Source organism: Actinocorallia aurantiaca, from assembly GCF_039533685.1.
Taxonomy (GTDB): domain Bacteria; phylum Actinomycetota; class Actinomycetes; order Streptosporangiales; family Streptosporangiaceae; genus Actinocorallia; species Actinocorallia aurantiaca.
In genome coordinates, this window is record NZ_BAAATZ010000024.1 from 13,479 (window position 1) to 54,784 (window position 41,306).

The 41,306-nt window shown below is 70.7% G+C and carries 36 protein-coding genes; 22 read left to right on the forward strand and 14 right to left on the reverse strand.

The annotated features are described in order from the left end of the window. Window positions 1–13: 13 nt before the first annotated feature. Together ABD327_RS25885 and sigJ are read right to left on the reverse strand one after the other, a co-directional pair. The gene (locus ABD327_RS25885; RefSeq protein WP_344453631.1) at window positions 14–1,207 is read right to left on the reverse strand and encodes an NAD(P)/FAD-dependent oxidoreductase; all 1,194 of its coding nucleotides are present in this window, start codon (window positions 1,205–1,207) and stop codon (window positions 14–16) included. 97 nt (window positions 1,208–1,304) lie between these two features. Next, window positions 1,305–2,249 (reverse strand): RNA polymerase sigma factor SigJ, encoded by a 945-nt coding sequence (gene sigJ / locus ABD327_RS25890; protein WP_344453634.1) that lies wholly within the window; start codon window positions 2,247–2,249, stop codon window positions 1,305–1,307. 193 nt (window positions 2,250–2,442) lie between these two features. Here sigJ and ABD327_RS25895 point away from each other — a divergent pair, with 193 nt between their 5' ends. The 4 genes from ABD327_RS25895 (at window position 2,443) to ABD327_RS25910 (ending at window position 6,885) form a co-directional block, all read left to right on the forward strand. Further along, a complete protein-coding gene (locus ABD327_RS25895) occupies window positions 2,443–3,132 on the forward strand; it encodes a response regulator transcription factor (protein WP_344453636.1) in 690 nt (229 codons plus the stop codon). Further along, window positions 3,129–4,547, forward strand: a complete 1,419-nt coding sequence (locus tag ABD327_RS25900) for a sensor histidine kinase (RefSeq protein ID WP_344453638.1) — start codon at window positions 3,129–3,131, stop codon at window positions 4,545–4,547. Before ABD327_RS25895 ends, ABD327_RS25900 begins: the two co-directional genes overlap by 4 nt. A 151-nt stretch (window positions 4,548–4,698) precedes the next feature. Next, window positions 4,699–5,157: a hypothetical protein gene (locus tag ABD327_RS25905; protein WP_344453640.1), complete on the forward strand. Its 459-nt coding sequence runs from the start codon at window positions 4,699–4,701 to the stop codon at window positions 5,155–5,157. A gap of 354 nt (window positions 5,158–5,511) precedes the next feature. Then, entirely contained in the window at window positions 5,512–6,885 is a 1,374-nt protein-coding gene (locus ABD327_RS25910; RefSeq protein WP_425547218.1) for a uracil-xanthine permease family protein, read from the forward strand. A 69-nt stretch (window positions 6,886–6,954) separates the two neighbouring features. On the opposite strand, the gene ABD327_RS25915 is transcribed toward ABD327_RS25910, so the two are convergent. The 3 genes from ABD327_RS25915 to ABD327_RS25925 all read right to left on the reverse strand — a co-directional run bounded on the left by ABD327_RS25915 (window position 6,955) and on the right by ABD327_RS25925 (window position 9,845). After that, window positions 6,955–7,434 (reverse strand): hypothetical protein, encoded by a 480-nt coding sequence (locus ABD327_RS25915; RefSeq protein ID WP_344453644.1) that lies wholly within the window; start codon window positions 7,432–7,434, stop codon window positions 6,955–6,957. Further along, complete coding sequence (locus ABD327_RS25920; RefSeq protein WP_344453646.1) at window positions 7,431–9,098, reverse strand: FAD-dependent oxidoreductase; 1,668 nt, start codon at window positions 9,096–9,098, stop codon at window positions 7,431–7,433. Before ABD327_RS25920 ends, ABD327_RS25915 begins: the two co-directional genes overlap by 4 nt. A 132-nt stretch (window positions 9,099–9,230) precedes the next feature. Further along, window positions 9,231–9,845: a TetR/AcrR family transcriptional regulator gene (locus ABD327_RS25925; protein WP_344453648.1), complete on the reverse strand. Its 615-nt coding sequence runs from the start codon at window positions 9,843–9,845 to the stop codon at window positions 9,231–9,233. A gap of 195 nt (window positions 9,846–10,040) precedes the next feature. Here ABD327_RS25925 and ABD327_RS25930 point away from each other — a divergent pair, with 195 nt between their 5' ends. From ABD327_RS25930 to ABD327_RS25985, 12 genes are all read left to right on the forward strand, one after another. Further along, entirely contained in the window at window positions 10,041–11,651 is a 1,611-nt protein-coding gene (locus ABD327_RS25930; protein ID WP_344453650.1) for an MFS transporter, read from the forward strand. Window positions 11,652–11,848: 197 nt separating this feature from the next. Beyond that, on the forward strand, window positions 11,849–12,841 hold the full coding sequence (locus tag ABD327_RS25935) for a phosphotriesterase family protein (protein WP_344453652.1): 993 nt from the start codon (window positions 11,849–11,851) through the stop codon (window positions 12,839–12,841). A 49-nt stretch (window positions 12,842–12,890) separates the two neighbouring features. Then, window positions 12,891–13,847: a phosphotriesterase family protein gene (locus tag ABD327_RS25940; RefSeq protein WP_344453654.1), complete on the forward strand. Its 957-nt coding sequence runs from the start codon at window positions 12,891–12,893 to the stop codon at window positions 13,845–13,847. A gap of 14 nt (window positions 13,848–13,861) precedes the next feature. Continuing rightward, complete coding sequence (locus ABD327_RS25945) at window positions 13,862–14,983, forward strand: FAD-dependent oxidoreductase (RefSeq protein WP_344453657.1); 1,122 nt, start codon at window positions 13,862–13,864, stop codon at window positions 14,981–14,983. A gap of 4 nt (window positions 14,984–14,987) precedes the next feature. Then, complete coding sequence (locus ABD327_RS25950; RefSeq protein ID WP_344453660.1) at window positions 14,988–15,908, forward strand: alpha/beta hydrolase; 921 nt, start codon at window positions 14,988–14,990, stop codon at window positions 15,906–15,908. Between the two features lie 43 nt (window positions 15,909–15,951). Beyond that, on the forward strand, window positions 15,952–16,881 hold the full coding sequence (locus ABD327_RS25955) for an MBL fold metallo-hydrolase (protein ID WP_344453662.1): 930 nt from the start codon (window positions 15,952–15,954) through the stop codon (window positions 16,879–16,881). A 17-nt stretch (window positions 16,882–16,898) separates the two neighbouring features. Beyond that, the gene (locus ABD327_RS25960; RefSeq protein ID WP_344453664.1) at window positions 16,899–18,641 is read left to right on the forward strand and encodes a CocE/NonD family hydrolase; all 1,743 of its coding nucleotides are present in this window, start codon (window positions 16,899–16,901) and stop codon (window positions 18,639–18,641) included. A 6-nt stretch (window positions 18,642–18,647) separates the two neighbouring features. Next, the gene (locus tag ABD327_RS25965) at window positions 18,648–19,835 is read left to right on the forward strand and encodes a thiolase family protein (RefSeq protein ID WP_344453666.1); all 1,188 of its coding nucleotides are present in this window, start codon (window positions 18,648–18,650) and stop codon (window positions 19,833–19,835) included. After that, the gene (locus ABD327_RS25970; RefSeq protein WP_344453670.1) at window positions 19,832–20,527 is read left to right on the forward strand and encodes a 3-oxoacid CoA-transferase subunit A; all 696 of its coding nucleotides are present in this window, start codon (window positions 19,832–19,834) and stop codon (window positions 20,525–20,527) included. The genes ABD327_RS25965 and ABD327_RS25970 overlap by 4 nt, the downstream gene beginning before the upstream one ends. Then, the gene (locus ABD327_RS25975; protein WP_344453672.1) at window positions 20,527–21,165 is read left to right on the forward strand and encodes a 3-oxoacid CoA-transferase subunit B; all 639 of its coding nucleotides are present in this window, start codon (window positions 20,527–20,529) and stop codon (window positions 21,163–21,165) included. The genes ABD327_RS25970 and ABD327_RS25975 overlap by 1 nt, the downstream gene beginning before the upstream one ends. A 130-nt stretch (window positions 21,166–21,295) precedes the next feature. Next, complete coding sequence (locus tag ABD327_RS25980; protein ID WP_344453674.1) at window positions 21,296–23,341, forward strand: NAD(+) synthase; 2,046 nt, start codon at window positions 21,296–21,298, stop codon at window positions 23,339–23,341. 138 nt (window positions 23,342–23,479) lie between these two features. Then, window positions 23,480–24,160: an NUDIX hydrolase gene (locus tag ABD327_RS25985; protein ID WP_344453677.1), complete on the forward strand. Its 681-nt coding sequence runs from the start codon at window positions 23,480–23,482 to the stop codon at window positions 24,158–24,160. Between the two features lie 107 nt (window positions 24,161–24,267). On the opposite strand, the gene ABD327_RS25990 is transcribed toward ABD327_RS25985, so the two are convergent. Beyond that, window positions 24,268–25,353 (reverse strand): NADH:flavin oxidoreductase, encoded by a 1,086-nt coding sequence (locus tag ABD327_RS25990; protein ID WP_344453680.1) that lies wholly within the window; start codon window positions 25,351–25,353, stop codon window positions 24,268–24,270. Window positions 25,354–25,809: 456 nt separating this feature from the next. Here ABD327_RS25990 and leuA point away from each other — a divergent pair, with 456 nt between their 5' ends. Then, on the forward strand, window positions 25,810–27,504 hold the full coding sequence (leuA, locus tag ABD327_RS25995; RefSeq protein WP_344453713.1) for a 2-isopropylmalate synthase: 1,695 nt from the start codon (window positions 25,810–25,812) through the stop codon (window positions 27,502–27,504). After that, on the forward strand, window positions 27,501–28,301 hold the full coding sequence (locus ABD327_RS26000; RefSeq protein WP_344453682.1) for an ABC transporter ATP-binding protein: 801 nt from the start codon (window positions 27,501–27,503) through the stop codon (window positions 28,299–28,301). The genes leuA and ABD327_RS26000 overlap by 4 nt, the downstream gene beginning before the upstream one ends. 111 nt (window positions 28,302–28,412) lie before the next feature. On the opposite strand, the gene ABD327_RS26005 is transcribed toward ABD327_RS26000, so the two are convergent. The 5 genes from ABD327_RS26005 to ABD327_RS26025 all read right to left on the reverse strand — a co-directional run bounded on the left by ABD327_RS26005 (window position 28,413) and on the right by ABD327_RS26025 (window position 33,362). Beyond that, window positions 28,413–29,102 carry a FadR/GntR family transcriptional regulator gene (locus ABD327_RS26005; RefSeq protein ID WP_344453685.1) on the reverse strand — a complete coding sequence of 230 codons (690 nt, stop codon included), beginning with the start codon at window positions 29,100–29,102 and terminating at the stop codon, window positions 28,413–28,415. Between the two features lie 213 nt (window positions 29,103–29,315). Then, a complete protein-coding gene (locus tag ABD327_RS26010) occupies window positions 29,316–30,611 on the reverse strand; it encodes an FAD-dependent oxidoreductase (protein ID WP_344453687.1) in 1,296 nt (431 codons plus the stop codon). Between the two features lie 26 nt (window positions 30,612–30,637). Next, window positions 30,638–31,348, reverse strand: a complete 711-nt coding sequence (locus ABD327_RS26015; RefSeq protein ID WP_344453690.1) for a maleylpyruvate isomerase family mycothiol-dependent enzyme — start codon at window positions 31,346–31,348, stop codon at window positions 30,638–30,640. Then, on the reverse strand, window positions 31,348–32,196 hold the full coding sequence (locus tag ABD327_RS26020; RefSeq protein WP_344453693.1) for a fumarylacetoacetate hydrolase family protein: 849 nt from the start codon (window positions 32,194–32,196) through the stop codon (window positions 31,348–31,350). Before ABD327_RS26020 ends, ABD327_RS26015 begins: the two co-directional genes overlap by 1 nt. Further along, window positions 32,193–33,362, reverse strand: a complete 1,170-nt coding sequence (locus tag ABD327_RS26025; protein ID WP_344453696.1) for a cupin domain-containing protein — start codon at window positions 33,360–33,362, stop codon at window positions 32,193–32,195. Before ABD327_RS26025 ends, ABD327_RS26020 begins: the two co-directional genes overlap by 4 nt. A 66-nt stretch (window positions 33,363–33,428) precedes the next feature. Here ABD327_RS26025 and ABD327_RS26030 point away from each other — a divergent pair, with 66 nt between their 5' ends. After that, window positions 33,429–34,205, forward strand: coding sequence for an IclR family transcriptional regulator (locus tag ABD327_RS26030; protein ID WP_344453698.1), 777 nt, complete (start codon window positions 33,429–33,431; stop codon window positions 34,203–34,205). Window positions 34,206–34,288: 83 nt separating this feature from the next. On the opposite strand, the gene ABD327_RS26035 is transcribed toward ABD327_RS26030, so the two are convergent. Both ABD327_RS26035 and ABD327_RS26040 read right to left on the reverse strand, forming a co-directional pair. Then, complete coding sequence (locus tag ABD327_RS26035; protein WP_344453700.1) at window positions 34,289–35,230, reverse strand: hypothetical protein; 942 nt, start codon at window positions 35,228–35,230, stop codon at window positions 34,289–34,291. 306 nt (window positions 35,231–35,536) lie between these two features. Continuing rightward, complete coding sequence (locus ABD327_RS26040) at window positions 35,537–37,246, reverse strand: NAD(P)H-binding protein (RefSeq protein ID WP_344453703.1); 1,710 nt, start codon at window positions 37,244–37,246, stop codon at window positions 35,537–35,539. Window positions 37,247–37,360: 114 nt separating this feature from the next. Here ABD327_RS26040 and ABD327_RS26045 point away from each other — a divergent pair, with 114 nt between their 5' ends. Then, window positions 37,361–38,317, forward strand: coding sequence for an AraC family transcriptional regulator (locus tag ABD327_RS26045; RefSeq protein ID WP_344453705.1), 957 nt, complete (start codon window positions 37,361–37,363; stop codon window positions 38,315–38,317). 87 nt (window positions 38,318–38,404) lie between these two features. Here the strand turns inward: ABD327_RS26045 and ABD327_RS26050 are convergent, their stop codons facing one another. Next, the gene (locus ABD327_RS26050; protein WP_344453707.1) at window positions 38,405–39,811 is read right to left on the reverse strand and encodes a hypothetical protein; all 1,407 of its coding nucleotides are present in this window, start codon (window positions 39,809–39,811) and stop codon (window positions 38,405–38,407) included. Between the two features lie 409 nt (window positions 39,812–40,220). Here ABD327_RS26050 and ABD327_RS26055 point away from each other — a divergent pair, with 409 nt between their 5' ends. Together ABD327_RS26055 and ABD327_RS26060 are read left to right on the forward strand one after the other, a co-directional pair. After that, the gene (locus tag ABD327_RS26055; RefSeq protein WP_344453709.1) at window positions 40,221–40,982 is read left to right on the forward strand and encodes a FadR/GntR family transcriptional regulator; all 762 of its coding nucleotides are present in this window, start codon (window positions 40,221–40,223) and stop codon (window positions 40,980–40,982) included. 113 nt (window positions 40,983–41,095) lie between these two features. Then, the coding region (locus ABD327_RS26060; protein ID WP_344453711.1) for an FAS1-like dehydratase domain-containing protein at window positions 41,096–41,306 on the forward strand (211 nt) is incomplete at its 3' end.

Genomic DNA, 41,306 nt, shown 5'->3' on the forward strand with positions numbered 1-41,306 from the left:
GCCGAACCCGGAGTCAGGCCGGGGCCTTGGCGGTGGAGATCGGCGCCGTCTTGTCGTGGGCGATGCGGCGGCGCCGGACCGGAAGGCCGAACGTCGGGTTCTTGACGCTCCAGGCGGCGCCCTTGCAGATCAGCTCCTTGTAGACGGGGGCGAACCGTCCGGTCAGGGCCGCCGAGACGGCTCGGTCGTCGGCGGTGACGAACTGGATCACGGCCTTCTCGCGGCCCAGCGAGATGCACTGCTGGAAGTAGCGGATCGGCACGTGGGGGAGCTTCCCGCCGGTCAGGCGCGCCGCGATCGCGTCGGCGGCCTGCATCGCGGTGAAGCCGCCCGAGGCGCACGACATCCGGAGCGGCTTGTCGCACGGGCCGATCGCGAAGGCGGCGTCGCCGATGGCGTACACGTCGGGGTGCGAGACCGAGCGCATGGTCCCGTCGACGACGATCTGCCCGGAGTCGGTCACGTCCATCGAGGTGGCGGCGGCGATCGGGTGGACCGCGAAACCGGTGGTCCAGATCGTCGCGGCCGAAGGGATCGAGCCTCCTTCGACGAGTACGGCTCCGGCCTCGACTCCGGTCACGGTGGTGTGCTCGTGGACGGTGATCCCGAGCTCCGCGGCGGCCTTCCGCAGGTGCGCCCGCGCCTTCGGCGAGAGCCAGTCGCCCAGGCCGCCGCGGGCGGCGATGGCGACCTTCAGGTCCGGCCGGGCCTCGGCGATCTCCGTGGCGCCCTCCAGGCCGGTCAGCCCGCCGCCGACGACGACCACGGGCCGTCCGGCGTCGAGGCCCGCGAGGTGCTCGCGCAGGCGCAGGGCCCCGGGGCGGCTCGCGATCTCGTAGGCGTGCTCGGCGACACCGGGGACGCCGTTGTCGGTCCAGCCGCTGCCGAGGGCGTAGACGAGAGTGCCGTACTCCAGTTCGTCCGCGCCGTCGGCGTCGATGACGGCGACGGTCTTGCGGTCGGTGTCGACGGCGGTCACGCGGGCGAGGCGGATCTCGACGCCGGTGCCCGCGAACAGGTCGGCCAGCGGGCGCGGCTCGAGGTCCTGGCCGGCGGCGAGCTGGTGCATGCGGACCCGTTCCACGAAGTCGGGCTCGGCGTTGACGAGGGTGATCTGGACGTCCTCGCGGCGCAGCCGCTTGGCGAGGCGTCCGGCGGCGATGGCTCCGGTGTATCCGGCTCCGAGGACGATGATGCGATGCTTCATGGCCGTTTCTCCTGCCGTATGTGACTTCGCACCTTGAGCCGGATAGGCCGCTGATTCCTGACAGTTCTTCTCTGTGAAGTGGGTCACATGCCTCTCGTCAGGCCGTGAACAGGGGCTTTCCGTGGTCGGAGGCGGCCCACTGCGCGGTCGCGCGCTCGAGCTTGTCGGGATTGACCTGATTGCGAAGTGCGGTGACGCCCTCGGCGGTGACCTCCAGGCACATGATCCCCACGACCCGACCGTCGAGGACCGCGACCACGGCGGGGTCGCCGTTGGCGGTCCAGGAGTAGATCTCGGGCGCGCCGCCGATGATGGCGTGCTTGGACGCGGAGGGCTTGAACAGACCCCGGACGAACTTCGCGACCGCGAGGGCGCCCTCGAACGCCTTGGCGCGGGCGGGGACCTTCCCGCCGCCGTCGCCGACCGAGACGGCGTCCGCGGTGAGCAGCCGCACGAGCGGCTCGGTCCGGCCGCTGGCGGCGGCCGCGAGGAACTCCTCGACGATCCGACGCGCGGCGGCCGCGTCGATCTCGGTGCGGCGGGCCCTGCCGTCCGCGACGTGCTTCTTGGCGCGGTGGAGGATCTGCTGGCTGGCGGCCTCGGTGATGTCGAGGATCTCGGCGATCTCCCGGTGCGGGTGGTCGAAGGCCTCCCGCAGCACGTAGACCGCCCGTTCGCTCGGGGAGAGGCGCTCCATGAGGGTGAGCACCGCGTACGAGAGCGATTCGCGCCGCTCGGCGGTGTCGGCCGGGCCGAGCATCGGGTCTCCGGCGAGCAGCGGCTCGGGAAGCCATTGGCCCACGTAGGTCTCGCGCCTCGCCCTCGCGGAGGCGAGCTCGTTGAGGCACAGATTGGTGAGCACCTTCGTCAGCCACGCCTCCGGAATCTCGATGCGGTCGGGGTCGGCGGCCTGCCAGCGCAAGAACGTCTCCTGCACCGCGTCCTCGGCCTCTCCGGCGGAGCCGAGGAGCCGGTAGGCGATGGCCTGCAGGCGGCGCCGGGAGGCCTCGAAGCGGTCGACGTCGTCCGCGGTCAGGGGCATGGCCCCGAGCCTAACCCGCGGGGCGCGACTCGACCATCGGGGGCCGTTCGCGTCCAGGGGAGCGAGGTGGGTTCGGCGCTCCACCAGTCCGTGCACTCGGTCACTTCATTTCCGAGATCGTGCGCAGCCGTGCCTTCCTCCTGGAGTGCCGGTTCTGAGGTCGTTTTGAGGTTGATGCGGTATGTCTCGTCAGATGGGTGGGCGGACAACGGTGCTGGTCGTCGACGACGAGCCGAATATCAGGGACCTGCTGGCGCAGACGTTGCGGCTGGTGGGGTTCGACGTGGTCGTCGCGGAGTGCGGGATCGAGGCGGTGGAGGTGGCGCGGGCCGCTGAACCCGCGCTGGTGCTGCTGGACGTGATGCTGCCGGATCTCGACGGATTCGAGACCGCCAGGAGGCTGCGGGCCGCCGGAGGTGATGTCCCGATCATCTTCCTGACGGCCAGGGACGCGGTGGAAGACCGGATCGCCGGGCTGACGGCGGGCGGGGACGACTATGTCGCCAAGCCGTTCAGCTTGGAGGAGCTGGTGCTGCGGATTCGGGCGGTGCTGCGTCGCGTGGGGGAGGAAGACGGTTCGCGGCCGCCTCTGAGCTGCGCGGATCTGGAACTGAACGAGGACACGCATGAGGTGCGGCGCGGCGGGAGGCGCGTCGAGTTGTCGCCGACGGAGTTCAAGCTGCTGCGCTATCTGCTGGAGAACAAGGGTCGGGTCGTCAGCAAGGCGCAGATCCTGGACCGCGTCTGGCGCTATGACTTCGCGGGGGACAGCCGGATCGTGGAGACCTACGTCTACTACCTGCGCAAGAAGATCGACGCGGACGCGCCGCCGCTGATCCATACGATGCGGGGCGTGGGCTACTGCCTGCGGACCGCGCCGTGAGGCGGTGGTCCCTGCGCTCCCGTCTGGCCCTGACGGTGGTGGCGCTCACCGCGCTCGGGCTGCTGACGGCCAACGGGGCGGGCATCCTGCTGTTCCGGTCGTACCTCGTCGGCGAGGTGGACGACCGGCTCGACCAGACGACCTCGGGTCTCACCGGCATCGGGCCCGAACAGATCATGCTGGTGCAGCGGGTCTGGAACGAGCTGGGAGCGGCACGGGTCGGCTCGGTCGACCCGCGGGAGTTCCAGCTCTCGCTGGTGGGCGAGGAAGGGGTCCGGCGGATCGTTCCGTCGGACGCGTCCGCACCGGGGCCTGAACTGCCGTCACGGAGCGCGCTGCGAGATCGTGCGTCCCGTGGCCCGTTCACCGTGCCGGGCACCGACGGCGGCTCCTGGCGGGTTCGGGTGGTCGGTTCGTCCGGTGGTCTCCTGATGGTGGGCGCCTTGTCCCTGGACGAGGTGGACCGGGCGTTGCTGCGGCTGCTCCTGATCGATCTCGCGGTCCTCGCCTGTGTCCTGGCCGCGGTGGGCCTGCTGGCGCGGACCACGGTCGGCGTCGGGTTGCGGCCGCTGTCGAGGATGGCGAGCACGGCCGGGGAGATCGCGGCCGGGGACTACGCGCGGCGCGTCGCCTATGCCGATCCGCATACTGAGCCGGGGCGGTTGGGGCAGGCGGTGAATCTCATGCTCGCGCGACTGGAGGAGGAGATCGGTGCCCGGACGGCATCGGAGGAACGGATGCGCCGCTTTCTGGCGGACGCCTCCCACGAGCTGAGGACGCCGTTGACGTCGATCCGCGGGTTCGCCGAACTGGCCCGCTGGGGAGGCTCCGCGCACGAGTCCCTGGCCCGTATCGAGGCCGAGGCGACCCGGATGGGGGTCCTGGTCGACGATCTGCTGCTGCTGGCACGTCTGGACGAGCAGCGGGAGGCGGGGCGGGCGCCCGTCGACCTGCTGGCGCTCGCCGCCGAACTCGTCGGCGACCTGCACCTGCGCCATCCAGGACGGCGCATCGGGTTGACCGGCCGTGGTCCCGGGCACGCGCCCCTGGACGCCGTCATCGTCGAGGGGGACGAGGGACGTTTGCGGCAGGTCGTGGGAAATCTCCTGGACAACGCGGTCCGCCATACGCCTCCGGAGGCGTCGATAGACGTGGTGGTCGGGCGGAGCACGGACGGCGACGCCGTGGTCGAGGTGATCGACACCGGGCCAGGCGTGGCGGACGAGGACGCCCCGCGCGTCTTCGACCGGCTGTACCGCGCCGACCGCGCCCGTCCGTCCGACGGCGGCTCGGGCCTCGGGCTGGCCATCGCGTCGGCGATCGTGCAGGCCCACGGAGGCGTGCTGGAACTGGACGGCACACCGGGAGGGGGCGCGACTTTCCGGGTGGTCCTCCCGATTCCCAGTGACCTTTGACATTCCTCTGACGACCCCCTGAAACCGGTGCCCGAGGCTTACTCGCATCGGAAGGACGGGAGGGGCTGTGAAAAGAACGGGACTGGCCGCCGGATTCCTGCTGGCGTTGAGCCTCATGGCGGGCTGCGGCGGTGGGCATGCCGGCAAGGAGATGGTGAAGGAGCTGCGTGATCCGGATGCCGAGACCAGGGCGAAGATGGTCCGGTTCGCGCAGTGCATGCGGGACGCGGGCCACGACTTCCCCGATCCGGGGCCGAACGGGTTTGATTTCAGGAGGTTCGCCGACGCGGATGACGGTTTCAAGAACTCGGCCAAGGAATGCCACGAGAAGCATCCCTTCGTAGACTTGGGAGACGTTCAACGGCCTTTGAACGAGTTACGGCCCGTAGGGGGGCTGGACCCGGACGACGAAGCGACGGCCGGGGCGCGGCTCGTGGGGCCGTATTCCAGCCTCGACGAGGTGCACGCGCTGCGCGCATGGGCGGCGCGTCCCGGCGAGCAGGACTTCCGCGACGCGCTCGCCGGGCGGCTCGCGGACGGGATCGTCGAGTTCAAAGCGGCGTGGGTGGACCGGCAGGCGCTGAGACTCCGCTTCCTCCTCGGAGAGTGAGAACAGGCCTATCCCGGCCGCCAGGACGACGGCGGATCCAGCCGCCGCCCAAATCCTGATCCTTTTCACGCCATTGCTCCGCTCAACGCCGGAAATCCACCACCTACTGGCGAATAAAAGGATCTATCCGGCTGATGATCATGATGTCAAGCGTTTCGGTATTTCAGCAAAAGGCTTGCTTCCACGTCTCCGGCCGTGGAATCGGTCGCGACGAGACCGCTTCAATGAGGGCGGGGTCTCTCGGCCGTCGGCGTGCCTCGCCCGGCTGATCACGCCACGTAGTCGACTCTTATCGTCAAGGGTCCGGTGTTCTGTGCTTCCTTCGGGGAGCTCACCAGCAGGGAGTGCGAGATGCTGGGTTTTGGGTGGAAGTTGCACGGGGACGGGCGGCACCTGGGACCGGGTGAGGTCGTCCGGCCGGACGAGCGGCTCACCTGGGTTCGGACGGTCGGGCTCGGCGCCCAGCACGTCGTCTCGATGATCGGCGCCTGTTTCGTCGCGCCCGTGCTGATGGGGCTGAACCCGAGCCTCGGGCTCATGGCGTCGGGGGTCGCCACCCTGCTGTTCCTGGTGATCACGCGTGGCCGGGTGCCCAGCTACCTGGGGTCGTCGCTCTCCTTCGTCGGCGTCGCCGCGGTCATCGGCAGCCAGGGCGGCGGGCCGGCCGAGGTGACCGGGGCGCTGTTCGTGGTGGGGCTCGCCCTCGCCGTCGTCGGCGTCGTGGTGAAGCTCATGGGCGCCGGGCTCGTGCACGCGGTGCTCCCGCCGACGGTCACGGGGGCCGTCGTCATGCTGATCGGCTTCAACCTCGCCCCGGTGGCCGCGGGCACCTACTGGCCGCAGGACCAGTGGACCGCTCTGGCCACGATGCTGTTCACCGGTCTGGCGCTGGTCGTCCTGCGCGGCTTCTGGTCCCGCATCGCGATCTTCCTGGGCCTGGTCTTCGGTTACGCGCTCTCCTGGATCCTCGACGTCACCACGGGCAGGATCCACTCGGCCGACGGCGGCGGCGAGGTCGTCGACCACTGGCGCCTGGACCTGACCTCGGTCCGGGAGGCCGACTGGATCGGCTTCCCCGACATGCACGCCCCCGCGTTCGACGCGTCGGCGATCATCGTGGCCCTTCCGGTCCTGATCGCCCTGGTCGCCGAGAACACCGGACACATCAAGGCCGTCGGCGAGATGACGGGCGACCCGCTGGACGACGAGCTGGGCGTGGCCATCGCGGCGGACGGCGTGGCCACCATGGTCTCGACGGGCGCGGGCGGCCCGGCCACCACCACGTACGCCGAGAACATCGGCGTCATGGCCGCCACCCGCGTCTACTCGACCGCCGCCTACATGTGCGCCGCGTTCTTCGCCCTGCTCTTCGGCTTCTGCCCGAAGATCGGCGCGTTCGTCGTCGCGATCCCAGGCGGCGTCCTCGGCGGCATCACCGTCATCCTTTACGGCATGATCGGCCTGCTCGGCGCCCAGATCTGGATCCGCAACAAGGTCGACTTCGGGCGTCCCCTCAACCTGATCCCGGCCGCGGCCGGCGTCATCGTCGGCATCGGCGGCGTGAGCCTGAAGATCACCGACGACTTCGAGCTCAACGGCATCGCCCTCGGCACCATCCTGGTGCTCACCGGCTACCACTCCCTCCACTGGCTCTCCAAGGCCTCCGGCACCTACCAGCCCCCGCTCCTCGACGCAGGTTTGACGGAGTACGACGACAAGCTGAAGTAGACGGACACCGCCTCGCGGCTGTGAGCCTCGAAGGGCGTCACCAGAGGTGAGCGAACCGCCCGGTTCCCCTCAGGAGGCGGCCCGGGTCAGCATGAAGGGTGTGCCTCCGGCGCGCCGGGCGGGCGGGAGGTCGACGAACGTCATGCCGAGGAACGTGCCGGGGTCCCAGACGCGGAACTCGTCGCGCACCCAGCGCCACGGCAGCCGGGAGTCCACCGAATAGGCCACGATGAGGGCCGGTCGCCCGTCGGAGAGGGACGCTCCGATCGTCGCCGTCATCGGCAGCGTCTCCTCGAGGCCTCCGTCGCGGGCGTTCAGGAGATTGACCCCCTGAACCGCGTCCGCTCCCGGCTGCGGCGGCGTGAACCGCTTGCCGTACCAGCGGGGGAGGCCCACCAGAGCCAGGCCGCGGGGGGCGATGGCGCGCAGCGGGGCGCCGACGAAGGAAGCCTGGAAGTCCCCCTCGAAGTCGGTGAGCGCGGGTGCCGCGAGCGTGCTCCAGGCCGCGCGGAGAGCCCGGAGGGAGTGGCTCTGCGGGGTGGTCGTCATGTCGTGCTCCTGGATTCGCTCGCGGCTTGGGCGGCTCGGGCGGCTCGGGCGACGATGGGGTCGCGCCGGACGGCGCCGGCCGGCGGGTCGGGGAAACGGGCCGCGAACCGTTCCGCCATGGCGGTGATGGTGAGCGACGGGTTGACGCCCAGGTTCGCCGGGATGGTGCTGGCGTCGGCGATGAACAGTCCCGGATGGCCGAACACCTCGTGGTCGACGTTCACGACGCCCTCGGACTCGTCGGTCCCCATGACGGCTCCGCCCAGGATGTGCGCGGTGATCGACAGGCCGCCGACCGTCTCGCCCAGCAGGTTGCCCGGCTTGCCGCCGGAGGCGTCGGCGAACGCGCGTGTCACCTTGTTCGCGACAGGAAGGTACGTGGGCGCCTCCCGTCCCGGTATGGCACGGGAGCGCAGCACCCGCCGCCACGGCCGGAACGGCGAGCGGCGGAACTCGAAGGCGAGCTCGTTGTCGAGGTGCTGCATGACGGTCAGCGCCGTCAGCCGCTGCTCGAAGCCGCGGGCGAACATCGAACGCAGTTGCCCGAACGGGCGTCGGACCAGCGCTCCCAACGTGCGCAGCGCGCGCCGGCCCGGGCGCGCGCCGTCCACGATCGGGCCGATCTGCAAGCGCATGTGCCAGCCGCCGACGTACCGGTTCTGGGTCACGTGGGTGTCGGCGTCGGGGTGGAAGTCGGTGGTGATCGTCGGTCCTCGCGACAGGTCCTGACCGTGCGGCTGGAGGACGGTGGTGATCGCCTCGCTGTTCGTACGGACCCGGGCCCCCAGCCGCTGCGAGACCCGGGGGAGGGTGCCGAGCTCGTCACGGCAGCGGAACAGCAGTTCCAGCGTGCCGAGGACGCCTGCGGCGAGGACCACCCGGCGGGCCCGGATCGGCTCGCGCACGACCCGGCGCTTCCACGGGTGCGCGACGCTGACCTCGTATCCGCCGCCCTCGAGCGGCCGTATGCCCGTGACGTCGTGTTCGGCACGGATCTCCGCGCCGTACCGTTCGGCCAGGTGCAGGTAGTTGCGGGTCAGCTGGTTCTTCGCCCCGTACGGACAGCCCAGCAGGCACTCGCCGCACAGTTTGCAGCCGGTTCGTTCCGGACCTTCCCCGCCGAAGAAGGGGTCTGGTTCGGTCACCCCCTCGCGGCCGAAGTGGATCGCGATCGGCACCGGCCCGAAGGTGTCCTCGGCGCCGAGGGTCCGGGCCGCCTCGCGCAGGTACTCGTCCATCGGGCCGAAATGCGCGTTCCTGACCCGGCCGAGCATGCCGGCGGCCCGCTGGTAGTAGGGGGCCAGCTCGGCCCGCCAGTCCGCGGCCAGGTGCGCCCAGGAGGGGGAGCGGTAGAACGCCTCGCCGGGTTCGAGCAGGACGCCCGCCCAGACGATCGACCCGCCGCCGACGCCGCTCGCCCCGATGATCCCCACGTCGCGGAAGATGCGCTGCCAGAAGAACCCGCGCAGCCCGGCCCCCGGCTGCCACAGGTAGGCCCGCGGGTCCTTGCGGGCCCGCAGCAGCTCCGCGTCGCCGAGCCGCCGGCCGCGCTCGAGGACGACGACCTTGTGCCCCGCCTCGGTGAGGCGCAGTGCCGCGGCGGAACCCCCGAAACCACTACCGACAATGACGACATCTGCGTCGAATTCACCCAGCTCATGCACGGCGTGACATTACTACCGCAACATCCGTCCCGTCACCCATGAGATCGATCTCCTCCGGCCCGCCGCGCGCCGGTTGGGCGCGGGCCTTCCGGAATCCGGAGCGGAGCCGGCGCGGGCCGCGAGGCTCGGTGCTCAGTGGCGGCCGATCGAGCCGAACCAGCTCTCGGTGAGGACGTCCAGCATCTCGTCGTGTCCGACGCCCCAGGTTCCCGGGGTCCAGTTGCGCGCGACGTGGTCGAGTTCGTTGATGGCGATGACGCTGCGGAAGTGGCGGGTGGCGGCCGGGAAGCGGTCGGCGCGGTCGAGTCCGTCCTTGACGTCGCCGATGGCCTCGTTCAGCCACTCGTCGAGGAGCACGCGGATCGCGGGGTCGACGGCCGCGGCCTCGGTGGCGGTCGTGGTGTAGGGGCGGATCACGTCCCACCGCTCCGAGGTCGTCGCGAGCCACGCGCGGATGCGCTCCCGCGAGCCGTCCTCGACCACGGCGACCAGTTCGCGCTCGGTCGATCCGTGCTCGGGGGAGGGGACCCGGTCGAGGGCGGCGTTGAGCCGCTCCGAGATGAGGGCCTTCATCAGGTCGACCTTGGAGGGGAAGTACGCGTAGAAGGTCACCCGCGTCGTCCCCGCCGCCGACGCGATGTCGTCGACCTTCGTCGTCGCGTAGCCCTTCGAGACGAACAGGTCCAGGCCGGCGTCGAGCAGCAGCTTGCGCGTCATCTCCTTCTGTGCCTCACGAAGCGTCGCCATGGCCGCCAGCATAAAGCACGGCGGCCGCGTTCCGCCCTCGATGATCGCTTCGGATACGCAGTGCTCAGACACTTGACGTCGTGTCAAGCAATATGACACCTTGCACACCCAACAGGTGATCGTGCTCACATCGGGTGGCCGATCCCGAGCGGTCGGAACCGATCGCCCGGACCGTCGACAAGGAAGAAATCCGCAATGACGCAGACCGCTGCGCGCAAGCAGGGCTACACCGCCACGGTGGTCGCCGCTTGCTTCGCCGTGCTCCTCGCGCAGGTGGCGTACTCGCTGCCCGGCGCGATCAACGGCACCCTCCAGCAGGAGTTCCAGACCACCGGTGCCGAACTGGCCTGGATCACGGCCGCGTTCGCCATCCCCATGGTCGTCTTCGAGCTGACCACCGGTGTGATCGGTGACCTGTTCGGCCGCAAGCGGCTGCTGCAGGCGGGCGCCCTGCTGACCGTCGCCGGCTCGCTCGTCAGCAACCTCGCCGAGACGGTCCAGGTCCTGTGGGCCGGGCAGGTCGTCGCGGGCCTGGGAGCCGCGATCCTCTACCCGATCTCGCTCGCCATGCTGGCCGCCGTCAGCCCGTCGCCCGAGGCCCGGTCCAAGGCCATCGCCCTGTGGGCCGGGTTCCTCTCGATCGGCGCGGCGGTCTCCCCGCTGATGGGCGGGTGGCTGGCCGCAGAGGGCAACTGGCGGGCGTCTTACCTCGTGGTGATCGCGGCGGCCGTCATCTCGATCATCATCACGCAGTTCGCCTCCGACTCCTCGGCGCCGGAGGGGCGCAAGCTGGACATCCCCGGTCAGGTCACGCTGGCCCTCGGTCTGATCGCCGTCCTCTTCGCCGCCACGCAGGGATCCGAGGCCGGTTTCGCCCGACCCGAGATCATCGGCGCCTTCGTCGCGGGCCTCGCGCTCCTCGCCGCCTTCGTCGTCATCGAGCTGCGGACCGACGTCCCGCTGCTGGAGCTGAACATCTTCGCCAACCGCTCCTACGCGGTCGTCGCGATCGCCACGGTGGTCGGCATGTTCGCGTTCCTCGGGATCTGCTTCTCGATGAGCATCTGGCTCGGCGCGATCCAGCACCAGAGCGCTCTGAAGATCGGCGTGCTGTTCCTGTTCATCCAGGGCCCGGCCTTCCTGCTGGCGCCGGCCGTCTCCTACCTGATCCAGAACTTCTCGCCCCGCTGGGTGCTCACCACCGGCTTCGCCCTCATCGCCGTCAGCGGCGTCTGGTGCTCGACGTTCGACGTCCACGACATGAGCTGGACGCGGTTCATCGCTCCGATGCTGGCCCTCGGCGTCGGTTTCGCGCTCACCGTCGGCTCGATCACGGCCGTCGCGATCAACACCGTTCCGCTGCGGCTCGCCGGCATGGCCAGCGCCACCACCAACCTGCTCCGCGACTTCGGCTTCGCTCTCGGCCCGGTGCTGATCGCCGCGTTCGCGGTCAGCCGGGCCAACGGTGATCTGCGCGCCGATGCGGGTAGGGCCATCGAAGAGTCCGGGCTCGAGCAGCCCTACACCGAGATCGCCGGAGGCATCGCACAGGGGGGCGGCGCAATGGCGATCAACTCCATGCCGGTCGTGCCCGGCGCCGGTCCGGACATGCCGCCGGTGCCGATGCCCGAGAGCCTCCGCATGCTCGCGTTCGAATCGCTCGGCGGTGCCTACGGCCTCGCGTTCCTGGTCGCCGGCCTCTGCGCGGCCGCCGCCGCGGCTCTGACGCTGTTCGGGCTCTTCGGCTCCGAGAACGCCGGCGTCGAGGAGCCTCTGGTCGAAGGGGAGCCCGTCCTCGCCGGGTGATCTACGAGCCTCCGGACCGGGTCGGGGTCCCCGCTCGGAAGAGGGGGCCTCGGCCTGGTCCGTATGACCCACCTCATACGTTCGGATAGCTTAATTTACGTAGCGGCAATCTGATTGACATGGTGTAAACCGAGTGGCACCATTCACAGCATGGCGTGACCGCAGTCACTCGCCGAGACCGATAAGGAGTGCCAGTGATGGGTGCCCAGACTGCCGAGAACACCGTCGGCAGCACCGTCAACACCGTCCTCGGCCCCGTTCCCGCCCGGGAGCTGGGGGTCGTCGCGGTTCACGAGGCCCTGCTGTCGGTGGTCCCGGGAGCGGAGCACGCGTTCGACATCACCATCGACCGCGCCGAGATCTTCGAGGCCCTGGCCGGGAAGCTTCGGGACTTCCGCAGCCACGGCGGCGGCACGATCGTCGACAGCACCGGCATGTTCCACGGCCGCGATGTGCGGCTGTACGAGGCGCTGTCGCGTTCGACCGGCGTGCACATCGTCGCGTCGACGGGCCAGGGCCCCGAGGAACTGCTCGGCGGCTACTTCCTGACGCCGCAGACCAACCCGCCGACGCCGTGGCCGGCCGAGAAGTTCGCCGACCTCTTCGCCAAGGAGATCACCGAGGGCATGGTCGTGCCCCGGGTCGAGCGGCGGGGCGCCGCGGGCCTGGTGGCCACCGCCGCGACCCGCGCGGGCATGACCGCCACCGACGAGAGCCTGTTCCGCGGCGCGGCCCGCGCCGCCTCGGCCACCGGGGTCCCGGTCTCCATCCGCTACGGGAACGACGCCGTGCACGACCTCGAGATCGTCCTCGACGAGAAGTTGCCGGCCGACCGCGTCGTCGTCGGCGGGCTCGACCGCAAGGACGCCGTCGCGACCGTCGCCCCGCTCGAGGTCGCCGGTCTCGGGGCCTACGTCGCGATCGACCACGTGGGCACCGAGGACGGCGTCCACGTCACCGACTCCGAGCGCGCCACCCTGGTCGCCGAGCTGATCCAGGCCGGCCACGGCGACCGGATCCTGCTCTCCTCCGGCGCCACCGGCGTGGCCAAGGGCCACGAAGGCAACGACGTGCCGTACAGCCACGTCCTGACCGCGTTCGTCCCCCTCCTCAAGGCCCGGGGCCTGAGCGACGAGGACGTCCGGCGGATCCTCGTGGACAACCCGCGCGACCTGCTGTCGGTGCGCTGAGCGCGCGACAGCCCAAGACCATCAAGTTTCTTCCCTAAAGGTGAGCGTTGTGTCGAGAGTGAACACGGTCCTGGGGCCGATCCCGACCGAGGAGCTGGGTCTCGTGGCCGTCCACGAGCACATCGGGTACGGCATGCCGGGCTCCGAACTGGACACGAAGTGGTGGAAGACCCCCGAGGAGCGGTACGAGGAGACCGTCCCGAAGCTCCGTAAGTTCCACGAGTACGGCGGCGGGACGTTCGTCGACGCGACCGGCATCTGCAACGGCCGCGACATCAACTACTACCAGTCGCTGTCGGAGAAGACCGGCGTGCACATCGTCGCCTCCACCGGCTTCGTCGGCGGCGACACCGCCCTGCCGTTCTTCGAGCGGGCGAGCGTGGAGTACCTCGCCGAGCACTTCGTCCACGAGATCACCGTGGGCATCGGCAGCACCGGCGGCAAGGCCGGGATCATCAAGGTCGGCGTGAGCCGCGGTGGCCGGATGACCGACCTGGACAAGCGCATCTACCGCGCGGCCGCCCGCGCCTCCAAGGCCACCGGGGTCGGCATCCTGACCCACCTGGCCATCGACGCCGAGAACGCGATCGCGATCTTCGACGAGGAGGGCCTCCCCCTCGACCGCGTGCTCTTCGGGCACGTCGACGACGGCGTCAACGCCGACAAGACCCGCGACACCTGGATCGCCGAGCAGGGCGGCCGGATCGGCTTCGACACCTTCGGCTACGAGACCGAGCTCCCGGACCCGCCGTTCTGGGCCCGTCCGCGCAGAGAGCGCCTGGAGCACTTCCTCCGGTTCATCGCCGGGGAGGGCCGCATCAAGCAGGTGCTCGCCTCGGCGGACGCCAACTGCAGCCCGCTGGGCTGGCCGGGGGTCAAGGGCCACACCGTCAACTACATCTTCACGGACCTCATCCCGGACCTGCGCGCCGCCGGCCTCGACGAGGCCGCCATCAAGACGATCTTCGTCGACAACCCCGCCGACTTCCTCTCGATCAAGAACTGACAAGGACCAGGACCATGCAGCCCTCAGACCTGAAGAACCTGAAGATCGCCGTCGTCGGCGCGGGGTACGGCGGCGCCGCCGCGGCCAAGGCCCTGAGCCTCCTCGGCGCCACCGTCGACGTCTACGAGCAGGCGAGCCAGATCCGCGAGGTCGGCGCCGGCATCGGCCTGCGGCCCTCCACCATGGACCGGTTCCGCCAGTGGGGCATCGTCGACGCGATCCAGAAGGTCAGCTCGGCGAGCGACTACTTCGAGATCCTCACCGGCACCGGCGACCCGATCATGCAGGAGCCGTGGCCGGAGGCCGACACCCTCGGCGTGACCACCCATCTGATCCACCGCGGCGACTTCATCGAGGCGCTGCTCTCGGTGCTGCCCGAGGGCATGGTCCACCTCGGCCACAAGCTCGAGAACATTGAGGACAAGGGCGACAAATCCGTCCTGACGTTCACCAACGGCGTCACCGTCGAGGCCGACCTGGTCGTCGGAGCCGACGGCATCAAGTCGGTGGTCCGCAAGGCCCTGTTCTCGGACAACGAGCCCGTGTTCTCCGGCGAGCACGCCTACCGCGCCGTCATCGACATCGAGGACGCCCACGGGATGGCCGTCGACGACAACCTCCGGATGTACATCGGCCGGGGCACGAAGGTCTACTTCCTGCCGCTGCGCCACCGGGGCCAGGTCTCGTTCGACATCACCGCCCTGTGCCCGGACGGCACCTGGTCGCCGAACACCGCCAAGGACGACCTGCTCAAGACCGTCGAGGGCTTCGACGAGCGGATCGTGGCCATCACCCGCGACCTCGACATGGATACTGTCAACTGCCGCGCCGTCTACGACATCGACCCCGTCGACACCTGGCACTCGGACTCCGTCGTCCTCGTGGGCGACGCGGCCCACTCGATGCTGCACCACCAGGGCCAGGGCGCCAACTCGGCGATCATGGACGCCGGCGCCCTCGCCGACGCGCTCAAGGAGGCCGGCTCGGTCAAGGAGGCGCTGGCGAGCTACCAGGCCGTCCGCAAGCCGGTGACCGACGAGCTGCAGCGCATCTCGCGCCAGGGTTGGACCGAGGACGAGGTCAACGACGTCTTCCCCGGCCAGAAGCCCGCCTCCCAGAACCCGCAGGGGGTCTGACGCCATGCCGCTGCACCCCGAGATCGCCCGGGTCCTCGCCACCCTGCCCGCGCCGCCCGCCGGTCCGCTGAACCCGGAGGCGATGCGCGCCGGCGAGGAGTCCCAGGTCCCGCCCGCGGCCGACCGCCTGCCGCTCCACTCCGTCGAGGACCTCACCGCGCGGACCGCCGCCGGCGAGGTTCCGGTGCGGGTCTACACGCCGGCCGAGGCCGACGCGTACGGCGTCCTGGTCTACTTCCACGGCGGCGCGTTCTTCCTCGGCAGTCTCGAGACGCACGACCACGTCGCGCGGTCCCTCGCCAAGGAGACAGGGCTCAAGGTCGTCTCCGTCGGCTACCGGCTGGCGCCTGAGCACGCCTTCCCAGCCGGTCTCGAGGACTGCTACGCCGTGGTCCGGTGGGCCGCCGAGAACGGCGAGACCCTGGGCTGGGACGGCACGACGCTGGCCATCGCCGGTGACAGCTCCGGCGGCACGTTCGTCGCCGCGGTCGCCGCCATGGCGCACGACGACGGCTTCGACCGGATCACCCACCAGGTGATGTTCTACCCGTCGCTCGACCTGGACTTCGACGTCGACCGCTATGCGTCGCTGCGGGAGAACGCCGTCGGCTACGGGCTCGAGACGGCCGGGCTGAAGCCGTTCAACGCCTTCTACATCGACAGCGGCGCCGACCCGGCGGACCCGCTCGTCTCCCCGATCAAGCGGGCGGACCTCACCGGGCTGCCGCCGGCACTGATCATCACCGGCGAGCTCGACCCGATGCGGGACGAGGGCGAGCTCTACGGCCAGAGGCTGAAGGACGCCGGCGTGGACGCGACCGTCAGCCGGTACGACGGCGCGGGCCACGGGTTCGTGCAGCACTTCTCGTGGATCCCGGACTACCACCGGGCCTACGAGGAGACCCGCGACTTCCTCGCGCGCTGACCCGGAACCACCCCACGGAACCAGAAGGAGAGCCTTGCAAGCAGTGAAAGTCCATCCCCTCGTCTCTCCGTGGGGTCGGTTCGGTCTCTACAGCTTCTTCATCGACGCGCCGGAGCCGGCCATCGTCGACACCGGCATCGCCTCCTCGCCCGCCGAGGGCATGGCCCCGGCGCTCGAGGCCATCGGCCGCAGGATCGAGGACGTGCGCTGGATCCTGCTGACCCACGGCCACATCGACCACATCGGCGGAGCCCACGCCCTGTGGGAGCTCACCGGCCGGCGCGCCCAGGTCGTGATCCACGAGGCGGACGCGCCGCTGCTGCGCTCGCGCCGCGCCCACGTGGACGAGTACCTCGCCGGGCGGGGCCGGTACCTGAACGACCCCGAGGGCGAGGCGAAGGTGACGGCCGCGGGCAACGCGGTCATCTCCGGCGAGATGGAGCCGACCATGCTCGTCAAGGGCGGCGAGACGATCTCCCTCGGCGGGGGCGTGAACGTCTCCGTCCACGCGATCCCCGGCCACACGCCGGGATCGGTCGCCTACGTGATCGACGGCCAGCGCTCGGTCTTCGTCGGCGACGCGGTCCAGGTGCACGGGGCCGCCAACGGCTTCCCGGGCTTCGAGGACCCGGGCGCCTACCGCGCGAGCCTGGAGTACGTGCGCGACGAGATCCGTCCGCGGCACCTCTACCTCGGCCACCCCTACCGCCGCGCCGACGGCACGCCGTACGGCGTCGAGCTCGACGCCGAGCAGGCGGAGGAGGCGCTCCGGGAGAGCCTCGACATCGAGGGCCGGGTCGGCAGGGCCGCCCACGGCTGCCTGTGCGCGGGGCTCCAGGAGACGGACTCGGTGTACTCGCCCTTCGCCCCCGTGGCCCGGGAGGTCGGGTACACCGCCGACCCCGCTCTCGAGCCGTCGCCGTTCTTCACGTCGATGCACGGCTACCGCACGCACTTCCACCAGAACTCATGAAAGAGGAGTTCGCATCCATGGCTGACTTCCAGACCATCCAGGCGGGCCTGGACGAGATCGCCGTCCGCAAGGACCTCCGCGTGCCGATGCGCGACGGCGTCACGCTGGCCGCCGACGCCTACCAGGGCGTCGAGGACAAGCCGCGTCCGGCGCTCGTGGCGCTCAGCCCGTACGGCAAAGAGCTGCAGGCCCTCGCGCTCACGACGCCGCCGCAGCGGCGTCCCAGCCCGATGTGGGACGGCTGCATCGAGGCCGGCGACATCGCGCGCGTCGTCAAAGAGGACTACGTCCACGTCATCGGCGACCTGCGCGGCTCCGGGGCCTCCGAGGGCGAGCACATCGGCAACTACAACGCCGGCGGCGTCTCCCTCGGCCAGGACGCCTACGACTTCATCGAGTGGGTCGCGGCGCAGCCGTGGTGCGACGGCAACGTCGGGATGATCGGCATCTCCTACTTCGGCTCGATGCAGGTCCTGGCGGCGGCCGAGCGGCCGCCGAGCCTCAAGGCGATCTTCGTCAGCGGCGGCCACTACGACTTCTACGAGACCACCTACCACGGCGGCGTCATGTGGTTCATGCCGCGCGCCGCCCGCGAGGGCCGCGGCGGCGACTCCGGCTGGGCCTTCACCGACGGCGTCAAGTCCCGCATGCTCGAGACCTACTCCCCGGAGGAGATCAAGGAGAAGGTCGCCGAGCGGCTGCGGGACCCGGACGTGGCCGCCTGGCCGAACCTCGTCCACGTGCTGAACTACCCGAAGAACCACGAGGCCTGGTTCGACATCGTGATGAACGAGGTCGACGGCGAGTGGTACGAGGAGCGCAACCCGGTCAACCTCGCCAGGAACATCGACATCCCGGTCTGGCTCCAGATCGACCAGGGCCGCGGCTGGACGATGGACGGCACCATCGAGCTCTTCGACGCGCTGAAGGGCCCGAAGAAGCTCGACATCGGCCCCTACCCGCCGATGCAGTCGCGCCCCTTCATCGAAGAGCACGACAAGATGTTCCGCTGGTACGAGTACTGGATCAAGGGCGTCGACAACGGGATCATGGACGAGCCCGCCGTCACCGTCCACGTCGAGGGCTCCCGCGAGTACGTCACCGGCGCGCAGTGGCCGCCGAAGGACGTGGAGCACAGGTCGCTCTACCTGCGTCCGCGCCGCGGGCTCTCCTTCGAGCCCGAGCTCATGGGCGCCGAGTACGCCGCCCCCGACGGCTTCTACCAGGCGCCGCTGACGGTGACCGACAAGGTGGAGATCCTGAACTGGAGCACGGCTCCGTTCACCGAGCCCACCGAGATGATCGGCCAGGGCGCCGCGCACCTCTTCGCGGAGATCGACCAGCCCGACACGAACTTCATCATGCGCATGTGGGACGAGGCCCCGAACGGCAAGCGGCAGCTGATCACGAGCGCCTACCTCAAGGCCTCGCACCGAGAGCTCGACACCGAGCGCACCACCGAGGGCGACCCCCGCCACCCGCACACCCGCGCGGTGCCGGTCGAGCCGGGGAAGATCGAGGAGTACGTGCTGCGCGTCTACCCGTTCGCGGCGACGTTCCTGCCCGGTCACAGGCTGGTCGTGGAGCTGTCCAACGCCGAGCCGCTGGCCGACGAGCACAACGCCCTGCTGCCCCCGGACGCGTTCCACCTGCCGGTGGGCCGCCCCGTCACGCACAAGATCTACCGCGACGCCGCCCACCCGTCACGACTCGTGCTGCCGTTCACGACGCGCGGCTCAGCGGAGAAGGAGAACAGGTAGTCGATCATGGCATTCATCTACGCGGCGGCCCGCACCCCCTTCGGCCGTTTCAACGGAGCGCTCGCCGGGGTCCGTCCGGACGACCTCGCGGCGACCGCGATCACCGGTGTGCTCGCGAAGGCTCCCGCGCTGGACCTGGCCGGGATCGGCGAGATCGTGTGGGGCTGCGCGAACCAGGCCGGCGAGGACAACCGCAACGTCGGCCGGATGGCCGGGCTGCTCGCCGGAGTTCCGGTGTCGGTGCCAGCGACCACGGTCAACCGGCTGTGCGGCTCGTCGCTCGACGCAGCGATCATCGGGTCCCGCACGATCGACACCGGTGACGCCGACGTCGTGCTCGCCGGCGGCGTGGAGTCGATGACCCGGGCGCCGTGGGTGCTGCCGAAGCCGGACCGGGCGTTCCCCGCCGGCAACGCGACGGCCGTCTCCACGACGCTCGGCTGGCGCCTGGTCAACCCGCGGATGCCGTCGGAGTGGACGGTGTCCCTGGGGGAGGCCAACGAGCAGCTGCGGGAGCGGTTCTCGATCTCGCGGGAGCGGCAGGACGAGTTCTCGGCGCGGTCGCACCGGCTCGCGGCGGCCGCCTGGGACGAGGGTTTTTATGGCGATCTGGTGGTTTCCGTCGACGGCGTTGAGCTGACCCGCGACGAAAGTATCCGCGCCGGTTCCACGCCGGAGAAGCTCGCCGGGCTCAAGCCGAGCTTCCGGCCCGACGGCACGATCACCGCCGGGAACGCCTCGCCACTCAACGACGGGGCGTCGGCGGTGCTGCTCGGCTCGGAGGCCGCCGCCGCGAGGATCGGGCTCGACCCGATCGCCCGGATCGCGGGCCGCGGCGCGTCCGCGCTGGAGCCGCAGGACTTCGGGTTCGCCCCGGTCGAGGCCGCGAACAGGGCACTGGAGAGGGCCGGTATCAGCTGGAGCCAGGTGGGCGCCGTCGAGCTGAACGAGGCCTTCGCCGTCCAGTCGCTGGCCTGCGTGGACGCCTGGAAGATCGACCCCGAGATCGTCAACGTCAAGGGCGGCGCGATCGCGATCGGCCACCCGCTCGGAGCCTCGGGCGCCCGGATCCTCGGCACCCTCGCCAAGGTCCTGGCCTCCAAGGGCGAGCGGTACGGCGTCGCCGCGATCTGCATCGGCGTGGGCCAGGCGCTCGCCGTGGTCCTCGAGAACGTCACGGGAGGAGCAGCGTGAGCAGGGCACAGATCTTCGAGACGCCGGACGAGGCGGTGAGCGTCGTCAAGGACGGCGACACCGTCCTGGTGGGCGGCTTCGGATTCGCCGGCATGCCGTTCGACCTGATCGACGCCCTGATCCGGCACGGCGCGGGCGACCTCACCATCGTGTCCAACAACGCCGGCAACGGCGACGTGGGCCTGGCCGCCCTGCTGAAGGCCGGCCAGGTGCGGAAGATCCTGTGCTCCTTCCCCCGGCAGGTCGACTCCTACGTCTTCGACGACCTCTACCGCCGCGGCGAGATCGAGCTCGAGGTCGTCCCGCAGGGCAACCTCGCCGAGCGGATGCGGGCGGCCGGGGCGGGCATCGGCGCGTTCTACTGCCCGACGGGCGTCGGCACGCCGCTCGCCGAGGGCAGAGAGACCCGCACGATCGACGGGCGCGACTACCTCCTCGAATACCCGATCAAGGGCGACGTCGCCCTGATCTCCGCGCACACCGCCGACACGATGGGCAACCTCGTGTACCGCAAGACCGCCCGGAACTTCGGCCCCGTGATGGCCACGGCCGCCACCACGACCGTCGTCCAGGTCTCGTCGGTCGTGGACACCGGGGAACTCGACCCCGAGGCCGTCGTCACCCCGAGCATCTACGTCGACCGCGTGGTCCGGGTCGAGCCGCGCCACTACACCGTGCAGGGAGCCCGCTGATGACGCTCACCCCCGACCAGCTCGCCGCCCGCGTCGCCCGCGACATCGAGCCGGGCAGCTTCGTCAACCTAGGCATCGGCCAGCCCACCAAGGTCGCCGACCACCTCACGCCCGAACTCGGCGTCGTCCTCCACACCGAGAACGGCATGCTGGGCATGGGCCCCGCCGCCGTCGGCGACGAGGTCGACCCCGACCTCACCAACGCCGGCAAGGTGCCCGTCACCGAACTGCCCGGAGCCGCCTACTTCCACCACGCGGACTCCTTCGCCATGATGCGCGGCGGCCACCTCGACGTCTGCGTCATGGGCGCCTTCCAGGTCTCGGCGAACGGCGACCTCGCCAACTGGGACACCGGTAAGCCCGGCGCGATCCCCGCCGTCGGCGGCGCGATGGACCTCGCGATCGGTGCCAAGCGGGTCTACGTGATGATGACGCTCTTCGCGAAGAACGGCAGCCCGAAGCTCGTGCCCGCCTGCACCTACCCCCTCACGGGCGTCGGCTGCGTCAGCCGCGTCTACACCGACCACGCCGTCTTCGAGATCACCCCCGACGGCGTCCGCGTCCTCGAGACGTTCGGCACCTCCGCCGAGGAGCTCCGCGCCCGGCTGGAGATCCCGCTCCTCATCGACGTCCGCTGACGTTCCCGCCGGTCTCGGGGAGGCCGTGTACCGGTGGGCATCGTGCTCCCACGGGTGGCGCCATGGCCTGGTCCCGGACCTGCCACCGGCCGGGAGGCAGGTCCGGGGCCAGGCTGGATACGGTGGTCTGGTGAACTTCTGGTCGATTTATCAGCACGGATTCGCCCGGATCGCCGCGTGCACCGGCCATGCGGCGATCGCCGACCCGCCCGCCAACGCCGAGGCGGTGCTGCGGCAGGGGAGACGCTGTGCGGAGGAGGGGGTCGCGGTCGCGGTCTTCCCCGAGCTCTGCCTGACCGGCTACTCGATCGAGGACCTCCTGCTGCAGGACGTGCTGCTCGACGAGGTCGAGACGGCGCTGGAGACCGTGGTGGCGGGCTCGGCGGAACTGCTGACGGTGCTCGTCGTCGGCGCCCCGCTGCGCCACCGCAACCGGATCTACAACTGTGCCGTGGTCGTGCACCGCGGGAGGATCCTCGGCGTCGCGCCCAAGTCCTTCGTGCCGAACTACCGGGAGTTCTACGAGCAGCGGCAGCTCGCCTCGGGGGCGGACGAGCGGGGTGGAACGATCCGGATCGGCGGCGCGGACGTGCCGTTCGGCGCCGACCTGCTCTTCGCGGCGGAGGACGTCCCAGGCCTGGTGCTGCACGCGGAGATCTGCGAGGACATGTGGGTGCCGGTGCCGCCGAGCGCGGAGGCGGCGCTGGCGGGAGCGACCGTCCTGGCCAACCTCTCCGGCAGCCCCATCACGGTCGGCAGGGCCGAGGACCGCAGGCTGCTGTGCCGTTCGGCGTCCTCCCGCTGCCTCGCCGCCTACGTCTACGCGGCGGCCGGACTGGGGGAGTCGACCACGGACCTGTCCTGGGACGGCCAGACGATGATCTACGAGAACGGCGTCCTGCTGGCCGAGACCGAGCGGTTCCCGCAGGAGGAGCGGTACGCGGTGGCGGACGTGGACCTCGACCTGCTGCGGCAGGAGCGCATGCGGATGGGCACCTTCGACGACAACCGGCGCGCCCACGCCGCCCGCACCGGGGACTTCCGGCGGGTGCCGTTCCGGCTCGGCCCGCCCACCGCCGACCTGGGGCTGCGGCGGCGGGTCGAGCGGTTCCCGTTCGTGCCGGCCGACCCCGCCCGCCTCGCCCAGGACTGCTACGAGGCGTACAACATCCAGGTCGCGGGGCTGCAGCGACGACTGAGCGCGATCGGCGGCCCGAAGGTCGTCATCGGGGTGTCCGGCGGCCTCGACTCCACCCACGCGCTGATCGTCGCCGCCCGGGCGATGGACCGCGCCGGCCGCCCGCGCAGCGACATCCTCGCCTTCACCCTGCCGGGCTTCGCGACCGGAGAGCACACCAAGAGCAACGCCCACAAGCTGATGAGCTCGCTCGGCGTCACCGCGTCCGAGATCGACATCACGCCGACCGCGCGCCTCATGCTGAAGGAGATGGAGCACCCGTTCGCCGAGGGCGAGCCGGTGTACGACATCACCTTCGAGAACGTGCAGGCCGGACTGCGCACCGACTACCTGTTCCGGCTGGCCAACCAGCGCGGAGGCATCGTGCTCGGCACCGGCGACCTGTCGGAGCTGGCGCTCGGCTGGTGCACCTACGGCGTCGGCGACCAGATGAGCCACTACAACGTCAACTCCGGCGTGCCCAAGACCCTCATCCAGCACCTGATCCGCTGGGTCGTCGCCAGCGGGCAGTTCGACGAGGAGACCGGCCGGACGCTGACCGCCATCCTCGACACCGAGATCAGCCCGGAGCTCGTGCCGGGCGAGGAGCTGCAGTCCACCGAGTCCAAGATCGGCCCGTACGCGCTGCACGACTTCACGCTCTTCCACGTGCTGCGCTACGGCTTCCGCCCGTCGAAGATCGCCTTCCTGGCCTGGCACGCCTGGCACGACCGGGACGCCGGCGCCTGGCCGCCCGGCTTCCCCGAAGCCGACCGGAAGGCCTACGACCTGCCGGAGATCCGCCGCTGGCTGGAGGTCTTCTGCCGCCGCTTCTTCGCCTTCGCGCAGTTCAAACGCTCGGCCATGCCGAACGGGCCGAAGGTCTCCGCGGGCGGCTCGCTCTCGCCGCGCGGCGACTGGCGCGCCCCGTCCGACTCCACGGCCCACGCCTGGCTACGCGACCTGGACCGCTGGGACGTCTCCGACCTCGAACGGTAGGGCAGGCCTGCCGCGCCCGTCGCGCGACCGTTCCTCCGCCCCACGTGGTGACTTCACTTTGTAAAGGCGACGGGTCGGTAGCATCCGTGTCGTGGCGGACGGCGCCGGGACGGAGCCGTCGGTCGGAGGCGCGTCGGGGTGCGGAAGACCCCGCTGACCGAAGGGCTCAACGTGGAGATGTCTTTCCCCGAAGGTGTGCCTCTGGCAGGGGGCTGGGCGGGGTTCCGGGAGGGGGCGGGGCGCCGGCTGGCCGCTTTCGGGCGGGCTGAGCTCGGGGAGACGGCCGGGGTGCGGCGGGCCGCGGTGGTGCTGTGCGTGACCGAGCGTGCGGGTGAACTCGGGGTGCTGGTCATCCGCAGGGCCGACCGGGGCCGCAACGCGGGGCAGTGGGCGCTGCCCGGAGGGCGGGCCGAGGAAGGGGAGTCCCCGCAGGAGACGGCGCTGCGGGAACTGGAGGAGGAGCTCGGGCTGAAGGTGGCCGAGTCGCAGGTCCTGGGGATGCTCGACGACTTCCCCGCGTCCTCCGGGTTCGCGATCACGCCGGTGGTGGCCGTCGCGGAGGGCGCGGGGGAGCCGGTGCCCGACCCTGGAGAGGTGCGGTCCGTCCACCATGTTCCGCTGCGCACGCTCGCCGCCGACGGCGTCGTGCACTGGGTGGACCATCCGGACGGCGGGAGCCTGCTGCAGATGCGGCTGGGGCCCTCGATGACGATCCACGCGCCGACCGGGGCGATGTTGTGGCAGTTCCGCGAGGTGGTCCTCCTCGGCCGGAACGTCCGCGTCGCCGACCTCCTCCAGCCCTCCTGGACGAGACACTGACGACCGGCACCGAGCCCGGGACCGGCACTTTCACCCCGACCTCTGACGGTGCGGGAATCCGCCGGACGCCCGGATACCCGGATGCCCGGACGCTCGGGCCCGCGGTCTCAGACGACGAAGTCGTCCCAGTCGGCGGCGAGGTAGTCGAGGAAGGCCGGGCCGACGGATTCGCGGACGAAGTGCTCGCGCGGCTTGGGATGCGCGAGGCGGAAGGCGGGGTCGGCCAGGGCGAGGGAGGGGAAGTCGTGGTGGAGGATGGCACCGGCGCCGATGAGCACGAAGTCCGCGCCGTGCTCCAGGCACCAGGCCGCGTCCGAGGCGGAACCGATCTTGCCGGCCACGCCCAGACGGGTGGCGCCGCGCGGCAGGCCGGTGAAGTGGTCGATGAGCAGCCGGTCGCGGTGCTCCTCCTCGTAGGTCTCCTTGAAGGCGTCCCAGAGCGACATGTCGAGGTAGTCGAGCAGATCGGCGGCCAGGACGTCGGCGGCCAGGGCGCGGGCCTCGGCGAGGGGGATCCCGTTGCGTTCGGGGGTGAGGCGGAGCCCGAGCTGGAAGTCGGGTCCGGTCGCCGCCCGGATGCCGCGGAGGATCTCCCACAACATCCGCGCCCGGTTCTCGAAGGATCCGCCGTAACGGTCGCTGCGGTCGTTGCGCGGGCTGAGGAACTGGCAGATGAGGTAGCCGTGCGCGCCGTGCACCTCCACGCCGTGGAACCCGGCGCGTTCGGCACGCACGGCGGCCGCGACGAAGTCCGCTATGACACGTTCGACCTCTGCGGTGGTGAGCGCGCGGGCGCCCTTGGCGGGATCGTCCACGGGCGCGAGCACGGGCACGCCCGACAGAGAGGCGTCGGCCCGCCGCCCGCCGTGGTGCAACTGGAGGGCGGCCGTGCTCCCGGCGTCCCGGATCCCGGAGGCCAGCCGGGTCAGCCCGGGAAGGAAGCGGTCGTCCCACGCGGCGAGCTGCCCGGAGAACGCCTGTCCTTCCTGCGAGACGTGCGACGCGCAGGTCATGACCATCCCGAAGCCGCCTTGGGCGCGCCGGACGAGCCAGGCGTACTCGTCGTCGGAGAGCGTCCCGTCCGGGTGGCTCTGCATGTTGGTCAGCGGAGCGACCGCGAACCGGTTCGCCCAGGCGGGCCCGCGATCGAGCGCCAGCGGGGCGGCGAGCGAAGCGAAGGCGTCCTGCGTCACACGATGCTCCCGGAGACGAACGGCCAGGTGAAGGCGGCACTGAAGCGGATCTCGCGCATAGCGCCGCAATCGTAGTCCATCAGCCTCGGAGGGCTCGATGCGGGACGAACGGCGATACGGAGGTAGCGGCCGCGTTTTTCTCGGCCGGCACCCTCGTGATCCGCCCGAGGTCCGACCGTGGCGTTCGTCAGATGGGTCCAAAACACTTCAGCTTGTCTGAGGAGCTGATATGTTTTCCTCATGCTGTCGCGTGCGGTGCTTCTCGGCTGCCGCTGCGGGGTCTGATCCGACCGGCTCCCGCAGCGGGGTCGGGTCATGCCGGTCGCTCGCCTCGTCGACGAGTGAAAGAAGTGCCGTATGGCCTCCCCCGAAAAGATCTCCTTCCCATCGCTGCGCAAGCCGGCGGGAGCGCTCCCGGCAGACGCGCCGCACTGGAACCCGCAGCGGCCGAGCGCGATGCCGCATCACCGTTACCGTCCGGTCTACGAGCGGGTCGAAGTGCCGCTGGCAGACCGTTCCTGGCCGGCCCGCAAGCTCGACCGCGCGCCCTTGTGGGTGCCGGTCGATCTGCGTGACGGCAACCAGGCGCTGGCCGAGCCGATGGACACCGAACGCAAGCGGCGGATGTTCGATCTGCTGGTCACGATGGGATTCAAGGAGATCGAGGTCGGCTATCCCTCCGCCAGCCAGACCGACTTCGACTTCGTCCGCCATCTCGCGACGAGCGACGCGCTGCCCGACGACGTGACCATCTCGGTCTTCACTCCCGCGCGCGGCGACCTGATCGACCGGACCATCGCCTCCATCGAGGGCCTTCCTCGCGCCCTGGTCCACCTGTACACCGCCACCGCCCCCACCTGGCGCGAGGTGGTCCTGAGACGCTCACGCGCCGAGGTGCACGGTCTGATCATCGAGGCGGCGACCCATCTGCTGCGCCGGGCCGACGGCCACCGGGGGGACGTGCGCTTCGAGTTCTCCCCGGAGGTCTTCAACCTCACCGAGCCCGACTTCGTCCTGGAGGTCTGCGACGGCGTCACCGAACTGTGGGAGGCGAGTCCGGACCGGCCCGTGGTCCACAACCTGCCGGCCACGGTAGAAATCGCCACGCCCAACGTGTACGCGGACCAGATCGAGTACATGGACCGCCACCTGGCCCGCCGGGACTCGGTGATCCTGTCGGTGCATCCGCACAACGACCGCGGCACGGGGGTGGCATGCGCGGAGCTGGCCGTTCTGGCAGGGGCCCAGCGCGTCGAGGGCTGCCTGTTCGGCAACGGGGAGCGCACCGGCAACGTCGACCTGGCCGCCTTGGCGCTCAACCTGTACGTCCAGGGCGTCAATCCCATGATCGACTTCTCGGACATCGACACGATCCGCGAGGTGGTCGAGTACTGCAACCGGCTGCCAGTCCACATCCGTCACCCTTATGTCGGCGACCTCGTCCACACGGCCTTTTCCGGCACCCACCAGGACGCCATCGCCAAGGGCCTGGCCCGTCACGCCGAGCAGGCCGCAGAACTGGGCGTCCCCGCGGACCAGGCGCCCTGGAACGTCCCGTACCTGCCCATCGACCCGGGCGACATCGGCCGGACCTACGAGGAGGTCATCCGCATCAACTCCCAGTCCGGCAAGGGTGGCATCGCGCACCTGCTGCACACCCACCACGGCCTCGACTTGCCCCAGAAGCTGCGCGTGGACTTCTCTCGGGCGGTCCAGCGAGTCACCGACACCAGCGGACGAGAGCTGACTCACCAGGAACTGTGGGAGCTGTTCCGCTCCACCTACCTCCGCCACGGCAAGAGCGGCCCGGTGCGGCTCCTGTCCTGGTCCACCGAAGCGAGCGAGCCGGGACCGCACCGGTTCACCTGCACGATCGAGGCCGACGGCGCCGAACACGAGGTGCGAGGCGACGGCAACGGGCCGCTGGCGGCGCTCACCGACGCGTTGAAGACCATCGGAATCGTGGTGGACATCCTCGACTACACCGAACACGCCGTCACCACAGGACCGGACAGCCCGGCTACGGCCTACGCCGAATGCCTGGTCGACGGCGTCGTCTGCTGGGGTGCGGGATGGGACACCTCGCTGCTGACGGCATCCGTGGACGCCGTCATGGCAGCGGTGAACCGCGCCCGGAGCGGTCTGTCATGAGCATCCCTGTTCTGCACGCCGACGCCGTGGACGTCGTCCGCAACGGCCGCCTGCTGCTCGACCAGGTGTCGTTGACGGTGGAGGCCGGCGAGCACTGGGTACTGCTCGGTCCCAACGGAGCGGGCAAGAGCACCTTGCTGAGCCTGTTCGGAGCCGTGACCCATCCGACCCGGGGGAGCGTGGAGGTTCTCGGTCATCGGCTGGGCCGCGTGGACCTGCACGAGCTGCGCTCCCATCTGGGACACGTGAATCCCAGGCACACCCCGCTGTCACGCAAACTGACCGCGCGGGACGTCGTCCTGACCGGCGCGACCAACACCTTGGAGCCGGTGCCCCTCTGGAGCCCGACCACGGAACAGGCGGCCCGCGCCGATCACCTCACCGGTCTCCTGGGACTGGCGCATCGGCACGATGCGCTCTGGACGGACCTCTTGCAAGGGGAGCGCGGCCGGACGCTGATCGCCCGGGCGCTGATGCCCGATCCCAGGCTGCTACTGCTGGACGAGCCCGCGAGCGGCCTGGACATCGCCGGCCGTGAACAGCTCATCGAGCGGATAGACCTGCTGCAGCGCGATCATGAGCACCTGTCGACGGTCCTGGTCACCCACCATCTGGAGGAGATCCCTCCAGGGACCACGCACGCGATGCTGCTACGCGAGGGATCGTGCCTGTCCGCCGGCCCGATCACCGAAGTCCTCACCGGCGACCGGATCAGCGCGTGTTTCTCCCACCCGATCCGCCTGAGCAGGAACAGCAGTCGCTGGACGGCCTCCTCGACCCCGCTCTCCCGGATGTGACAAGGTTCGGCGCGCGATGCATGCTCACGTCGCGCGCCGGCCTTCATCCCACAGGTCCCGTTCTCTCCCTGCTCGAAGGCCGTCCACGACGATCAGCCGACCGACGGCCTTTCACAGATCTCGGAGCCGGGCCAGGGTTTGTTCCAGCTCGGTGCGGAGTATCCGCTCCGCGGTCTCGCGGTCGCCGTTGGTTACAGCTTCCACCAGGAGGGCGTGGACCTCCCCTCCGTGATCGGGGTCGTCGGCACGGAGATCGAGCAAGTCGACCAGGTCGATGAGCCCTTGACGCAGGTGAGGCACGAACTCGGCGAACAGGCCGGAGAGCACGGGATTGCGCGCCGCCGCCACGACAGCCGTGTGCAGCGCTATGTCGGCGTCGACGAACTCTGCCGTGGTGCCCGCGGCACTCGCCGCGCGCCGGGCCAGGGCGGCGTCCAGGGCGGTGATGTCCTCGCTGGTACGACGCTCGGCCGCCAACCCCACGGCATCCACCTCGAGCAGCATGCGGACCTCGTAGATGTCGGTGATCGCTGCCCGGCGAAGCCGAACCGGCCAGTTCTCCTCGGGCTCGGTGGCAATGACGAACACGCCTGCACCCTGCCGCGGTCGGAGCAGTCCGGCACCGGTCAAAGACCGCACGGCTTCACGAACGGTAGAACGCCCCACACCGAGACTCTTCGCGAGAGTGGTCTCTCCGGGAAGCTTCGTGCCGACCGGCCAGTGCCCCTCGGTGATCTGCTTTCGCAGGCTCTCGACGGCTTGCTCGACCAGCGGTGACGGACGCAGGGAGTCCAGTGCCATACGGTGCCCAGATTCCTTCAGGCCTCAGGTTGTCTGCGGTGTTATTCCAGTTCACTATAACCGGGGACATCACGGTGAACCGGCCTGAACCCCAACGGTGGTGCCGCTTTCCGAAGGAAGCGGGGGCACCCCCGTGAAACGACGAGTCCGGCGTCCGCATGGCGGACACCGGACTCGCTTTCCTTAAAGCCCCGCCTTTCACGGCGAGTCGCGTTAACGGACGGTCGCCATTCCCACAGACGCTTCCGCCAGGTCGGCGGCGGGGACGGAGTCCAGTGCGATCGGGGTGAACATCGGCGGCTCCTCCTCCGGGGTCAGGGCCGTGGGCCCGTAGATCCAGTCGGTGAAGGAGTAGTCATAGATGTCGCGGGCCCGCAGGAGCGCGTTGCGCTGAAGCCGGGCGATGCCGTCCAGGTGCCACAGCTCACCCCAGGCGCGGGCCGTGGTCAGGACGCGTCGGCAGTGTTCGGGACGCACCGTCTCGTAGGCGGCGAGGGCGCCCGGCCAGTCGATCGCTCCGTCTGCGGCGCGACGCGTCGCGACGTGCTTGGCGAGTACCCAGCCGTCTTCGATGGCCATGATGGCGCCTTGTGCCATGTACTGCAGCGGTGGGTGGGCGGCGTCGCCGAGCAGCGCGATGTTGCCCTGGACCCACGTCATGATGGGATCACGGTCGAACATTCGCCACCAGCGGTCGCGCCACATCAGGGGGATGCCGGCCTGGACGTCCTCGCAGGTCTCGGCGAAGGCCGCGTCGAGTTCGTCGGGCGTGCCCCAGTCCTCCTCGCCCGCCAGGGCCTTAGGGGACTCGAAGACCGCGACCTGGTTGAGCATCTGACCGCCGCGCAGTCCGTAGTGGACGAAGTGGCAGTGCGGGCCGATGTGGACGGAGACCTCGCTGAGGTCGACCTCCCGGCCTGCCTGTCCGACGGGTACGGCGGCGCGGTAGGCGACGTAGGAGGAGCTGACCGGTTCGTCCTTGACGATGAGTCCGCGGGCGACGGAGTGCAGTCCGTCGGCGGCGATGACGATCGTGGCCTCGTCGGTACGGCCGTCCTCCAGCGTCACCCGGGCACCGGATGGGGTGTTCTCGTAGCCGCTGACCGGGGCGTCGGTGATCAGATCGACGCCTGCGCGTCGGCAGGCGCGCAGGAAGATGCCGTGCAGGTCGCTGCGGTGGATGACCATGTACGGGAAGCCGTACTCGCGTTCCAGGTCGACCAGGTCCAGGCGGGTCAACTCACTGCCGTCGACGGCGTCGCGCATCACCATGCTCTGCGGAACCACGCCGAGGCTTTTGGCTTCGTCGAGCAGGCCGTAGTCGTGCAGGATGCGGGTGCAGTTGGGTGCGATCTGGAGACCGGCGCCGACCTCTCCGAACTCGCGGGCCCGCTCCAGCACCCGCACCCGCAGTCCTTCGCGGGCGAGGGCGTAGGCCGCGCTGAGGCCGCCGATGCCGCCGCCGACGATCAGGACGTCGACGGGGTTCGCGGAGATGGGTGTGGTCACGTTGCTCTCCTCGAAGACCGGGACGCTCACAGCCACGCCGGCAGGACCGGCACGGAGGAACCGTCGGGGGTGGTCAGGGCGTGCGGGCGGCCGGCGAGGTACGCCGTGATCTCCGCGAGCGGTCCGGTGACCGCGACGGCGTCGCCTTCGCCGGGCAGTTCCCAGCGGTCTCCGGTGTCGGTGGCGGTGAGGACGACCGTGGGACCGGCGGCGCCGCCGCGCTTGCCCGCGATGTCGTCGGCCAGGGCGGCCAGGAAGGCGGCGGGCAGGTCGGCGAAGGAGACGCCGGCGGCCAGGTCGACGGCGTGTACGCAGGCCTCGCGCGAACGCAGCCACGGGATCTCGGTCGCGGGGACCGTGCGGCCCTGAGCGGTGACCACCTTGGCGTCCCACTGCTCGGGGCTCAGGGCGGCGGTTCCGGCGGCGAGCCTGTCCGCGGACTCGCGCAGCCAGGCGGCCAGTTCGGCGGCCGGCTTGACGGAACCGGCCTCGATGTCGGCGTTCCGCTGGCCCATCGAGGAGTACATAGGGGTCTCCTCGCCGGTGGCGGCCCAGCGCACCAGGTTGCTCAGCGCGTCGGCGTTCGCCGCCACGTGGGCGACCAGGTGCTTGCGGGTCCAGCCGGGGAGCCCGGACGGGGCGCCGTACTGCTCCTCGCCCCATCCGGCGGCGGCGTCGAGGAACAGCCTCGTGCCCGCCGCGCTCCAGTCCAGCGCGTCTTCGAAGGTGCGGCGCATCAGGCTGCGCCCTCCTCGGCGACGGTGTTCTCGAGTCGGCCGATGCCCTGGATCTCGGTGACGATGTTCTCGCCGCCGGTCAGGTAGCGCTTGGGATTGCGGGCGTGGCCGACACCGCCGGGGGTGCCGGTCGCGATGATGTCGCCGGGGTTGAGGCGCACCACGGTCGAGACGTACTCGACCAGCGCGACCGGGTCGAAGAGCAGGTCGCCGGTGTTGTCGTTCTGCATGACCTCGCCGTCGACGCTGAGCTTGACCTCGAGCTCGGGGCGTACGCCGCCGGGCAGTTCGTCGGGGGTGACGATGTAGGGGCCGACCGGGGTGGAGGAGTCCCACATCTTGCCCTGCAGCCACTCGCGGGTGCGGAACTGCCAGTCGCGGCAGGTGATGTCGTTGAGGACGGTGAACCCGGCGATCGCGGCCTCGGCCTCGGCGCCCCTGGCGCGGCGGACCGGCTTGCCGATCACCACGGCGAGCTCGACCTCCCAGTCGAACTCCGAGGTCTCCTCGGGGCGGGCGATGTCGTCGCCGGCGCCGATGAGGCAGTCGGCGAACTTCGCGAACAGGGTGGGGTACTGCGGAAGGTCGCGCCCCATCTCCTGGATGTGGTTCTTGTAGTTCAGGCCCACGCAGACGACCTTCGAGGGCTGCGGGACGACCGGGGCGAAGTCCGCGCCCTCGACGGGGTAGGTCTCGGCGGTGCCGGAGTCGACGGCGGCGGCCTTGGCGGCCCAGTCGTCCTGGGAGAGGAACGCGCCGAGGTCGGCGGAGCCGAGGTCGACCAGCCGGTCGCCGTCGAGCCTCACGGCCCGGGTCGAACCGTCGACGCGGAGAGTGGCGAGCTTCATCGGGTGGTCCCTTCGATGCGGTTGTCGTGCTGGGTGCGGTCGAGCTGCAGGGACTCGAAGATCGGGGAGTCGCTGAACCGGAACAGGTCCAGCGAGCCCGAGTCGGAGTCGGTGGAGCCGGCTTCGGAGCGGGCGGAGAAGGGCTGCCAGGAGGGCACGACGAACAGGTCGCCGCGGGTGACCGTCCAGGTCCTGTCCCCGACGGTGACGGTGCCGGAGCCGTCGAAGACCTGGTAGACCGAGGATCCGGTCTCGCGGACCGGAGAGGTCTCCGCGCCGCGGGCGACGCGGTGCATCTCGACGCGGATCGTGGGCAGGACGTCGGCGCCGGTGGCCGGGTTGGTGTAGCGGACGGCGGCGTGGCCGGGCTCGACGGTGCCGCCGAAGCCCTCGGACTCCAGGGCGAGCTGGTCGGCCAGGGCGCGGTCGGTGAACTCCCACTTGTAGGACAGCAGCGGGGTGCCGGGGGAGGGCTCGCCGACGGACAGCGGGCGCAGCCCGGGGTGGGCCCACAGCCGCTCGGAGCGGGAGCGCTCGGGCGTGATCCGCTCGGCGTCGGTGATCTCGTCGCGGCCGAACTCGAAGAACTGGGCCTCGGTGACGTACTGGAACGGGATGTCGAGGCCGTCGATCCAGGCCATCGGCTCGCCGGTCGCGTTGTGGTGGGCGTGCCAGTTCCAGCCGGCCTGCGGCAGGAAGTCGCCGCGGCGCATCGGGACGGCGTCGCCGCCGACGACCGTCCAGACGCCCTCGCCCTCGACGACGAAGCGGAAGGCGTGCTGGGTGTGGCGGTGCTCGGGGGCGTCCTCGCCGGGCATCAGGTACTGGATCGCGGCCCACAGCGTGGGGGTCGCGAAGGGGCGGCCGCCCAGGCCCGGGTTGGCCAGCGCGATCGCCCGCCGCTCCCCGCCGCGGCCGACCGGGACGAGGTCGCCGGCCTGCTCGGCGAGCCCGCGCAGGTTCTCCCAGCGCCACAGGTGCGGCACGGCGCGTGAACGGGGGTGCGCCGGCATCAGGTCGCCGATCTCCGTCCACAGCGGCACCAGCAGCTCCCGCTCGAAGCCCTGGTAGAGGTCTTCGAGGGCGGGGGTGACGTCGGGCTGGCCCGGCGCGTCGACCGCACGGAGCCGCACCGGGGAATCTGGCGTGGTCACAGGGGTGCTCATACGGCTAGTGTTACTGATGTCTCACCATGGAGAACAGTTAATTCTGCTGTGCAGAATCGAGGAACCGTGGACAAGCCGCTGAAGAACCCGCCGACCTACCTGATCAACAGCGTCGACCACGCGTTGCGGATCGCCGCGATGCTGCAGCTGGAGGGCGAGCTGACCGTCTCGCAGGTCGCCGAGCGGCTCGGCGTGGCCCGCTCCACCGCGCACCGGCTGCTCGCGATGCTGGTGTACCGGGACTTCGCGGTCCAGGACGAGCGGCGCCTCTACCGCGCCGGCCCCGTCCTGGAGCTGGCCGCCCACTCGCCGTCGGCCGCGTCCCGGCTGCGGACGGTCGCCCTGCCGCACCTGCACCGGCTGGTCGACGTGCTCGAGGAGTCCGTCAACCTGGCGGTGCGCACCGGGGACACGGTCCGGTTCATCGCCAGCGTCGAGTGCTCCCAGAGCCTGCGGGTGGGCTCCCGCGAGGGCATGGTCTTCCCGGCCCACCGCGTCACGGCGGGACTGCTGCTGCTGGCCGAGCTGACCGACGAGGAGCTCGAGGCGGTCTACCCGGCCGAGCGGTACGCCGACCGCCCCGCGGACCGGCCCGACCTGGAAGGGCTGCGGACCGAGCTGGCCCGGGTGCGGCGCAACGGTTTCGTGCTCAACCAGGGCCGCTCCGAGCGCGGCGTGGTGGCGCTCGGCGTCCCCGTCCGGGCCCCGGACGGGAACACCCTCGCAGGCCTGTCGGTGTCGATGCCGAGCGGACGCTACGACCGGCACCGGCTGCGGTCACTGGTCGACACCCTCTCCCGCGCCGCAGGCGCCATCGAGGCCGATCTCACCCTCTCCGCCTGAACGGGCGTCAGGAGAAGCGCGCGCGGAGGGCCGGGCCGTTCGCCGTCCAGATCACCGGACGGCGCGGGTCGGCGGTCGCGGCCCTACCCGTTGCGTGCTCGCCGAAGGGCCGCCGACCGGCGCGAGAACGCGCCGGGGACGGGGGCGTCGTGGCGGGGGAAGGCGATCACGGCCAGGAGGACGACGGCGAAGCCGGTGCAGCGCAGGGCCAGCCGGCCCGCTTCGGTGGGCCAGGGCTCGCCGTACAGCACGGTGCTGGACAGCACCAGTGCGGCGCGGCCGCTGACGGCGATGATGATCGCCACGATGATCAGCCTGCAGCGCTGGAGGGCCACCTGGAGCTGGATGAGGGTGACCCCGGCCATGCCCAGGATCAGATAGGGGTAGGGGGAGGCGGCCACGGCGGCGACGGAGTCCTGGTGCGACCAGACCGCGGCGATGCCCCGGGCGCCGGCTTCGGCGACGCCCGCGCACAGCCCGGCGCTGATGCCGTAGGCCACACCGGCCAGGGGCTGGGCGTGCCGGCCGCCTGCCCTGCGGTCGCCGACGAGCCAGACCAGGCCCGCGACGCAGGCGGGCGGGACGACGACCAGGACGAGGGGCGCCGGGGACCACGCGCCGCCGATGTCGAGATCCCCGGCGTCGGAGGTGCCCGACAGTCCCAGCATGACCACCGCCAGGACGGCGAGCGCGGCCACCGTCCATTCCCGGCGGCTGAGCCGCTCGCGCAGGACGGCCGACGTGTAGCCCAGCAGGAGCAGCAGGCTGATCCCGAGGAAGGGCTGGGCGACGTTCGAAGGCAGGGCGGCGAAGGCGATGATCTGGCAGGCGAGCCCGACGAAGAGCAGCAGCCCGCCGGCGAACCAGACGGGGTCGCTCAGCATGGACACCGTGGCGTGGATGGGGCGGCTTCCGCGCAGCGGCTGCATCCGCTGCGCGGAGGCGCGGAACAGGACGAAGGAGATGAAGTAGACGCTGGTGCCGAGGAAGGCCGTGATCGCCCAGCCCGGGCTCGTTCCGTCCATGGCCAGGCCTCCTCGGCGACCGTGAGGGGTTGGTACGTTGATACGCATTACGCATCTTCGTATCATCGGCTGCGTGTGCAATGAGAACACACGGGCGCTGAACACGGCAAGCCCCAGAATCGCTCGTGGACGCCGACGAGATCAGCCCTTCGGGGAAGGGGTGTGGAGTACCCCTGCCCTTTCTCGCCGTCGTCCCGGGTGAAGAGCCGCTCGAGCAGGCGTACGCCGACGTCGTAGAGCGGTCGGCCTCACGCATCTCGAAACCATCCGGCCTGCGCCTTGCACCGCCACGCGAACGGCACGCTCTCAGGGGATGACGATGATCTTTCCTCGGGTCCGGCCGTTCTCGCTTCTGCGGTGGATCGAGGCCAGCTCCGCCAGCGGGTGGGATTCCGCGATGTCGACGGTCAGATCGCCGGCGTCGACCAGGGCGACGAGCCGCGCGAGCTGGGAGGGGTCGTTGCGGGCCACGAAGTGCACGCCGCCGGGCAGCGGCGTGGCGACGGACACCGCCGCGCCGCCCGGCCGCAGGAGCGACACCAGTCCGGCGGCTGCATCCGGGGCGAGCGGGACGAGATTGAGCACGACGTCCACTCCGCCCGGCAGGGGCTCGGCGGTGTAGTCGACGACCTGATCGGCGCCGAGGGCGCGGACCGCGGCGGCGCTGCGGGGACCGGCTGTGGCGATCACGGTGGCGCCCGCGCGCTTGGCCAGCTGGACGGCGAATCCGCCGACCCCGCCGCCCGCGCCGTTGACCAGGACGCGCAGGCCTTCGGTCACCTCGGCGTGTTCGAACACCGCCTGCCAGGCGGTCAGCCCGGCGACGGGGAGCGCCGCGGCGTCGGCGAGGGGGATGGTGCGCGGCGCGGCGACCAGGACGTCCGCCGGGGCGGTCGCGTACTCGGCGGCGGCCCCGCTGCCTCCGTCCAGACGGCCGACCACCCGGTCGCCGACGGCCCATCCGGTCGCCCCGGGGCCGAGGGACACGATCGTGCCGGAGACGTCCACGCCCAGGGTGCACGGCAACGTCACCGAAAGCACGTCCTGCAGCAGTCCCAGCCGCAGTCCCGCCTCCGACGGGTTGAACGAGGTCGCGGCGACGCGGATGAGCACCTCGCCGGGGCCGGGTGACGGCAGCGGCACCTCCTCGTGACGGATGACCTCGGGACCTCCATAGGAGTGGATGCGCGCGGCCCGCATGGTGGCGCGGAAGGCGTGTGCGTGCTCGGCGGCCCAGGAGGGGAACGTGCGCGCGGCGCTCCCGGTGACCTGTTCGACGGTGGCGGTGACCGGTGCCGGGTCGCCGGTCATCCCGGCCTGCGCGCCCAGGACGCCGTCCACGACCCCGGGCGGCCAGCCGCGGGCGAGCATCTGCCGCCGGGCGTCCTGCGGGGAGGCCTCCTCCCAGCGCACCGGCCGGCCGATCGCCTCGCCGATGGCGCGCGCCTGCTCGGCTCGGGTCAGTGAGCGCGGCCCGGTCAGCTCGTAGACCGAGCCCGCGTGCCCGTCCTCGGTCAGCGCACGCACCGCGACCGCGGCGATGTCCCGTTCATGCACCGGGGCCATGGCGGCCCGGCCATACGGTTCGCGCACCACGTGCTCGGCGCGGATCTGCTCCGCCCAGCTCAGGGCGTTGGCCGCGAAGGCGTGCGGGCGCAGGACCGTCCATTCCAGGCCGGACCGGGCGATCAACCGCTCGGCTTCCCGTTCGTGGTCGCGTACGGCCGCCGACGACAGGTAGACCACCCGGCGGGCATGCCGGGCGACCGCCTTCACCAGAGGCTCCAGACCCTCGGACGAGGCGAACGGCCAGACCAGGAACACCGCTTCGACGTCCTCGACGGCAGGTTCCAGGGAGCCGGGATCCGACAGGTCACCGCGTATCTGCTCGACGGTCGGCGGGAAATCGGCCGCTCGCCGGGTCAGCACACGGACCTCGATTCCGGCTTCCAGCAGTTGCGATGTCACGTGACGGCCGACTCTGCCGGTCGCCCCGGTGACGAGAATGCGTGGCAAGTGTCTCTCCTTCGAAGGTTTCACTGATCGTCAACCGTAGGGAGAGAACGCGAGACGTCCTATGCTCGGCAATCTGCATTTCATACGCGATCGTCTCGTATTAGATTCCTTCGCATGGATGTGCTCAGCGACGTGGTCGCACTCATGCGCACCGGGAAGCCCCGTTCGGCGCGCGTCGCCTGGCGGGCCCCGTGGGGGCAGCGCTTCCCCTCGGTGCCCGGATCGGCGGGCTTCCAGGTGATCCTGCAGGGCTCGTGCTGGCTCGTCCCGCCTTCGGGAGGAGATCCCGTCGCGCTCGGCGCCGGCGATGTGGTGTTCTTCCCCCACGGCCACGGATGCGGTCTCGCCGACAGCCCGTCGACACCGCTGGCCGAGCCTCCCTGCGACCCGCTGGAGGACACCGAGCTCTTCGTCTCCGACTCCGTCGGCCGCCACGGCCCCCTCACCGTGACCCTGTGCGGCGGCTACCGGCTCGACCCCCGCCACACCCACCCGCTCCTGGCCGACCTGCCCGAGGTCATCCACCTGCCCGCCCGGCCCGGCCACCACCCCGAACTACGCGCGGCCGTCGAACTGCTGGGCAACGAGGTCGGCGCCCCCCGCCCCGGCGCGGACACCATCGTGCTCTCGCTGCTCGACATGCTGCTGCTGTACATCCTGCGCGCCTGGTTCGAAGAACTCCCCGCACCCGCGAGGTCCACCGGCTGGGCCACGGCACTGACCGACCCCGTCGTCAGCGCCGCGCTGCGGGCCGTGCACCGCGCCCCTGCCCGCCCCTGGACCGTCCAGGCCCTCGCCGCCGAAGCGGGACTGTCCCGCTCGGCCTTCTCCCACCGCTTCACAGCCCTGACCGGCCGCCCGCCCCTGACCTACCTGACCTGGTGGCGACTGACCCTCGCGGCCGACCTCCTCCACACGACCGACGCCCCGCTCGGCGAGGTGGCCACCCGCATCGGCTACACCTCCGAGTTCGCCTTCGCCAACGCCTTCAAACGCCGCCACGGCATCGCCCCCGGCAGGTACCGCCGCCAGAACGCCACGCCCCCTGCCCTCACCCGCGAACCCGGATGACTTCGCGTAGGCGATGGCGGTCGCGCGGGCGGCTCTCCCGACGGCCGGGTCGAGGACGCGCAGCGGGTGTCGCACGCCGTCGCCGTTCTACGGTCGGGTTCCGTTCACCTGAGCCTCGCCGTCTCGCACCATGTCCATCACCGCTCCTGCGACCGTGACCATCCGGTGCTTGCGGAGATCCAGAACGGGGCCCGGGTTCGAGACGGCGTGGGATGCCAGCAGGTTCATCAGGCTCCAGATGACGTCGGGACGCCCCGTCACGGGGAGCTCCTGACCGTCGGGGGCGATGACCGTGGCCGCGGTGACGCCCGCGAGCAGGTTGGTGCGGGCCCAGTCGATCACGTACGAGCGGCCGTTCGGGCTGACGTGAAGAACCACGTCCTTGGTGCGGTGCAGGAGGGCCAGGTAGTTCATCGGCACCGTCAGCCGCCGGGCGGCGTCGAACGGCGGTGTTCCGTCCGCCGGATGGACGCGCAGGACCACGTCCAGGAACGGGCCGTGGTCCTGGAAGGTGGTCGTGCCGCGCATCTCCAGGAACCGGGCGCGTGCCAGTCGGCCGCCGCGGCGCGCCCAGCGCCGGCCGGCAGAGCCGAACGCGCCTCTCTCACCCGGGAGACGGTCCACGATCCACCGGTTCTCCTCGCCCGGTTCGGACACCGGCGCCCGGTCCTCGGGGAAAGCGCGGGCCCGGTCGGCCAGGACGCCGTACCGCGCCGCCGTTTCCGCGTCCAGGCGCCGGAGGTCGATCGTGCCGTCGGCCATCTCGACGCCTCCGACAGTCCGAGAGATCCGCATCTGCGCCAACTGGCGCACGGGGCGACGGGTCACCTCGGTCGACCGGCCTCGGAGGTCGATCACGCGGCAGGTGCGCGTGCCCGCCAGCAGGACGCTGCGCGGCCATTGGACGGTGACCTTCGCGCCGGCCGGATCGACGAGGACGACCAGGCGCCCCGCCGTGACCGCGGACAGGCACAGGGGCGGCACCCGCCACTCGTCCGTGATCTCGAACTCCGCGGATCCGGCCGCCCCGTCGGCCTCCTCGGCGGCGTGCACCCGCAGCCTCATCCTGATCACCGGCTTGAACTCCGCGGGCGCGTAGTCACCCGCGTACTTCGTGAACGTCGCCTCACCGTCGGGGGTGTACCGCACGAACGACGCCTCCAGGACGTCCGCCCGTGCCAACCGCGCCTCCGCCGGGCCCTCTCCGGACCGGGGTGGCCACATCACGAAGGTCTCATCTCCGTACGAGACGCTCGTGTCCTTCACCAGATCCCTGCGCGTGATCCGGGGGTAGTCCTTCCGCGCGGCCGTGAAGGCCACGACGGGGATCGCGACGGTGCCGACCAGCCCGATGCCCAGGACGAGCACCACCGCCCTCCAGTCGGCGCCCTCCTGCCAGGCGACGTACCCCCCCACGAGGAAGATCGGGCCCGCTATGCCGCAGACCGTGGCGAAAACGAGATTGCCGATCAACACCCCGGCATAACTGCGCACGGCTCCTCCTCGGCCACTCCCGCATCTCGGCCGTGGACCATCTTGCCTCCTGCGGTACGGGATGCCCAGCGGCGGCCGGCGCCGCCTTCCGCGCGACCGCTGAGCACCCTGTCCCGCGCTGGTCGGGCCGGTGCCCCGAGGCGCGACTGAGGAGATCGAATCGGGGTATCAGGTCGGGTTCCGGTACGGAGCGTCCCGAGCTGGTGGGGATCATGACCGCGCGGTGGGGTTCGATAGAAACGTCGTACCTTTCCTGGCCGGATACCATGAGGCCGGACACTGCTCTTTCTGGTGTGGGGCGGTCCGGGTCTACGCCTTCGTGCGAAGATGTTTCTCTACTCTGGAGGTTGTCAGGGTGGATTGCGATCTCGACGTCTGATGTTTTGGTTGATCAAAGAGGTAGGGCAGAGTGTCCAGTGCTAACCGCAAGAGTGCCGGTCTCCCGGATCAGGCGGCGCCCGCCGCCCTTCCGGTCACCCGGCTGCGTCCCGCCTACCAGCAGGTCGCCGATCAGTTGCGTGAACTGATCCTCGACGGGTCGCTGGCGCCCGGCGACCGGCTGCCCCCGGAGAGCGAGATCGGGGGGAACTTCGGGGTCAGCCGCAGCACCGTCCGTGAGGCCCTGCGCGTCCTGGCCTCGCAGGGGCTGGTCAAGACCTCCCGGGGCACCACCGGCGGCACGTTCGTCTCCAGCGTCGACCCCGACCAGATCAGCGACTACCTCGAGGCCAGCATCGGGCTGATGTCCGGGTCGGCGGCACTGCCGCTGTCGGCCATCCTGGAGGCGCGCGAACTGCTGGAGGTGCCGGCCACCGCGCTGGCCGCCCAACGGCGTGAACAGCACCACCTCGACGCGCTGCACGCGGCCATGGAGCGGGAGAAGCGGTCGAGGGGCCGCGGCATGAAGTTCCGCGAGCACCAGCACTTCCACGACGTCATCATGCAGGCGACGGGCAACGGCCTGCTGACGATGATGACCGAGCCGGTGTTCCACGTGCTGCGCACCCGCTTCCTCAAGCCGTCGCCGGTGACCCACGAGGGATTCTGGGCGATGGTCGACCAGGAGCACGAGGAGATCACCGAGCGCATCGCAGCGGGGGACGGCGAAGGCGCCAGCGAGGCCATGCGCAGCCACCTGGTCAACATCCGGGACGCCTACGGCGAGGCGTGAGCCGGTCGGCGCGCACGGTCACCCGAGGGCGATTCTGGACAATATATGTCTGACTTTATAATATCGGGCGCTGGACTAGGTGTTTCGTCGGTCTCTCTACCCGAGGATGTTCCATGTCGTTGCTGACCGATGAGGTCCGTGCGCTGGTGGGCCGCAAGAAGATCTACACCGCGCCCGAGGAGTTCGGGGCGGCGGCGGGCCGGTATTTCGGCATCGCGATCGGTGATCACAATCCGTTGTACTCCGATGCGGAGTACGCCCGCGCCCAGGGGTTGCGGGGGGTGACGGCGCCGCCGACGTTGATCTGTGAGACCAACCAGTATG

Coding starts and splice junctions, on each gene's coding strand:
- ABD327_RS25935 (WP_344453652.1), top strand. CDS start 11,849: ATGGGTGCCCAGACTGCCGAGAACACCGTCGGCAGCACCGTCAACACC.
- ABD327_RS25925 (WP_344453648.1), bottom strand. CDS start 9,845: ATGGCGACGCTTCGTGAGGCACAGAAGGAGATGACGCGCAAGCTGCTG.
- ABD327_RS26000 (WP_344453682.1), top strand. CDS start 27,501: ATGAGCATCCCTGTTCTGCACGCCGACGCCGTGGACGTCGTCCGCAAC.
- ABD327_RS26035 (WP_344453700.1), bottom strand. CDS start 35,230: ATGGACGGAACGAGCCCGGGCTGGGCGATCACGGCCTTCCTCGGCACC.
- ABD327_RS25975 (WP_344453672.1), top strand. CDS start 20,527: ATGACGCTCACCCCCGACCAGCTCGCCGCCCGCGTCGCCCGCGACATC.
- ABD327_RS25965 (WP_344453666.1), top strand. CDS start 18,648: ATGGCATTCATCTACGCGGCGGCCCGCACCCCCTTCGGCCGTTTCAAC.
- ABD327_RS26045 (WP_344453705.1), top strand. CDS start 37,361: ATGGATGTGCTCAGCGACGTGGTCGCACTCATGCGCACCGGGAAGCCC.
- ABD327_RS25885 (WP_344453631.1), bottom strand. CDS start 1,207: ATGAAGCATCGCATCATCGTCCTCGGAGCCGGATACACCGGAGCCATC.
- ABD327_RS25950 (WP_344453660.1), top strand. CDS start 14,988: ATGCCGCTGCACCCCGAGATCGCCCGGGTCCTCGCCACCCTGCCCGCG.
- ABD327_RS26020 (WP_344453693.1), bottom strand. CDS start 32,196: ATGAAGCTCGCCACTCTCCGCGTCGACGGTTCGACCCGGGCCGTGAGG.
- ABD327_RS25895 (WP_344453636.1), top strand. CDS start 2,443: ATGGGTGGGCGGACAACGGTGCTGGTCGTCGACGACGAGCCGAATATC.
- ABD327_RS26025 (WP_344453696.1), bottom strand. CDS start 33,362: ATGAGCACCCCTGTGACCACGCCAGATTCCCCGGTGCGGCTCCGTGCG.
- ABD327_RS25960 (WP_344453664.1), top strand. CDS start 16,899: ATGGCTGACTTCCAGACCATCCAGGCGGGCCTGGACGAGATCGCCGTC.
- ABD327_RS25945 (WP_344453657.1), top strand. CDS start 13,862: ATGCAGCCCTCAGACCTGAAGAACCTGAAGATCGCCGTCGTCGGCGCG.
- ABD327_RS26015 (WP_344453690.1), bottom strand. CDS start 31,348: ATGCGCCGCACCTTCGAAGACGCGCTGGACTGGAGCGCGGCGGGCACG.
- ABD327_RS25930 (WP_344453650.1), top strand. CDS start 10,041: ATGACGCAGACCGCTGCGCGCAAGCAGGGCTACACCGCCACGGTGGTC.
- sigJ (WP_344453634.1), bottom strand. CDS start 2,249: ATGCCCCTGACCGCGGACGACGTCGACCGCTTCGAGGCCTCCCGGCGC.
- ABD327_RS25905 (WP_344453640.1), top strand. CDS start 4,699: ATGGTGAAGGAGCTGCGTGATCCGGATGCCGAGACCAGGGCGAAGATG.
- ABD327_RS25915 (WP_344453644.1), bottom strand. CDS start 7,434: ATGACGACCACCCCGCAGAGCCACTCCCTCCGGGCTCTCCGCGCGGCC.
- leuA (WP_344453713.1), top strand. CDS start 25,810: ATGCCGCATCACCGTTACCGTCCGGTCTACGAGCGGGTCGAAGTGCCG.
- ABD327_RS26005 (WP_344453685.1), bottom strand. CDS start 29,102: ATGGCACTGGACTCCCTGCGTCCGTCACCGCTGGTCGAGCAAGCCGTC.